51 protein-coding genes and 1 tRNA gene (1 of these 52 running past the window's edge) are annotated in these 57671 nt (G+C 57.6%); 34 read left to right on the forward strand and 18 right to left on the reverse strand.

The window, feature by feature from the left end:
- Positions 1-273: 273 nt before the first annotated feature.
- A complete protein-coding gene (gene tyrS / locus GHO03_RS03105; protein ID WP_094999963.1) occupies positions 274-1473 on the reverse strand; it encodes a tyrosine--tRNA ligase in 1200 nt (399 codons plus the stop codon).
- Positions 1474-1686: 213 nt separating this feature from the next.
- On the opposite strand from tyrS, the gene GHO03_RS03110 reads away from it, so the two are divergent.
- A complete protein-coding gene (locus GHO03_RS03110) occupies positions 1687-3096 on the forward strand; it encodes a peptidoglycan DD-metalloendopeptidase family protein (protein ID WP_153399124.1) in 1410 nt (469 codons plus the stop codon).
- A gap of 3 nt (positions 3097-3099) precedes the next feature.
- A complete protein-coding gene (locus GHO03_RS03115; protein WP_095019510.1) occupies positions 3100-4191 on the forward strand; it encodes an anhydro-N-acetylmuramic acid kinase in 1092 nt (363 codons plus the stop codon).
- Positions 4192-4264: 73 nt separating this feature from the next.
- On the opposite strand, the gene erpA is transcribed toward GHO03_RS03115, so the two are convergent.
- Positions 4265-4615 (reverse strand): iron-sulfur cluster insertion protein ErpA, encoded by a 351-nt coding sequence (gene erpA, locus GHO03_RS03120; RefSeq protein WP_016782396.1) that lies wholly within the window; start codon positions 4613-4615, stop codon positions 4265-4267.
- Positions 4616-4763: 148 nt separating this feature from the next.
- Complete coding sequence (gene argC / locus GHO03_RS03125; RefSeq protein ID WP_095020428.1) at positions 4764-5798, reverse strand: N-acetyl-gamma-glutamyl-phosphate reductase; 1035 nt, start codon at positions 5796-5798, stop codon at positions 4764-4766.
- Positions 5799-5931: 133 nt separating this feature from the next.
- Here argC and hemJ point away from each other — a divergent pair, with 133 nt between their 5' ends.
- The 6 genes from hemJ to coq7 all read left to right on the forward strand — a co-directional run bounded on the left by hemJ (position 5932) and on the right by coq7 (position 9961).
- Positions 5932-6357: a protoporphyrinogen oxidase HemJ gene (gene hemJ / locus GHO03_RS03130; RefSeq protein ID WP_088378834.1), complete on the forward strand. Its 426-nt coding sequence runs from the start codon at positions 5932-5934 to the stop codon at positions 6355-6357.
- A 30-nt stretch (positions 6358-6387) separates the two neighbouring features.
- Complete coding sequence (locus tag GHO03_RS03135; protein ID WP_094999958.1) at positions 6388-7347, forward strand: nitronate monooxygenase family protein; 960 nt, start codon at positions 6388-6390, stop codon at positions 7345-7347.
- Between the two features lie 62 nt (positions 7348-7409).
- On the forward strand, positions 7410-7925 hold the full coding sequence (locus GHO03_RS03140) for a DUF805 domain-containing protein (protein WP_094999957.1): 516 nt from the start codon (positions 7410-7412) through the stop codon (positions 7923-7925).
- Positions 7926-8001: 76 nt separating this feature from the next.
- Positions 8002-8790: an SDR family oxidoreductase gene (locus GHO03_RS03145; RefSeq protein ID WP_095019508.1), complete on the forward strand. Its 789-nt coding sequence runs from the start codon at positions 8002-8004 to the stop codon at positions 8788-8790.
- Positions 8791-8856: 66 nt separating this feature from the next.
- Entirely contained in the window at positions 8857-9195 is a 339-nt protein-coding gene (locus GHO03_RS03150) for a histidine triad nucleotide-binding protein (protein WP_094999955.1), read from the forward strand.
- 118 nt (positions 9196-9313) lie between these two features.
- Positions 9314-9961: a 2-polyprenyl-3-methyl-6-methoxy-1,4-benzoquinone monooxygenase gene (gene coq7, locus GHO03_RS03155; RefSeq protein ID WP_094999954.1), complete on the forward strand. Its 648-nt coding sequence runs from the start codon at positions 9314-9316 to the stop codon at positions 9959-9961.
- Between the two features lie 165 nt (positions 9962-10126).
- On the opposite strand, the gene speD is transcribed toward coq7, so the two are convergent.
- Both speD and GHO03_RS03165 read right to left on the reverse strand, forming a co-directional pair.
- A complete protein-coding gene (gene speD / locus GHO03_RS03160) occupies positions 10127-10918 on the reverse strand; it encodes an adenosylmethionine decarboxylase (protein ID WP_016782404.1) in 792 nt (263 codons plus the stop codon).
- 240 nt (positions 10919-11158) lie between these two features.
- Entirely contained in the window at positions 11159-11581 is a 423-nt protein-coding gene (locus tag GHO03_RS03165; protein WP_016782405.1) for an OsmC family protein, read from the reverse strand.
- 222 nt (positions 11582-11803) lie between these two features.
- Here GHO03_RS03165 and crp point away from each other — a divergent pair, with 222 nt between their 5' ends.
- Positions 11804-12448 carry a cAMP-activated global transcriptional regulator CRP gene (gene crp / locus GHO03_RS03170; RefSeq protein ID WP_153399127.1) on the forward strand — a complete coding sequence of 215 codons (645 nt, stop codon included), beginning with the start codon at positions 11804-11806 and terminating at the stop codon, positions 12446-12448.
- Here the strand turns inward: crp and GHO03_RS03175 are convergent.
- Genes GHO03_RS03175 through GHO03_RS03190 form a run of 4 tightly spaced genes read right to left on the reverse strand, consistent with a single transcriptional unit; the run spans position 12445 to position 15674 of the window.
- A complete protein-coding gene (locus GHO03_RS03175; RefSeq protein ID WP_153380141.1) occupies positions 12445-13146 on the reverse strand; it encodes a lipoate--protein ligase family protein in 702 nt (233 codons plus the stop codon). The genes crp and GHO03_RS03175 overlap by 4 nt on opposite strands.
- 42 nt (positions 13147-13188) lie before the next feature.
- Positions 13189-14025, reverse strand: a complete 837-nt coding sequence (gene trpC / locus GHO03_RS03180; protein ID WP_094999951.1) for an indole-3-glycerol phosphate synthase TrpC — start codon at positions 14023-14025, stop codon at positions 13189-13191.
- Positions 14022-15071 (reverse strand): anthranilate phosphoribosyltransferase, encoded by a 1050-nt coding sequence (trpD, locus tag GHO03_RS03185; protein ID WP_094999950.1) that lies wholly within the window; start codon positions 15069-15071, stop codon positions 14022-14024. The genes trpC and trpD overlap by 4 nt, the downstream gene beginning before the upstream one ends.
- A 9-nt stretch (positions 15072-15080) precedes the next feature.
- Positions 15081-15674, reverse strand: a complete 594-nt coding sequence (locus GHO03_RS03190) for an aminodeoxychorismate/anthranilate synthase component II (RefSeq protein ID WP_094999949.1) — start codon at positions 15672-15674, stop codon at positions 15081-15083.
- A 398-nt stretch (positions 15675-16072) separates the two neighbouring features.
- Between GHO03_RS03190 and estP the strand changes: the two genes are divergently transcribed.
- Positions 16073-18004, forward strand: a complete 1932-nt coding sequence (estP, locus tag GHO03_RS03195; protein ID WP_153399130.1) for an esterase EstP — start codon at positions 16073-16075, stop codon at positions 18002-18004.
- Positions 18005-18056: 52 nt separating this feature from the next.
- Here the strand turns inward: estP and trpE are convergent, their stop codons facing one another.
- The 3 genes from trpE to rpe form a co-directional block, all read right to left on the reverse strand.
- Positions 18057-19538, reverse strand: coding sequence for an anthranilate synthase component I (trpE, locus tag GHO03_RS03200; RefSeq protein WP_095019503.1), 1482 nt, complete (start codon positions 19536-19538; stop codon positions 18057-18059).
- Positions 19539-19608: 70 nt separating this feature from the next.
- Positions 19609-20427: a phosphoglycolate phosphatase gene (locus GHO03_RS03205; RefSeq protein WP_094999946.1), complete on the reverse strand. Its 819-nt coding sequence runs from the start codon at positions 20425-20427 to the stop codon at positions 19609-19611.
- Positions 20424-21098, reverse strand: a complete 675-nt coding sequence (gene rpe / locus GHO03_RS03210; RefSeq protein ID WP_153399133.1) for a ribulose-phosphate 3-epimerase — start codon at positions 21096-21098, stop codon at positions 20424-20426. Before rpe ends, GHO03_RS03205 begins: the two co-directional genes overlap by 4 nt.
- A 323-nt stretch (positions 21099-21421) precedes the next feature.
- Between rpe and GHO03_RS03215 the strand changes: the two genes are divergently transcribed.
- Positions 21422-21880, forward strand: a complete 459-nt coding sequence (locus GHO03_RS03215) for a transposase (protein ID WP_095020431.1) — start codon at positions 21422-21424, stop codon at positions 21878-21880.
- 156 nt (positions 21881-22036) lie between these two features.
- Complete coding sequence (locus tag GHO03_RS03220) at positions 22037-23020, forward strand: alpha/beta hydrolase family protein (protein ID WP_095031834.1); 984 nt, start codon at positions 22037-22039, stop codon at positions 23018-23020.
- Between the two features lie 6 nt (positions 23021-23026).
- On the opposite strand, the gene GHO03_RS03225 is transcribed toward GHO03_RS03220, so the two are convergent.
- The 3 genes from GHO03_RS03225 to GHO03_RS03235 are packed head-to-tail and all read right to left on the reverse strand — an operon-like array spanning position 23027 to position 25486.
- Positions 23027-23791 (reverse strand): DnaJ domain-containing protein, encoded by a 765-nt coding sequence (locus GHO03_RS03225; RefSeq protein ID WP_094999942.1) that lies wholly within the window; start codon positions 23789-23791, stop codon positions 23027-23029.
- A 1-nt stretch (position 23792) separates the two neighbouring features.
- Positions 23793-24464: an N-acetylmuramate alpha-1-phosphate uridylyltransferase MurU gene (gene murU, locus GHO03_RS03230; RefSeq protein WP_133144050.1), complete on the reverse strand. Its 672-nt coding sequence runs from the start codon at positions 24462-24464 to the stop codon at positions 23793-23795.
- The gene (locus tag GHO03_RS03235; protein ID WP_153399136.1) at positions 24461-25486 is read right to left on the reverse strand and encodes an aminoglycoside phosphotransferase family protein; all 1026 of its coding nucleotides are present in this window, start codon (positions 25484-25486) and stop codon (positions 24461-24463) included. Before GHO03_RS03235 ends, murU begins: the two co-directional genes overlap by 4 nt.
- 131 nt (positions 25487-25617) lie before the next feature.
- Between GHO03_RS03235 and GHO03_RS03240 the strand changes: the two genes are divergently transcribed.
- The 11 genes from GHO03_RS03240 (at position 25618) to GHO03_RS03290 (ending at position 39670) form a co-directional block, all read left to right on the forward strand.
- Complete coding sequence (locus GHO03_RS03240) at positions 25618-28368, forward strand: LPS-assembly protein LptD (protein ID WP_130872132.1); 2751 nt, start codon at positions 25618-25620, stop codon at positions 28366-28368.
- The gene (gene surA, locus GHO03_RS03245; RefSeq protein WP_169916416.1) at positions 28343-29683 is read left to right on the forward strand and encodes a peptidylprolyl isomerase SurA; all 1341 of its coding nucleotides are present in this window, start codon (positions 28343-28345) and stop codon (positions 29681-29683) included. The genes GHO03_RS03240 and surA overlap by 26 nt, the downstream gene beginning before the upstream one ends.
- A complete protein-coding gene (gene pdxA, locus GHO03_RS03250; protein ID WP_094999937.1) occupies positions 29680-30669 on the forward strand; it encodes a 4-hydroxythreonine-4-phosphate dehydrogenase PdxA in 990 nt (329 codons plus the stop codon). Before surA ends, pdxA begins: the two co-directional genes overlap by 4 nt.
- Positions 30666-31484, forward strand: a complete 819-nt coding sequence (rsmA, locus tag GHO03_RS03255; protein WP_094999936.1) for a 16S rRNA (adenine(1518)-N(6)/adenine(1519)-N(6))-dimethyltransferase RsmA — start codon at positions 30666-30668, stop codon at positions 31482-31484. Before pdxA ends, rsmA begins: the two co-directional genes overlap by 4 nt.
- Before the next feature lie 123 nt (positions 31485-31607).
- On the forward strand, positions 31608-31988 hold the full coding sequence (apaG, locus tag GHO03_RS03260; protein WP_094999935.1) for a Co2+/Mg2+ efflux protein ApaG: 381 nt from the start codon (positions 31608-31610) through the stop codon (positions 31986-31988).
- Positions 31988-32905: a symmetrical bis(5'-nucleosyl)-tetraphosphatase gene (locus tag GHO03_RS03265; RefSeq protein WP_094999934.1), complete on the forward strand. Its 918-nt coding sequence runs from the start codon at positions 31988-31990 to the stop codon at positions 32903-32905. Before apaG ends, GHO03_RS03265 begins: the two co-directional genes overlap by 1 nt.
- Complete coding sequence (glpE, locus tag GHO03_RS03270) at positions 32902-33231, forward strand: thiosulfate sulfurtransferase GlpE (RefSeq protein ID WP_094999933.1); 330 nt, start codon at positions 32902-32904, stop codon at positions 33229-33231. The genes GHO03_RS03265 and glpE overlap by 4 nt, the downstream gene beginning before the upstream one ends.
- A gap of 299 nt (positions 33232-33530) precedes the next feature.
- Positions 33531-35453 (forward strand): PrkA family serine protein kinase, encoded by a 1923-nt coding sequence (locus tag GHO03_RS03275; protein WP_016782433.1) that lies wholly within the window; start codon positions 33531-33533, stop codon positions 35451-35453.
- Positions 35454-35554: 101 nt separating this feature from the next.
- Positions 35555-36829 carry a YeaH/YhbH family protein gene (locus GHO03_RS03280; protein WP_094999932.1) on the forward strand — a complete coding sequence of 425 codons (1275 nt, stop codon included), beginning with the start codon at positions 35555-35557 and terminating at the stop codon, positions 36827-36829.
- Entirely contained in the window at positions 36826-38388 is a 1563-nt protein-coding gene (locus tag GHO03_RS03285; RefSeq protein WP_094999931.1) for a SpoVR family protein, read from the forward strand. The genes GHO03_RS03280 and GHO03_RS03285 overlap by 4 nt, the downstream gene beginning before the upstream one ends.
- A gap of 58 nt (positions 38389-38446) precedes the next feature.
- Complete coding sequence (locus GHO03_RS03290; RefSeq protein WP_094999930.1) at positions 38447-39670, forward strand: multifunctional CCA addition/repair protein; 1224 nt, start codon at positions 38447-38449, stop codon at positions 39668-39670.
- A gap of 131 nt (positions 39671-39801) precedes the next feature.
- On the opposite strand, the gene folK is transcribed toward GHO03_RS03290, so the two are convergent.
- Together folK and folB are read right to left on the reverse strand one after the other, a co-directional pair.
- On the reverse strand, positions 39802-40326 hold the full coding sequence (folK, locus tag GHO03_RS03295) for a 2-amino-4-hydroxy-6-hydroxymethyldihydropteridine diphosphokinase (RefSeq protein WP_153399139.1): 525 nt from the start codon (positions 40324-40326) through the stop codon (positions 39802-39804).
- Entirely contained in the window at positions 40317-40670 is a 354-nt protein-coding gene (gene folB, locus GHO03_RS03300) for a dihydroneopterin aldolase (protein ID WP_094999928.1), read from the reverse strand. Before folB ends, folK begins: the two co-directional genes overlap by 10 nt.
- 74 nt (positions 40671-40744) lie before the next feature.
- Here folB and plsY point away from each other — a divergent pair, with 74 nt between their 5' ends.
- Positions 40745-41314: a glycerol-3-phosphate 1-O-acyltransferase PlsY gene (plsY, locus tag GHO03_RS03305; RefSeq protein ID WP_153399141.1), complete on the forward strand. Its 570-nt coding sequence runs from the start codon at positions 40745-40747 to the stop codon at positions 41312-41314.
- 44 nt (positions 41315-41358) lie between these two features.
- Here the strand turns inward: plsY and tsaD are convergent, their stop codons facing one another.
- Entirely contained in the window at positions 41359-42384 is a 1026-nt protein-coding gene (gene tsaD / locus GHO03_RS03310; RefSeq protein WP_094999926.1) for a tRNA (adenosine(37)-N6)-threonylcarbamoyltransferase complex transferase subunit TsaD, read from the reverse strand.
- Positions 42385-42582: 198 nt separating this feature from the next.
- Here tsaD and rpsU point away from each other — a divergent pair, with 198 nt between their 5' ends.
- From rpsU to pqqF, 10 genes are all read left to right on the forward strand, one after another.
- A complete protein-coding gene (gene rpsU / locus GHO03_RS03315; protein WP_002551877.1) occupies positions 42583-42798 on the forward strand; it encodes a 30S ribosomal protein S21 in 216 nt (71 codons plus the stop codon).
- A 471-nt stretch (positions 42799-43269) separates the two neighbouring features.
- On the forward strand, positions 43270-45225 hold the full coding sequence (gene dnaG / locus GHO03_RS03320) for a DNA primase (RefSeq protein ID WP_094999925.1): 1956 nt from the start codon (positions 43270-43272) through the stop codon (positions 45223-45225).
- Positions 45226-45292: 67 nt separating this feature from the next.
- Positions 45293-47140, forward strand: a complete 1848-nt coding sequence (rpoD, locus tag GHO03_RS03325) for an RNA polymerase sigma factor RpoD (protein ID WP_094999924.1) — start codon at positions 45293-45295, stop codon at positions 47138-47140.
- A gap of 117 nt (positions 47141-47257) precedes the next feature.
- Complete coding sequence (locus tag GHO03_RS03330) at positions 47258-50614, forward strand: bifunctional diguanylate cyclase/phosphodiesterase (protein WP_094999984.1); 3357 nt, start codon at positions 47258-47260, stop codon at positions 50612-50614.
- 30 nt (positions 50615-50644) lie between these two features.
- Positions 50645-50721, forward strand: a tRNA-Ile gene (locus tag GHO03_RS03335).
- Positions 50722-50953: 232 nt separating this feature from the next.
- Positions 50954-52120 (forward strand): Fic family protein, encoded by a 1167-nt coding sequence (locus GHO03_RS03340; protein ID WP_153399144.1) that lies wholly within the window; start codon positions 50954-50956, stop codon positions 52118-52120.
- 32 nt (positions 52121-52152) lie between these two features.
- Positions 52153-52605: an Lrp/AsnC family transcriptional regulator gene (locus tag GHO03_RS03345; protein WP_095025314.1), complete on the forward strand. Its 453-nt coding sequence runs from the start codon at positions 52153-52155 to the stop codon at positions 52603-52605.
- A gap of 150 nt (positions 52606-52755) precedes the next feature.
- On the forward strand, positions 52756-54438 hold the full coding sequence (locus tag GHO03_RS03350; protein WP_095023270.1) for an NAD(P)/FAD-dependent oxidoreductase: 1683 nt from the start codon (positions 52756-52758) through the stop codon (positions 54436-54438).
- 135 nt (positions 54439-54573) lie between these two features.
- Positions 54574-55368, forward strand: coding sequence for a carbon-nitrogen hydrolase family protein (locus GHO03_RS03355; protein WP_153399147.1), 795 nt, complete (start codon positions 54574-54576; stop codon positions 55366-55368).
- A gap of 39 nt (positions 55369-55407) precedes the next feature.
- Positions 55408-57671, forward strand: the 5' portion of a protein-coding gene (gene pqqF / locus GHO03_RS03360; protein WP_153327689.1) for a pyrroloquinoline quinone biosynthesis protein PqqF. Its footprint extends 175 nt past the window's final position; only the first 2264 of its 2439 coding nucleotides appear in the window; the start codon lies at positions 55408-55410; the stop codon falls past the right edge of the window.

A 57671-nucleotide genomic window follows, 5' to 3' on the forward strand; every position in this document is an offset into this window, starting at 1 on the left:
GATGTTTTCAAAGTTTCCTCTGTAACATCAACCACTTGCGCTTTCGATCTCTCGTTAGCGGGAGGCGAATTCTACAGCGTTACACGCTGCTGTCAACACCTCATTCCCTGCTTCGATGACTTGAAGCTGACACCGCCGAAAACCATCCAACTCATTGAAACTCAAGGAGTTTTCCGTTTCGACTGCGCCGGAAGTGGGGCGAATTATAGACAGTTACAATTCCGAGTCAAGGGTTAATTGAACAAACCTATCAATTAACCCTAAACCCCAGCATTACTCGGCTTTCAGGGTGATTCGCGCGAAAGCCTTCTTACCTGCCTGACACACATGGGTGGAACCCAATGCATATATATAGGTGCGATCAACCACTTCACCATCTATACGCACACCACCCGACCCCAGCAGGTCGCGCGCCACTGCAGAGTTCTTCACCAGGCCCGCTTTATTAAGGACAGCAGCAATAGGCATATCCTCAGTAGCAGTCAGTTCAACCTCCGGCAGATCATCAGGCAGCTCGCCATCCTTCATCCGGTTACCGGCGCCACGATGCGCATTGGCAGCAGCCTCCTCACCGTGGAAGCGGGCAACAATCTCTTCAGCCAGCTTGATCTTGATGTCTCGAGGATTGGCACCGGCTTCGACTTCAGCCTTGAATGCATTGATTTCGTCCATGGAACGAAAGCTCAGCAATTCAAAGTAACGCCACATCAGAGCATCAGGAATGGAAACCAGCTTGCTGTACATCACGCCTGGCGCTTCCTGGATACCGACATAGTTACCCAGGGACTTGGACATCTTCTTGACGCCATCCAGACCTTCGAGCAAAGGCATGGTCACAATACACTGAGCTTCCTGACCGTAGCCGCGCTGCAACTCACGACCCATCAGCAAGTTGAACTTCTGATCAGTACCGCCCAACTCAACGTCTGCCTTGAGCGCAACCGAGTCATAACCCTGCACAAGCGGATAAAGGAACTCGTGAATCGCGATAGGCTGATTGGTGGTGTAGCGCTTGTCGAAGTCATCGCGCTCAAGCATGCGAGCAACGGTGTATTGAGAGGTAAGCCGAATGAAGTCGGCAGGCCCCATTTGATCCATCCAGGTGGAGTTGAATGCCACCTCGGTTTTTGCCGGATCAAGGATCTTGAACACCTGAGTCTTGTAGGTCTCGGCGTTCTCGAGCACCTGCTCACGCGTCAGCGGTGGACGGGTTGCGCTTTTGCCACTTGGATCACCGATCATCCCGGTGAAATCACCAATCAGGAAGATCACCTGATGACCCAGTTCCTGGAACTGGCGCAGCTTATTAATAAGCACGGTATGACCCAAGTGCAGATCGGGCGCCGTAGGGTCGAAGCCGGCCTTGATTCGCAACGGCTGACCGCGCTTGAGTTTCTCGACTAATTCAGACTCGACCAGTACCTCTTCGGCACCCCGCTTGATTAGCGCTAGCTGCTCTTCTACCGACTTCATATCAGACCCGTAAGGCTCAAATTCAAAGGGAACCAACGATACAAGATCAGGGACTAATTACAAGTTCCGGCAGGCATACGGCCGACTATCCGCGCGCGAATGGTTCGCAGACTTGCTTCAAGGGCGATTTGGTTATATTTTATACAGTTATTTCATATTCATTGTGTCAGTCATCTTTTCCAATTCATCCTTATCTCAAAGTCAAAATCATCTATGACCAGTCAACCGCCTAAAGCGCCACCGCTTTATCCGAAGACCCACCTGCTTGCCGCAAGTGGTATCGCCGCCCTCTTAAGTCTGGCCTTGCTGGTCTTTCCCTCCAGCGAAGTAGAAGCCAAAAGAACGACCCTGAGTCTGGAGCTGGAAAGCCCGGCAGAACAACTGACACAAGATCAAGACGCTGCAGATCTCGTTCAAGCCACAAATGAAGCGAATCCATCGCCATTTGCCCAGATTGAACAGCAGGACAGCGCCTCAGTAGCGACCGCCAAAGTCGAGCCAGAAGTTGCCCCTGCCCCAAGCCACCGCGAAGTGATCGTCAGCAAGGGCGATACGCTTTCAACCCTGTTCCAGAAGGTCGGCCTGCCTGCGACCTCCGTGCATGAAGTACTGGCAAGCGACAAGCAAGCCAAGCAGTTCAGCCAGCTCAAGCACGGCCAGAAACTCGAATTTGAAATGAGCCCCGACGGTCAGCAACTGAACAAGCTGCACAGCCAGGTCAGCGACCTGGAGACCATCACCCTCAACAAAACCGCCAAAGGCTATACCTTTCGCCGCGTGACCACCCAGCCGACCATGCGTTCGGCGTATGCACACGGCGTGATCAGCAGCTCCCTGTCTGTTTCGGGTCAGCGCGCAGGCTTGCCACACAGCACCACGATGGATATGGCCAAAGTATTCGGTTACGACATCGACTTCGCCCAGGACATTCGCCCTGGCGACCAGTTTGAAGTGATCTATGAGCAGAAAGTGATCAACGGCAAAACCGTTGGCACCGGCAATATCCTCTCTGCACGCTTTACCAACCGCGGCAAAACCTTCACCGCAGTGCGCTATACCAATAAACAGGGGATCAGCAATTACTACACCGCTGATGGCAGCAGCATGCGCAAGGCATTCATCCGCACACCGGTGGACTTTGCCCGTATCAGCTCGCGCTTTTCCTCAGGCCGCAAGCACCCGATCCTGAACAAGATCCGCGCCCACAAAGGTGTGGATTACGCAGCGCCACGCGGTACTCCAATCAAGGCTACCGGTGACGGCAAAGTGCTTCTAGCCGGCCGTCGGGGAGGCTATGGCAACACCGTGATCATTCAACACGGCAACACCTACCGTACCCTTTACGGGCACATGCAAGGCTTCGCCAAGGGCGTGAAAACAGGCGGTTCGGTCAAGCAGGGCCAGGTGATTGGCTATATCGGCACTACCGGCCTTTCGACCGGCCCGCACTTGCACTACGAATTCCAGGTTAACGGCGTACACGTTGACCCGCTGGGCCAGAAACTGCCGATGGCCGACCCGATCGCCAAGGCCGAACGCACCCGCTTCCTGCAGCAGAGCCAGCCGTTGATGGCGCGCATGAACCAGGAAAAGGCCACTCTTCTGGCCTCGAGCAAGCGCTAAGCCATGGCCCTCTATATAGGCGTGATGTCCGGAACCAGCCTGGACGGTATGGACATTGCCCTTATAGAGCTGGAGGCAGGCATCAGGTTGCTCGCCACCCATTACACCCCCATGCCGAAGGCCTTGCGCAGCGAGTTGCTTGGCTTGTGCGCCAGCGGCGCAGATGAAGTGGCCCGCTGTGCAATTGCCGAAAACCACTGGGTCGAGCTGGCGGCTCAGGGCGTCAACACCCTTCTCGCACAGCAACAACTCTCCCCTGCTGATATCCGCGCAATCGGCAGTCATGGTCAGACCATTCGCCACGAGCCCGCCCGGGGCTTTACCGTGCAGATCGGCAATCCGGCACTGCTGGCCGAACTGACTGACATCTGCGTCGTCGGTGATTTCCGTCGTCGCGATGTGGCTGCCGGGGGCCAGGGCGCGCCCTTGGTTCCTGCGTTCCACGAGGCCTTGTTCACAGGTGAAGGCGGCAACCGCGCGGTACTGAACGTAGGCGGCTTCAGTAATCTGAGCCTGATAACCCCCGCCCTTCCCGTTGCAGGATTCGACTGCGGCCCCGGAAACGTCTTGCTGGATGCCTGGATACAGGAAAAACGTGGCGAACTCTATGACCGCAACGGCGACTGGGCAGCCAGCGGCAAGGTTGAACCGCTGCTGCTCAACGCCCTGCTCAGCGACCCGTTCTTCCAGACCCAGGGCCCAAAAAGCACAGGCCGTGAGGTATTCAACCTCGCATGGCTGAAGCAGCACCTGTTCAATCTGCCGACCTTTCCTGCCGAAGACGTTCAAGCAACCTTGCTGGAACTCACCGCACAGACCATCGTGCAGTCGCTGCAAACAGCCCAGCCACACACGGACGAGCTGCTGGTATGCGGTGGTGGCGCCCATAACGCAGCCTTGATGGCCCGCCTTGGCGATTTGCTTGCACCCGCTCGAGTGAGCAGCACCCAGGCCAAGGGGGTTGACCCTGACTGGGTTGAAGCCATGGCCTTTGCCTGGCTTGCCCACTGCTGCCTGGAAGGCATCCCCACCAACCGCCCCAGCGTTACCGGCGCACGCGGCCTTCGCGTGCTGGGCGCCATCTACCCCGCCTGACTCCTCCGCCAAACGCCAGACAGCAAAACGCCGCGAATCGACGCGGCGTTGAGTTTAAAGCCTGTTAATGCAATCAGATCGAGAACGACGAGCCGCAACCACAGGTGGTGGTGGCATTCGGGTTCTTGATTACAAAGCGCGAGCCTTCCAGACCTTCCTGATAATCCACCTCGGCACCCGCCAGGTACTGGAAGCTCATGGGATCGACCACCAGGCTAACGCCTTCGCGCTCAACCAGGGTGTCGTCATCGGCCACTTCTTCATCGAAGGTGAAGCCATACTGAAAACCGGAACAACCGCCGCCCGTAACGAATACGCGCAACTTCAAACGATCATTACCCTCTTCATCGACCAGGCTCTTCACCTTGTGCGCAGCACCTTCGGTGAATTGCAAAGCCATGGGGGTGAAGGATTCGACGCTCATGCTGACTATCTCCCGGCGTTATGCCGCCATAATGCGTGATGACGCGCATTATCCGCTTCTCCTAGAAAAGCGGTCAACTATTCATAAGTAGCAACGGCAAGCGAAGCACTGCCCGCTTGCCGTTTGAAGCCGCAAATCTACTCTGCAGTCAAGGCAACATCCCAGCATGGGACAAGCCCAGACGCTCATCCAGACCGAACATGATGTTCATGTTCTGCACGGCCTGGCCAGACGCGCCCTTGACCAGGTTGTCGATCACCGACAACACCACCACCAGGTCGCCATCCTGCGGACGATGCACCGCAATACGGCATACGTTGGCACCGCGAACGCTACGGGTTTCAGGGTGGCTGCCAGCCGGCATCACATCGACGAAAGGTTCGTTGGCATAGCGCTTCTCGTACAAGGCCTGCAGATCAACGGAGCGATCAACCACGGTTGCGTAGAGCGTGGAATGGATACCACGGATCATCGGCGTCAAATGCGGAACGAAGGTCAGCCCCACATCCTTGCCCGCTGCGCGGCGCAGACCCTGACGAATTTCTGGCAAATGACGATGACCTTTAACGGCATACGCCTTCATGCTTTCTGACGTTTCGGCATACAGCGCGCCCACACTGGCACCCCGACCGGCACCGCTCACACCTGACTTGCAGTCAGCAATCAACTGCGTCGTCTCTGCAAGACCGGCCTCCAATAGCGGCAGGAAACCCAACTGCGCCGAGGTCGGATAGCAACCTGGCACAGCGATCAAGCGGGCCTTTTTGATTTGCTCGCGGTTCACTTCCGGCAGGCCGTATACGGCTTCGTCCAGTAATTCTGGCGCACCGTGGGGCTGACCGTACCACTTGGCCCACTCTTCGGCATCCTGCAGACGGAAGTCAGCAGAGAGGTCGATAACTTTGGTGCCTGCGGCCAGCAGTTCACCCGCCAGGGCATGGGCTACGCCGTGAGGTGTAGCGAAGAACACCACATCGCACGCGCCCAGGGTTTGCGTGTCCGGCACGCTGAAGGCCAGGCCGTCATAGTGGCCGCGCAGGTTGGGATACATATCGGCAACCGGCAGGCCCGCCTCGGATCGAGAAGTGATGACTACCACTTCTGCCTGCGGATGCTGTGCCAGCAAACGCAGCAATTCGACCCCGGTGTAACCCGTGCCGCCGACAATACCGACCTTGACCATAACCTGCCCTCAACGAAACCACTGGAAAGCCTTTGATAATAGGGTCAGCGCGCCCCTGCGACAACCGCCAAGGTGACTCACAGACGCTCTACTACTACTATTTGATCTACCGTGAACCTGGGAATAACTAAAAATGCTTTATCTATGGCTAAAAGCCTTCCACATCATCAGCATTGTCTGCTGGTTTGCAGGCCTTTTTTACTTGCCCCGCCTCTTTGTTTACCACGCACAAAGCGAAGATTCCGTCAGCAAAGAACGCTTCAGCATCATGGAACGCAAGCTGTATCGCGGCATCATGGGGCCTGCAATGATTGCGACCCTGATCTTCGGCGGCTGGCTATTGTGGCTAAGCCCAGGCTTTCTCAGCCAAGGCTGGATGCACGCCAAGTTGACACTGGTGTTTCTGCTGATTGGTTATCACCATATGTGCGGCGCACAGGTAAAGCGTTTTGCCCGTGGTGAAAACAAACGCACTCACGTGTTCTACCGTTGGTTCAACGAAGTGCCGGTGGTGTTCTTGCTGGCTATCGTAATTCTGGTGGTGGTCAAACCGTTTTAAACTCACATCCTGACTAGCCGAGGTTATCCAATGTCGCTGCCCGCCCTGCTTGAACAACGCTTGCGCCTGCCGGTAGTTGCTGCGCCCATGTTTCTGATTTCCAACCCGCAACTGGTGCTGGCCTGCTGTCGCAACGGGGTAGTGGGCAGCTTCCCTGCACTCAACCAGCGTGAAAGCAGCGGGTTCAAGGCCTGGCTGGAAGAGATCGAAGCCGGGCTCGCCACATTGGATAACCCTGCGCCCTACGCCGTGAACCTGATCGTGCACAACAGCAACCCACGGCTACAGGCCGACCTGGCGATCTGCATCGAGCACAAGGTGCCCATCGTCATTACCAGCCTGGGCGCAGTCAAAGAGGTGGTGGATGCCGTCCACAGTTATGGCGGGCTGGTGTTCCACGATGTCACCACCCGTCGTCATGCCGAAAAAGCCGCAGAAGCCGGGGTCGACGGGCTGATTGCCGTCGCCGCCGGAGCCGGTGGCCATGCGGGCACCTGGAGCCCGTTTGCATTGCTGGCCGAAATTCGCCAGTTCTTCGACAAAACCGTATTGCTCTCGGGTTGCCTGAACCACGGCCACGAAATCCTGGCCGCGCAGATTATGGGCGCAGACCTTGCCTACCTCGGCACGCGCTTTATCGCTACACAAGAGAGCCAAGCGCCTGATGCCTACAAAGAGATGCTGCTGGCATCCCGCGCTGCCGATATCATCCACACCCCGGCAGTGTCAGGGGTACCCGCCAGCTTTATGCGCCAAAGCCTTGAAAATGCAGGTTTCGACCTTGCGGCACTCCAGGGCAAAAGCGAAGCCAGGCTCAAACCGCTGACCGATGAAGCCAAAGCATGGAAAACGGTCTGGTCTGCGGGCCAAGGCGTAGGAGAAATCCACGATCTACCCACCACCGATCAATTGATTGCACGCCTCGATGAGGAATACCGCAAGGCGCATAACCTCACTTCGACGCTGGCCCGACATTGGCCGCATCACTGACAGCACCAAGCCCGCCAATCCCGGCGGGCTTTTGTTAAACACATCCGGACAAGGAAGCCACCATGCCCGAGCTGAGCCTGGACAAAACCCCTCAAGAACACTACGCACCGCTTGACCCTTTGGGATTCAGCGGCCGGATCGGGCGTTTACGGCTACTGGCCTGGAGCATGATCATCAGCATCATCGCCATGATCACGTCACTGCTGGTGCTGCTTGCCGTCAAGGTTTCCCCCACGCTTGGCATTACCTGTGGTGCAACGCTCACATTGGCCTACTTCATCATCAGCCTGAGAATCAGCGCCCAGCGTTTACACGACATAAACTGGTCTGCCTGGATGCTGTTGCTGCATCTGGTGCCAGTGGCCAATCTGGTCCTGTCCCTCATGATGCTGCTGATGCCCGGCACGCCCGGCCCAAATAAATATGGCCCGCCGCCACCGCCCAACAGCCGGGCCGTCAACGTGCTGGCAGCAATCACGATCTTTTTGATTGGATTGGGCATTTGCGCAATGGTTGCCGTGCTGGCTTTGGGCCTGATGACTGCGGTGATCAACGCAGTGAACAGCAACAGCCTGTAGACTGCGTGCCTTAATGAACGCGTTAACGCCAGGGACATCATTGTCACCGGACTGTACCGTTGCAATGGAGAACAGCATGACCCGTTACGCTTTAATCACTGGCGCCACCAGCGGCATTGGCCTGGCCCTGGCTGAAGCCCTTGCCCGACGTGGGCGCAGCCTGATTTTGGTGGCCCGCCAACGGGATGCGCTGGAAACCATTGCCCTTGAGCTGACCCAGCGTTTCGGTATCGAGGTGTTGTTCCGCGCCTGTGATCTTGGCGAGCCCCTGCGCCTGTCCGGTTTTTTGCTCGAACTCGAAGAAGGCGATCGTCAGATCGACCTGCTGGTCAACTGCGCGGGCATAGGCACCTGCGGGCCGTTCCTGGCCCACGACTGGAGTGCCGAACAAGATCTGATCGAGCTCAATGTGCTGGCGCTCACCCGCTTGTGCCACGCCGTCGGCAATATGATGGCCGTCCAGGGCGGCGGGCAAATTCTCAATGTAGCTTCGATCGCCGCCTTCCAGCCCGGGCCCTGGCTCAGCACCTACTTTGCGAGCAAGGCCTATGTGCTGCATTTTTCCGAAGGTTTGCGCGAGGAAGTGAAAAAAACCGGCATCAAGGTTTCAGTCCTTTGCCCCGGCATCACCCGCACCCGCTTTTTTGATGCAGCCAACATGAATACCGACGCCATCAAGCAAAGTACCAGCGCCATGACCCCAGAAGAAGTTGCGCTCTACACTGTGCGCGCACTCGACAAAAACAGGGCGATCATCATTCCCGGGCGGCGCAATCGCTGGATAACTCGCTTGCCACGCCTGCTCTCACGCTGGATGACGCGAAAAATAGCCGCCTCAGTCAACAAATCCTACTGCCCTCGTTAACGAGGCTGGGCGTAACTGACTGCCCTGAGTACACTCAGACCGGACTTCACTCACGGAGACACAGCTTTGGATACTCTGTTCACCAAGATCATCAACCGCGAAATACCCGCCAAGATCATCTATGAAGACGATCAAGTGTTGGCTTTTCACGATATCGCCCCACAAGCACCGGTCCACTTTCTGGTTATCCCGAAAAAACCGATCCGCACGCTCAACGACCTGACCGAAGAAGACAAGCCGCTGGCAGGCCATATCCTGTTCACGGCACAGCGTCTGGCCAAAGAGCTGGGCTGCGAAGACGGCTTTCGCGTGGTGATGAACTGCAATGAAAAGGGCGGTCAGACCGTCTACCACATTCATATGCATGTTCTGGGTCAGCGCCAGATGAACTGGCCGCCGGGTTGATTGATCAATAACTAAGACGCGTGAGCCCGATGGCTCTCGCGTTCACCCGTGATCCAACGCAAACCCCGGCTGCGGGATTGGGGTAAACTGACCGCCGTGATTTTTTCCGGAGGTAAGCATGACTACCCAACGTCACTACTCGCCGATTGACCGTCTTCTGTTACAAGCCGATACCGCCTTGCGAACACTGCTGCCGTTCAGCGGTCAGCCGCATCGGCCGTCGCCTGCCATCGTCAAACCTGAACACCCTTTAGACCCACAGGCCAAGCGTCATGTTGCCGGTCTGATGCGTATCAACCATACCGGCGAAGTCTGTGCTCAAGCCTTGTATCAAGGCCAGGCGCTGACAGCCAAGCTTCCCCATGTGCGTGAGGCGATGGAACATGCCGCGGAAGAAGAAATCGATCATCTGGCCTGGTGTGAACAACGCATCCGTCAACTGGATAGCCACCCCAGCGTGCTGAACCCGTTATTTTACGGCATGTCCTTTGGGATAGGCGCCGCTGCCGGCTTGATTAGTGACAAGGTCAGCCTGGGGTTCGTGGCAGCGACTGAAGATCAGGTGTGCAAGCATCTGAACGAGCATCTTGAGCAACTGCCGCCTGAGGATGAAAAGTCCCGGGCAATTCTTGAGCAAATGCGTATCGACGAAGAACAGCACGCAGAGTCCGCGCTCAATGCCGGCGGTTTTCGCTTCCCTGCCCCAGTGAAGTTCGGCATGAGCCTGATGGCCAAGGTCATGACCAAAAGCACCTACCGGATCTGACAGCACAGTCTTTGTGCAAGCAGGCCAGTTTGCGATTCACGCGCCGCGGCCTTTCTGTCTAACCGTGGTCAGGCCATCGCGAGCAAGCCCGCTCCCACAGGGGTTCTGCGAAGCACAAAAAAAGGCGGCTACCGTGAGGTAGCCGCCTTTTTATGTGCCGAGAATTTACGCCATGTTGCGCGCGTAGAAAATCTCGAGCATTTCGTGTTTCACCCGTTCAGTGACCTGGGCGCGCTGTTCAACCGACAGATTGCTGGTGGCATCGCCGAACAGGTAGTTATCCAGTTCGAACTCCTTGAGCAGCATCTTGGTGTGGAACAGGTTTTCCTGGTACACATTTACGTCGGTCATCTGGTAACCGTCGCGGGTGTCTTCGGAGAGGTAGTTCTGGATCGAATTGATCTCGTGATCGATAAAGTGCTTTTTGCCTTCCACGTCACGGGTGAAACCCCGTACACGGTAATCGACAGTCACGATATCCGAATCAAACTGATGGATCAGATAGTTGAGAGCTTTAAGCGGTGAAATAACGCCGCACGTCGACACGTCAATATCCACACGGAATGTTGCAATCCCATCAACCGGATGAATTTCCGGGTAGGTATGCACCGTGATATGGCTTTTGTCGAGGTGAGCCAGGATGGTCTCGGGCAGCGGGCCTGGGGACTCTTCGATCTGGCTTTCGGTAGGTATTACCGGCTGCTCGGAGATCAGAATAGTCACGCTGGCGCCTTGGGGGTCGTAATCCTGACGGGCAATGTTCAGGATGTTGGCACCAATGATATCAACCACATCTGTAAGGATCTGCGTCAGGCGCTCTGCGTCGTACTCTTGATTGATGTACTCAACATATGCCTGCTGGTCTTGCGGGGTTTCCGCATAACAGATGTCATAGATGTTGAAGCTCAAGGTCTTTGTCAGGTTATTGAACCCGTGGAGCTTGAGTTTGCTTTTCACCGTTATAAAACTCTCTATGTCGATGCGGCTCGGCCGCGTGATCCAGCATGCCCGTCAAGTGCGTGGGACGCACCTGCGTAGGACGGTTAACACCTCTTCGCGATGGCGATTTTGGTTATCTGTTCGGACATGCGGCCGGGAATCAACCCCGCCACTACCCTGAAAAAAGTGGCGCATTATGCAGACGTCAGCGACTGATCGCCAGAGTCTGCATCGCTTTTATGAAAATTGAATGTCCGCTCAGGCCAGTTCAATAATTTCATAGTCATGGCTGATGGCAACACCCGCAGCGCCGAGCATGATCGAAGCCGAACAATACTTCTCGGCCGACAGCTCGATGGCGCGCTTGACCTGGGCTTCTTTCAAACCACGACCCTTGACCACAAAGTGCAGGTGTATTTTGGTGAACACCTTTGGATCTTCGGTGGCGCGCTCAGCCTCCAGAAACGCTTCACAGCTCTCAACCGCCTGACGCGACTTCTTGAGAATGCTGACCACGTCAAAGTTGCTGCAGCCGCCGAGGCCCAACAGCAGCATTTCCATCGGACGCACGCCCAGGTTGCGACCGCCACTCTCAGGCGGGCCATCCATTACAACAACGTGGCCACTACCGGATTCGCCCAAAAACATGGCTTCGCCAGCCCATTGAATGCGTGCCTTCATCGCCCAGACTCCACTGTTTTAAAAGGGGCGCCAGCTTAGCACAGGGCCAGAAACTCATAACTCGCCGCACTGAAGCGTTTCTCCGATAAGCCACTCTGAAAATTCTACTAACCACACAGAACCTGTCTGGTAAGCTGGCGCCAAATAGCCGGCGCCAGCCAGCTAGCACTCTATATAAAAATAGATCTGACCCTTACTGTGCCAGCTTTTCGGGAAACAACCATGGTTGCTCTTACTCCCATACCCAAGATCAAAAACCTCGACAAGTTTTTGACTTTTTGCCAGCGCAAACGCTACCCAGCCAAGAGCAATATCATCTGCGCTGGCGAATCTTCACACACCCTGTTTTTCATCATCAAAGGCTCGGTAACGGTTTTGATTGAAGACGAGGAAGGTCGTGAAATGATCATTGCCTACCTCAATAGCGGCGACTTTATCGGCGAGCTGTGTCTGTTTGAACAGGCAGGCCAGGAGCAGACGCGCAGTGCATGGGTTCGAGCCAAGACCGAGTGCGAAGTTGCTGAAATCAGCTACCCAAAATTCCGAGAGTACACCCAGCAAGAACCAGAAATTCTTTACGCGATGAGTGGCCAAATCGCACAGCGCCTGCGCAACACCACACGCAAGGTCGGTGATCTTGCGTTCTTTGATGTCACCGGAAGAGTGGCTCGCTGCCTGCTGGAACTGTGCAAGCAACCGGACGCCATGACCCATCCCGATGGCATGCAAATCAAGATCACTCGGCAGGAAATCGGCAGGATTGTCGGCTGTTCGCGAGAGATGGTAGGACGCGTACTCAAAAGCTTGGAAGAACAGAACCTGGTAAGCGTCAAAGGCAAGACCATGGTGGTGTTCGGTACGCGCTAAACCTTGAGCAAGGGCGCCAGGAGCTGTTGATAACTGGCACTCAGGCGCTCAAAGAAATCCGGAGCGGCAAAGGCCTCGTGCAGCGCAACATGGCTGTCGGCCATGCAATATTGCTCCAGATCGCATAACCGATTGAATCGATTGACTGCAGCCACCATCGACTCACGTTCGTTATCCACCAGCAAGGCACCGTGCACAAGACCGACAGGGCGCTGCCCGCCTTTGCTCTGGCGCCAGCGCTGGGCGGTGCCTACCAGTTTTCGGGCATTGAGATTGACGTTGAAGCGACCATCACAAAACGCGCCTTCAACCTCCCCCAAAGACGCCTCCCCACCCAATTGCGTCAACAAATCACAGATGGGCTCGCACAAACGGCGATAAGCCGTTTCGATACGCCCATGATCGCCTTCACTGGGTAAAGGTGCGTAAACCAGGGCAATATTGACGGTCGATGCCGATTGCGGAACGGGTTCGCCACCGGTTTCACGCAGCAGGATTGGCCAGCCACTGGCAGCCAGTTCGACACTGGCCTGCTCAAAACCGGGCAGGCGACTCAAGCGCCGTGGCATGACCAGCGCCCGGTCGGTGGGCTGCCAGAACAGCACACCCGCCTCGCACTCACCGGCACACACAGATGCCAGTAAATCCTGTTCGGCCTTGAGGCCGGCTTCGACGGTGAGTTGCTGAATGGGTGTCATGGGATTCCTTATCAGACACTGAGCCCTTGTGGGAGGATTGGGTCAATCCAGGGTCGAGCCCGTCACTGCAGTAGCACGCTCAGGGAAGAACAAGCGCTGCAGTTCATTGCCCGGGTTTTCGGCACGCATAAAGGCTTCGCCCACCAGGAACGAATACACTTCGCTGATTTCCATCAACTCCACATCCGCCCGGTTGAGAATGCCGCTTTCGGTAATCACCAAACGGTCACGGGGAACGCGCGGCAACAGGTCCAGCGTGGTTTCCAGGCTGACTTCAAAGGTGTGCAGGTTGCGGTTGTTGATACCCACCAGCGGTGTGTCGAGGGTTTTAAGCGCACGTTCAAGCTCATCGCCATCATGCACTTCCACCAGCACATCCAGCCCGACGCTTTTGGCAACAGCCGCCAGCTCGGCCATTTTTACGTCGTCCAGGGCAGAGACGATCAACAGCACACAGTCGGCGCCCAACGCCCGGGCTTCGACGATCTGGTAAGGGTCGATCATGAAGTCCTTGCGGATAACCGGCAAAGTACTCGCGGCACGTGCCTGCTGCAGGTACGCATCGGCACCCTGGAAGTAGTCGATATCGGTCAGCACTGACAGGCAGGTAGCGCCACCTGCCTGATAGCTTTTAGCAATCTCGGCAGGCACGAAGTGCTCGCGAATCACACCCTTGCTCGGCGATGCCTTTTTGATTTCAGCAATCACCGCGGGCTGTTTTTTCCTGGCTTGCGCCAGCAAGGCACTGGCGAAACCACGAACAGGATCAGCCTGAGCGGCCAAACGCTCAAGTTCAGCCAGGCTTACCCGCGCACTGCGCTCGGCAACCTCCTGAACTTTACGCGCCAGAATATTTTCCAGAACGGTTGGCACACTCATGCTTCATTCTCCTGCTTGAAAATCGCGGTAAAGGCGCCGAGCTCTTCGAGCTTTTCCCGGGCCAGCCCGGTATGCAGCGCGTCGTGGGCCAATTCCACACCTTCTTTGAGTGTGTAGGCAAGGTCCGCGGCGTACAGAGCAGCACCTGCATTGAGTACAATCATTTCAGCCGCTTTCTGGCCTGCTTCGGTTTTGCGCCGCCCCAAGGCATCACGGATCAGCTCCAGCGATTGCTCCGGGCTGTCGACCACCAGGCCAAACAGGCTTTGGCTCTTGATGCCAAGGTCTTCAGGCTGAACCCAATACTCCTTGATTTCACCTTTATGCAATTCCGCTACAAAGGTCGGTGCTGCCAGGCTGAACTCATCCAGGCCATCCTGCGAGTGCACCACCAGCACGTGCTTGCTGCCCAGACGTTGCAACACTTCAGCCAGGGGCCGGCACAGCGCCTGGTTGAACACGCCGACCACTTGATGCAATACACCAGCCGGATTCGTAAGCGGGCCAAGCATATTGAACAGGGTACGCAGGCCAAGATCGCGACGAGGGATGGCCGCATGCTTCATGGCGCCATGATGGCATTGTGCGAACATAAAACCGATGCCCACGCTATCAATGCAGCGGGCAACTTGAACCGGGGTCAGGTTCAGGTACACACCGGCCGCTTCCAGCAGGTCGGCACTGCCGCTTTTACCGGACACCGCGCGGTTGCCATGCTTGGCCACCGTGCAGCCAGCGGCCGAAATCACCAACGCTGAAGCGGTGGACACGTTGAAAATATTCGCGCCGTCGCCGCCGGTACCAACGATATCGACCACGCCGTCCAGGGTCTTGAGTTCAACCTTGTCTGCCAGCTCGCGCATCACGGTCACGGCACCGACGATTTCGTCGATGCTTTCGCTCTTCATGCGCATGCCCATCATGAACGCGCCAATCTGCGCCTCGGTGCATTGACCGGTCATGATGTCGCGCATCACATCACGCATTTCATCGGTGGTCAGGTCGAGGTGACCGACGATACGGTTCAGGGCTGTCTTGATATCCATTTGAAGTCCTTAGCGCGTGCCGCCGGTTTGTTTAAGAAAGTTGGCAAACAGTTCATGACCCTGTTCGGTCAGGATCGACTCAGGGTGAAACTGCACCCCTTCGATGTTCAGCGTCTTGTGGCGCAGGCCCATGATCTCGTCGACCGAGCCATCTTCAAGCTGGGTCCAGGCCGTCAGCTCCAGGCAATCCGGCAGGGTGTCGCGCTTGACCACCAACGAGTGGTAACGGGTCACGGTCAGCGGATTGTTCAGACCCTGGAACACTCCGGTATCGAGGTGATAAACCGGACTGGTCTTGCCGTGCATCACCTGGCGCGCGCGTACCACATCGCCGCCAAAGGCCTGGCCGATGGACTGATGGCCCAGGCACACGCCCAGGATCGGTAGTTTGCCCGCAAAGTGCTTGATGGCTTCAAGAGAGATGCCCGCCTCATTCGGCGTGCATGGACCGGGCGAGACCACAATGCGCTCGGGCTGGAGCGCTTCGATCTGGGCCACGGTCAACTCATCGTTGCGCACCACCTTGACCTCGGCACCCAACTCGCCGAGGTACTGCACAACGTTGTAAGTAAAAGAGTCGTAATTATCGATCATCAGCAACATGTTGCTAAACCTCTGAATTCACTGACATTCAAAACTGTTTTCAGAATGCATTACCCGCAGTTTCGATTGCTGGATTGAACACACCAACCGAGGGGTAGCCATTCAGGAAAACGCAGGGGGCAGGTCCGGCGAGGCCGGCAGAGAAATATTAGGCGCGCCAACGCCAACGGCCATGGGCCTTGAGAACTCGCATAAAGAGTTTGCTGATGATCAACACAGGAAGGGTCTCATTTCTACGTCATGGCACAGTAACGTAGCCTTGCAACAGGTGCAACACGGGGCAGCACATACGGGGAAAAACACCTGCTAAGTACTTTGTGAATTTGTTTTTCATGAAACATTTAATACAGATTGTCTTGCTAAGGTCTGTAACCCAAATAATAAAAACAGGTCGTCACATGCGCAGGTTTTCCCTACTTATCCCCCTGGCGGGATGTATCTTGTCCGTCGTCAGTGAACGAGCAGTTGCAGCACCCTCCCCGTACTCCACCATGATTGTGTTCGGCGACAGCCTGAGCGACTCGGGGCATTATCCAGGGGTAGGCAGTGGCATGCGTTTCACCAATCTCACCGGACCGACGTACAAGGAATATCGGGGTGAGGAATATGCTGGCGTTGCGCCCACTCGGCTGGGCATAAAACTGGGTATCGCACCCGCAGATCTGCGCCCGTCCACATCGCCGGGTAACTTTCTCACCGGGGAACCCGACGGCAACAACTGGGCGGTGGGCGGCTATCGCACAGACCAGATACTCAATTCCATCAAGACCGAGTCAAAGGTCGCCTTCCCGGATGACTGGGCCTTCGTAGGCGGCTACGTCCTGCGCAGCAAGCCTGGTTACCTTGTGCAGAACAGCTTCACAGCTGACCCCAAGGCGTTGTATTTCATTTCAGGTGGCGGCAATGACTTTCTCCAAGGCAAGGTCACCAACCCCGCCGAAGCAGGCCAAGCCGCACAAAGGCTGGCGGCAAGCGCCCACACCCTGCAACAGGCAGGGGCACGCTACATCATGGTCTGGCTGCTGCCCGATCTTGGCCTCACGCCAGCCGTTTACGGTACACCCACACAGGCTGGCACCAGCGCCCTGAGCGCTCTGTTCAATCATGAGCTAACCCAGCAACTGGCGCAGATTGACGCCGAGGTGATCCCCCTCAATATCCCGCTGCTGCTGCGTGAAGCCATCGCAGACCCCACCCGTTATGGCCTGGCACTGGGGCAGGACCTTGTCGCGACCTGTTTCAACGGCGAAGAGTGTACGGAAAACCCGCAGTACGGCCTCAACAGCGCAACCCCCAACCCGGCCAAACTGCTGTTCAACGACTCGGTACACCCCACCGAGACAGGACAACAGCTGATTGCCGACTATGCCTACTCATTGCTGGCCGCCCCATGGGAGCTGACCTTGTTACCCGTCATGGCCCAAGGCTCGCTAAACGCCCATCAAGACCAACTGCGTCACCAATGGGCTGGCGATAACGGCCATTGGCAAGCCGTTGGCCAATGGAGACCCCTGCTCGCCGGTGGCGGGCAACGCCTGGAAATCGACAAGCAGGCCACGTCCGTGAGTGCCGATGGCAAAGGCTACAACCTGAGCATCGGCACCAGCTACAGGCTGGATGAAACCTGGCGATTTGGCGTTGCAGGCGGGTTTTACCGGCAACGCCTGGAGACCGGAGCCAATGAATCGGACTACAAGCTCAACAGCTATATGGGCAGCGTGTTTGCCCAATACCAGCACAATCACTGGTGGGGTGATGCCGCACTGACTTTGGGCAGGTTGGATTACGACAGCCTAAAGCGTAAATTCGCGCTTGGTGTGGGTGAAGGCATGGAGCAAGGCCAGGCCGACGGACATCTGCGGGCATTAAGTACACGCCTGGGGTATGAAATCGCACAGGCTGCAGACCTGTGGCAGCTGTCGCCTTTTATCAGCGCCGACTACTCGCGGGTGGAAGTTAACCGCTATGAAGAAAAGGGCCGACGTTCGACTGCATTGAACTACGAAGAGCAGACACTGGTTTCAAAGCGCCTGGGCGCGGGTTTGCTCGCCAGTTACCAGGCCACCCCACAGACTCTGCTGTTCGGCGAAGCCGCCCATGAGCATGAGTTCCAGAGCGATACCCAGCGCCTGAATACCGCGCTCAACAGCCTGCCCAACAATCGCTTCAAACTCGAAGGCTATACGCCGCCAAGCAACCTCGGGCGTATCAGCCTGGGGGCTAGCCACAGGCTGACCGCCGACCTCAGGCTGCAGGCGACTTATAACGTAAGGAAAAGTGATGGCGTGACGCAACAGGGCGCCAATATCGGGCTAAGTCTGAATTACTAAAGCCTGTGGAAGGGAGCGGGCACGCTCGCTCCCACAAGCCGGTTGCAGGTTTTTAATCCCGCGGGGTGTGCTCGGCCAGGGCCACGGCACGGAACATTGCTCGGCGCTTGTTCAGCGTTTCTTCCCATTCCAGGGCCGGGACCGAGTCAGCAACAATGCCGCCACCGGCCTGCACATGCAGCTCTCCGTCCTTGATCACTGCAGTACGGATCGCAATCGCTGTATCCATATTGCCGTTCCAGGCGAAGTACCCCACAGCCCCGCCATACACACCGCGCTTGACCGGTTCCAGTTCGTCGATGATTTCCATCGCACGAATTTTCGGTGCGCCAGACAACGTACCCGCCGGCAGAATCGCCCGCAGTGCATCCATCGCCGTCAGCCCGCTTTTAAGCTGGCCGGTGACGTTGGACACAATGTGCATGACGTTGGAATAACGCTCGATCACCATTTTCTCGGTGAGCTTGACCGAACCGACTTCAGATACACGACCCGTGTCATTACGGCCCAGGTCGATCAGCATCAGGTGCTCGGCGATTTCCTTGTCATCACTGAGCAGGTCTTCTTCAAGCGCCAGATCAGCCTCTTCGGTTGCGCCACGCGGACGCGTGCCGGCAATCGGGCGTACGGTAATCAGATTGTCTTCAACCCGTACCAGCACTTCCGGCGAGCTGCCCACAACATGGAAGTCGCCAAAGTTGAAGAAGTACATATACGGCGTAGGGTTGAAGCAGCGCAGAGCGCGATACAGGTCGATGGGCGCAGCCTTGAAGTCGATGGACATTCGCTGCGAGGGCACTACCTGCATGCAATCGCCCGCAAGGATGTAGTCCTTGATGGTATCGACGGCTTTCTCGTAATCGCCCTGGGTGAAGCTGGAGCGAAACACCGGGTCAGCCGACTGCTGCGCTGTAAAGTCCAGGCCGCGACGCGGGGTGATCGGTTGACGCAGTTGTTCAAGCAGCGCCTCAAGCCGGGCCTGGCCTTCTTCATAAGCCTCAGGCTGAGCCGGGTCGACCAGCACAATCGCGTGCATCTTGCCCGCCAGGTTGTCGAACACCACCACGGCGTCCGATACCATCAGCAAAATATCCGGCACACCCAGAGGATCGGGGTTCGGGCACTTGCCCAGGCGTTTCTCCACATAACGTACGCAGTCATAGCCGAAATAGCCCACCAGGCCACCGTTGAAACGCGGTAAGCCGGCGATGGTCGGCACGTTGTAACGGGCCTTGAACTGCTCGACGAAGGTCAGTGGATCCTCAACCTCACAGGCTTCGATCTCGACACCGTCATGGGTCACGCTGACCTGATGATCATGCACACGCAACACAGTGCGGCATGGCAAGCCAATAATCGAATAACGCCCCCACTTCTCGCCGCCCTGCACCGACTCCAGCAAATAGGAGTTGGGCTGATCGGCCAGCTTCAGGTAGATCGACAACGGCGTGTCGAAGTCAGCCAGGGTTTCGCGTGCAAGGGGGATACGGTTATAGCCGGCAGCGGCCAAACGCAGGAATTCTTCGCGGATCATGAGGTGCCTCGTGGTCTGAGGGTAAAACGGTCAGGTATGCAAACGTGCCGACTGCGCGGCCAGATTCAAGTCAGGCGCGCCAACGCCAGCGGGCCAGGGCCTTGATGACTTTCATCCAGAGTTTGCGGGTGACCACCACGATGGAATCTCTTCGAGAGGGGGAAACAGAATTGCCCAACGTTATCTCAGGCGCAGATTCTAAGCAACCGGCTATCAGCTCTTGCAGGTTACCAATCACCATATCCGGTGACTCTTCTTCAATCGGGCGACCGTGGTTGTAGCCGTAACTCAGCGCTACGCAACGAACACCGGCAGCCTTGGCGGCCAGCACGTCATTTCGCGAATCGCCGACAAATATCGATTGCGCGGGAGTAGCGCCAGCCATTTTCATTACAAACAGTAAGGCAGCAGGGTCGGGTTTTGTCTGTGGCAGGGTGTCGCCACCGATAATCCAGCGGAAAAACCGCCCCAGTTTCAACTCATCCAGTAATGGCGCCACAAAGCGTTCGGGCTTGTTGGTGATCAGGGCCATTTCAACACCCTGCTTTTGCAGCCACTTGAGGCTTTCACGCACACCGGGGTAGACCTTGGTGTGTGCATGGCCACCGTCGTAGGCTTCCATGAAAATTTCCAGTGCCTGTTCGGCCTCTGTGTCATCAACACCACTGCCGTCCATATTCCCGGCCAGGGCACGGCGCACCAGCATGGGCGCGCCGTTACCGATCCACAGCCGTACGTTTTCAATCCCGGCGGGCGGACGACCGAGCTTGAGCAGCATGGCCTCCACGGCAACGGCCAAATCCGGTACCGAATCAATCAGGGTGCCATCCAGATCGAACATCACCAATTTTGGCAGCTGCCCCTGGAGTAGCTGCTCAAAGCGGCTCATGGGCGGGCCAACGTAAGCTCGGCACGCATTTTCTGAATCACTTCTTCATAGTTTGGCGTGTTGAAAATGGCGGAGCCGGCGACAAAGGTATCGGCACCGGCTTCAGCGATTTCACGGATATTGCCAACGTTTACGCCGCCGTCGATTTCCAGGCGAATCTCGCGACCGCTGGCATCGATCAGGGCACGGGCTTCGCGCAGTTTGTTGAGCGTGCCGGGAATGAATTTTTGCCCGCCAAAGCCCGGGTTCACGCTCATCAGCAAGATCATGTCGACCTTGTCCATCACGTACTTGAGCACATCCAGCGGGGTGGCCGGGTTGAACACCAGACCTGCCTTGCAGCCGCCTTCGCGGATCAGTTGCAGGGAGCGGTCGATGTGCTGGGTCGCTTCGGGGTGGAAGGTGATATAGGTGGCGCCGGCTTCGATAAAGTCGCCGATGATGCGATCGACCGGGCTGACCATCAGATGCGCATCAATCGGTGCGGTGACGCCGTACTTGCGCAGGGCGGCGCAGACCATCGGGCCGATGGTCAGGTTGGGTACGTAATGGTTGTCCATGACATCGAAGTGAACGATATCAGCACCCGCGGCGAGTACGTTGTCCACTTCTTCGCCGAGACGGGCGAAATCGGCGGAAAGAATCGATGGGGCAATAGCGAAGGGCTGCATGACGCACCTTTTAGTGGGCTAAACACGGTGGCGCGCATTGTATACCGCTGGCTATGTGCCGCACACCGTAGCAGCGATGATTGGCCATTTGTAGCAGCTGCCGAAGGAACGAGGCTGCGTTCGGTTGCGCAGCGACCGTAAACCCTCAACCCCGGTTTTAGATGACACACCGTGTTGCCTGTTTTTACGACGGCTTCGCCGCCGAACGCAGCCTCGTTCCTTCGGCAGCTGCTACGCAAAGTGCAATATCCGGTTAAGTGTTCACTTTGATACTTGCCGATGGCTGATCTAGCGTTAGAAAAAAACAGACCGAGGGCAAAGGATTGCCAATTTCAAACAACGCTTGTCACCTGCGCACAGGGCGCTACTCCGAACCCGGCCACATTTACCTGCTCACCGCCGTCACCGAGCTACGGCGACCCGTATTTACCGACTTCCATCTAGGCCGTCTTGTGGTGAACCAACTCCGGCATGCTCACGACGACGGCATCGTCAGGTCCATCGCCTGGGTGGTCATGCCTGACCACTGCCACTGGCTCGTAGAGTTACGTACCAAAACCCTGGGCGAGTTGATGTGCCGATTCAAGTCACGCAGCAGCATTACGGTCAATAAAGCATGCCGATCCAGTGAGCGAATCTGGCAAAGGGGCTATCACGACAGGGCTGTCAGACAGGAAGAGGACATTAAAAACATCGCCCGCTACATCATCAAAAACCCGATCCGCTCTCAACTGACCTCGCGGATCGGTGATTACCCCCTGTGGGATGCCTGCTGGATCTAGACCCGAGCCGTACGCATTTTCTCGCTACGCCCACGCAACCACACCAGGAGCCGATAACTCACAGAGAGCAAAAACATTTCATCTCAACCGTCATACCCTGACAAATACTGATCAACCCATTACGCTGCCGGTACTACTTCTGGCCTGGAATAACCGATGTTTTCTTATCGTCTGGCACTACCGGCTTTGTGCCTGTCGCTGATATTGCCGTTCGCCCTGCCAGTGCTTGCAGCCGATACCAAGCCCCAAGTCGAGCCAGAACCCGCAGTTCGCGCGCCCCTGCCCGAGCGCAGTCTGGAAGATGCGGCGGCCCTTGAGCGGCAATTGCCGCAACATGAGCAACAACAACTGCAAGCACCCAATGACAGTTTTCTCGCCCTGTGGAAGCCCGCAAACAGCAGCGCCCCCGAGGGTGCGGTCATCATCATCCCCGGAGCCGGTGAAACCGCTGACTGGCCACTGACCGTCAGCCCTCTGCGCAACAAGCTGCCGGACGCCAACTGGGCCAGCCTGAGCCTGAGTCTGCCGGACATGCAAAGCGAAGCCAGCCAGCCGCGCGAAGCCGAACCAGAGAAACCTCCTGCTGCAATTGCGACAGACAGTAGCAGCAAGGCAGCCACCACCACGGCCAAACCCATCGAGCAGGCCGCCAGTGACGGCACCGAAAGCACGGAATCCGAAGCGGCTCAAACCGGGCAAGACCTGGACAAGGCCGATGCCGAGCGCATCTTCGCCCGTATTGATGCAGCGATTGCCTTTGCCCAGCACCAGAACATGCGCACTATCGTTCTGCTCGGCCATGGTTCCGGGGCCTACTGGGCGTCGCGTTATATCAGTACCAAGCATCCTGCCCAGATCCAGAAACTGATCATGGTGTCTGCCCGCAAACCTGTGTTGGCAGAGCCGGACCTGAGCCAGTTGACCCCGGCCCTCAACGTGGCGCTGCTGGATATCTTCTATAAAGACCAACCCCTGGCCCGCGAAGCCGCCCTGCAAAGATTGCAGGCCAGCAAGCGAGCCAACGGGTCTAATTTCAAGCAGGTCGGATTGTTCGCCACCCCGGGCAACCGGGATGGTGAACAGGAGCAGTTGTTTCGCCGTGTACGCGGCTGGCTCAGCCCGCAACCTGTGGATAAGTAAACTGCGCTAAAAACCACGCCGTTCACGGATCGAGGCGTAGGCCTGGTGCAGTTCACGGGTTTTTTCCGTGGCCTCGCGCACCTGCGCCGGGCCCGCACCGCTGCCGGCAACCTTGTCCGGGTGATGACGACTGAGCAGGCGGCGATAGGCTCGCTTGATTTGCTCAGGATCACTGGCCTCGGTCACCCCCAGCAGAAGCAGCGCTTGCCGGTAGGTACCGCCACGGGTCGCCAGCGGTTTTGGCTGAGGCTCATGTTCGCCACCCAACACCAGAACCTGTTGGCGGGTCCAGCCCAGCCAGCCCCCCCAAAGCACTATCAGCTCACGTTCCTGGGGAGCCACCCGGCCATCGGCCAGGATCATTCGCCAGCAGGCACGCAATACACCTTCTGCCGCATGAGGCTGAGCCTTGAGCCGTTTCAGGTAACCGCGCAGCGAATCAGTACCGGATTTGCCACGGTTGAACGCGGCAATGGCACGCTTTTGCGCTGCAGGCTCCATATCGAGCTGACGCATTTCCAGCCGCGCCTGCTCGATATGCTTGCCCACCACCTGTCCGCCGCTTTTGGCCAGACGACCGAGCAACACAAACAACAACTCATCGTTGCGCAGCACCGGCCGGGCACCAAAACGCTCAAGCAGATCGGCCCAACTGTGCAGTTGCAAGCGCCGGTCGAGCGCCTGCCCCAGTAAAGCACCGAGCATGGCCCCCGGAATACTGGCTATGAAAAAGCCTGCTCCGGCTCCGATCAGAGTCCCTGGCCACAACATGCTAGCGCGCGCCCTTGATCAACGACTCGACTTCGGCCAGGCGCTCGTGCGTCCCTACATCCACCCAATGCCCTTGCAATCGCTCACCTGTCACTTGCCCTGCCGCCATGGCGTTACGTAATAGCGGTGCCAGTTTGAATGCACCCGCCGTACAGCCCCTGAACAGATCGGGGTGAAGCACGGCGATACCGCTGTAGGTCAGCGTATCGGCACCCGACATGCCATCTTGAACCTGTCCGCCGCTCAAGCTGAAATCACCGCTCGTGTGGTGTGCCGGGTTATCCACAAGAACCAGATGAGCCAGCCCGGTCAACGGCTGACGCAAGGCAGCAAACTCGTAATCGGTCCAGATATCACCGTTCACCACGGCAAAGGGTTCATCGCCAAGCAACGCCAGCGCCTGGAAAATTCCGCCACCGGTCTCTAGCGGTTCGCCTTCCGGGGAGTACTGGATGCTGACACCAAACTGCGAACCGTCGCCCAGATGATCTTCAATTTGCTGACCCAGCCAAGCATGGTTGATCACAATGTCGGTAAAACCTGCCGCGGCCAGCGCCCGCAAGTGGTACTCAATCAACGGCACGCCACCCACACGCACCAAGGGCTTTGGTGTATGCAGGGTCAGTGGCCGCAAGCGCTCGCCCTTACCGGCGGCCAGAATCATCGCTTTCATGCATCGACCTCGCTGACCAGCCCCAGGCTGCTGAACAACTCACCCAGCTCTGCCAGCTCGGGACGTCGCGCCAGCACAGCTTCTATATAAGAGAAGAAGCGCGGTACATCGGCCAGATAGCGTGGTTTGCCATCGCGATGACAAATGCGGGCAAAAATGCCGATCACTTTCAAATGCCGCTGCACACCCATCAGGTCGCTGGCGCGCAAGAATTCTTCAAAATCGCGCTGCACCGGGATGCCCAACGGCAGCGCCAGCTTCCAGTAATCCTGCAGCCAGTTGCGCACACGCTCTTCAGGCCAGCTCAAGAAGGCGTCCTTGAACAGGCACGTAATGTCGTACGTCACCGGGCCATACACTGCGTCCTGGAAATCCAGCACCCCAGGATTGGGAATGCTGAGCATCAGGTTGCGCGGCATAAAGTCGCGGTGCACCAGCACTTTGGGCTGCGCCAGGGCACTGTCGATCAGCAGCGTACTGACTCGTTGCCAGACGGCCTGTTGCTGCTCATTGAAATTCACCCCCAGGTGAGCTCGCACGTACCACTCGGGGAACAGCTCCAGCTCGCGACGCAACAAGGCCACGTCATAGCTGGGCAAAGGCTCGGTCATCGGCAATTGCTGAAAGGCCAGCAAGGCTTCAATGGCATCCTTGAACAACTCGTCGGCGTTGCTGCTGTTGATCACGTCCAGGATGGTCTTGTTGCCCAGATCGTTGAGCAATAGAAAGCCGCGATCAAGATCCTGAGCGTAAATTTTCGGTACGTTAATCAGGCAAGTTCGCAAAAAATCAGCAATATCGACGAAAGGTTTGCAGTTTTCCTGGGGCGGCGGCGCGTCCATGACAACAAAACTGCGGCCCTCGCCCTCCCAGCGAAAATAGCGTCTGAAGCTCGCATCGCTACTGGCAGCAGTCAACGTGGCCGGGGGCACAGCTCCCCAACCCTCATTCTCGAACACGGTTGCCAGCTGCTCATCCAGCCAAACTTTCAGGTGTTGCAGGCGTACATCTTGGTCAGGCATTACAAGGGTCTCCGACGGCGCTAGCCGTCAAGCGGGTCATGCTTTATTATCCAGAATCTTTTCCAGACCATCGATAGGCGTGCGGTCCCCCACCGCGGGCTGATGGCACGCAGGAAGCCCGGACTAATAAGATGGCATTGAAATCCCCCGCGTTTCGTAAAAAATTTCCGTTGCTGGTAACCGGCAGTTTGCTGGCCATGCAACCTCTCGCCACGCCGTTCGCGTTTGCCGAGGAGCAGTATGACTGTTCCGTGTCGGCTACGGGGGGCTGGGATTGCGCACCAAAAACCAACGTGGCGCAACTGCCACCGCGTCCTGCGCACGGTGACGGGTCTGTGGGTGCCAGCGGTGAAACCAGCGAGCAGGCCAAACAGGCCCCGCTGGTCACCGAGGCCAAAGGCCGTGGGCTCAAGGCGCGCAGTGACGATTACAGTCACCTCGACTGGGTGCCCCGGGACAAGCTGACCGCTGCCCAGTTGGCCGAAACCGGCCCGTACTGCTCCGGTTCGTACGTAGAGCCCATCCGTCCGGGCATGAACGACCCCACCAGCAAAAGCGACGCCCCGACCTTTATCGGCGCCAAAGCCTCCCGCTATGAGCAGGAAGAGCAGGTTGCGACCCTGGCCGGTGACGTAGTCATGCGCCAGGGCAGCATGCAGATCGAAGCCGACGAAGCCAGCCTGTACCAGGCTGAAAGCCGTGGCGAGCTCAACGGCAAGGTGCGCCTGCGTGACAACGGCGCACTGATCGTCGGCGACCACGCCGATGTGCAACTGGACACGGGTGCGGCCAAGGTCGACAACGCCGAATATGTGCTGCACAAGTCGCGCATCCGCGGCAGTGCGCTGTATGCCAAGCGTGCCGAAGACTCGATCATCCGCCTCAAGGATGGTACCTACACCACCTGCGAGCCAAACAGCAACGCCTGGCAGCTCAAGGGCAATAACATCACGTTGAACCCGGCCACCGGTTTCGGTACGGCCACCAACGTGACGCTGCGGGTCAAGGACATTCCGGTGTTCTACACCCCGTACATCTATTTCCCGATCGACGATCGCCGCCAGTCCGGTTTCCTGCCGCCGTCCTTCAGCAGCAGCACCGACACCGGCTTTATGCTCGTGACCCCGTACTACTTCAACCTGGCACCTAACTACGATGCCACGTTGTACCCGCGCTACATGACCAAGCGCGGCCTGTTGATGGAAGGCGAGTTCCGCTACCTGACCGAATCGAGCGAAGGCCAGTTCGGTGCCGCGTACCTCAACGACGACAACGACGACCGCAAGCGCCAGACCGACTACACCGACAAGCGCTACATGCTTAACTGGCAGCACAAGGGTGGTCTCGACTCCCGTGTACTGACCGAAGTCGACTACACCAAAATCAGCGATCCGTATTACTTCCAGGACCTGGAAAGTGACCAGATCGGCGTTGAAAGCCGTGACTACCTGAACCAGCAGGGCGCCGTCAGCTACCGTGGCGATGACTACACCGCCAAGCTGAACGTGCAGGCCTATCAACTGGCTACCGTTACCCAGATCACGCCTTACGACATGTTGCCGCAGCTCACCCTCAACGGGATGCTGCCAACTCACCCAGGTGGCCTGAACTTCGCCTACAACACCGAACTGGTGCGATTCGATCGCGACTTGGAAACCGGTAAGTACACCAACGAAGACGGCACCACAGCAGATCGTCTGGACACCAACGTGAAAGGCCTGGCCCGTGCCAACGGTACGCGCATGAATCTTGCACCTAGTGTCAGCCTGCCGCTGAACTGGAGCTATGGCTTCCTGACGCCGTCCCTGAAGTACATGTACACCCAGTACGACCTGGACTTGGATGGCACCGGAAAGTCTGAGCTGCCCACTGGCCAGAAATTCGATAGCTCGGTCAACCGCAGCGTGCCAATCGCCAGCGTCGACAGCGGCCTGTACTTCGACCGCAACACCAACTGGTTCGGTACCAACTACCGCCAGACCCTCGAGCCGCGTGCGTTTTATCTGTATGTCCCAGAGAAAAATCAGGATGACATCCCGATCTTCGACACCAGCGAAACCACCTTCAGCTATTCCTCGCTGTGGCGTGACAACCGCTTTACCGGTACTGACCGTGTAGGCGACGAGAACAAGCTGTCGCTGGGTCTGACCAGCCGCCTGATCGAAGACAACGGCTTTGAGCGTCAACGCATCAGCGTGGGCCAGGCCTACTACTTCAAGGACCGCAAAGTTCAGTTACCGGGCATTGACGCAGACCGCAAGGATGCTACATCCAGCGTGTCCCCTTATGCCCTTGAATACGCCTATCGCTTCAACCGCGACTGGCGTGCGACTGCTGACTACAACTGGGATCCGGAAACCCGCAGCCCGCGCTCAGGCAGTGCGATGATGCACTACCAGCCTGAAGACAACCCGAACAAGGTGGTCAACGCAGGCTTCCGCTACCGCAACGACCAGGTGCGCTACGACCAGTACACCGGCAAGTGGACTGTGGGCGGTGGCGACTATCTGTCCCCGGGTGATCCTGGCTACATCAAGGATTACTACAAGATCAAGCAGCACGACTTCTCGGTTATCTGGCCGATCGTGCCGCAATGGAACGCCATCAGCCGCTGGCAGTACGACTACAACCGCAACCGTACCCTGGAAGCCTTCGGTGGCTTCGAGTACGACAACTGCTGCTGGAAGCTTCGTCTGATCAGCCGTTACTGGGTATCCAACGACGAGTACACCCAGGAAGCCCCTCAAAACGAGAAGGGCGACCATGGTCTCTTCCTCCAAGTTGTGCTGAAAGGTCTCGGTGGCGTTGTTGGCACCAAAGTAGAGAGCTTCCTCGACAAAGGCATCCAAGGTTATCGTGAACGTGAAGATCAAGCTTTCTGAGTGTCTGCGCCCGCTAATGCTGGGCGCGTTGTTCCTGGGTACTGCAGCCAGCGCTGCAGTACAGCCCCTGGATAAAGTGGTGGCCATCGTCGACAACGACGTGATCATGCAGAGCCAACTGGATCAGCGTGTCCACGAAGTTCAGCAAACCATCGCCAAGCGTGGCCAGGGTGTACCGCCTGCCAGTGTTCTGGATCAGCAAGTGCTTGAGCGCCTGATCGTCGAAAACCTGCAACTGCAGATCGGCGAGCGTTCAGGCATTCGCATCACGGACGAAGAACTGAACCAGGCTATCGGCACCATTGCCCAGCGCAACAACATGACCATCGAGCAATTCCGTCAGGCCCTGGCCCACGACGGTCTGTCGTATGAAGATGCCCGTGAACAGGTGCGTCGCGAGATGATCATCAGCCGTGTGCGTCAGCGCCGCGTGGCTGAGCGCATTCAGGTCACGGATCAGGAAGTGAAAAACTTCCTGGCCTCGGACCTGGGCAAATTGCAGATGTCCGAAGAGTTCCACCTGGCCAATATCCTGATCCCGACGCCTGAAAGCGCGAGCTCGGAAGCCATCCAGAACGCGGCAAAGCAAGCTGAAGAGGTCTACAACAAGCTCAAACAGGGCGCTGACTTTGCCCAAATGGCCATCGCCCGCTCCGGCAGCGACACGGCACTGGAAGGTGGCGACATGGGCTGGCGTAAAGCTGCTCAACTGCCTCCCCCTTTCGACCGCATGCTCAGTGAGATGCCTGTAGGCGACGTTACACCTCCAGTGCGCACGCCAGGCGGCTTCATCATCCTCAAGCTGAACGCGAAACGCGGCGGTGGATCAGTGGTGGTGGACGAAGTCCATGTCCGTCATATCCTGATCAAGCCAAGCGAAATTCGTACTGAAGCGCAAACCAAGGAACTGGCAGCCAAAATCTACGACCGCATTACGTCGGGCGAAGACTTTGCCACCCTGGCCAAGACTTACTCGGAAGACCCGGGCTCCGCCCTCAACGGCGGCGACCTGAACTGGGTTGACCCGAATTCGCTGGTGCCCGAGTTCCGCGAAGCCATGGCCGACACTCCGCAAGGTGTGCTGTCCAAGCCGTTCAAGACCCAATACGGCTGGCATGTTCTGGAAGTTCTTGGCCGTCGTGCCACTGACAGCACCACCCAGGCGCGCGAGCAACAGGCTATGAACGCTCTGCGTAACCGCAAATACGATGAAGAGCTGCAATCCTGGCTGCGTCAGATCCGCGACGAAGCCTATGTTGAAATCAAGCTGCCAGGCGCAACCGGTACTGACAGCGCAGGCCAGGCCGCGCAGTGAACACACAGCGTTTTGCCCTGACACCCGGCGAACCGGCAGGCATAGGTCCCGACCTGTGCCTGCTACTCGCCTCGCAACACCAGCCACACCCCCTGATCGCCATCACCAGCTGCGACCTGCTCCTTGAGCGGGCCGCGCAGCTCGGTGTGGCTGTCAGCCTGCTACCGGTCGAGCCGGGCAACTGGCCCGATCAGCCGGCTCCGGCAGGCAGCCTGTACGTGTGGGACACCCCGTTGAACGCCACGGTTACCGCCGGCAAGCTGGACAAGGCCAACGCAGCCTTTGTGCTGCAAACCCTCACACGCGCCGCCCAGGGCTGCGTGGATGGCGACTTTGCCGGCATGATCACCGCCCCGGTGCACAAGGGCGTGATCAACGAAGCGGGCATCCCGTTCTCCGGGCATACCGAATTCCTCGCCGACCTGACCCATACACCGCAGGTCGTGATGATGCTTGCCACCCGCGGACTGCGCGTGGCACTGGTCACCACTCACCTGCCCCTGCGTCAGGTCAGCGATGCAATCACCCCCGAGCGACTGATGCGGGTCACCCGCATTCTGCACGCCGACCTAAAACAAAAATTTGGCATCGCCCGGCCGCGCATCCTGGTTTGCGGGCTCAACCCCCATGCAGGTGAAGGCGGCCATTTGGGCCACGAAGAAACAGACATCATCGAACCAACCCTGGAGCGCCTGCGCAGCGAGGGCATGGACCTGCGTGGCCCGCTGCCTGCCGACACTCTGTTTACCCCCAAATATCTGGAACACTGCGACGCAGTGCTGGCGATGTACCACGACCAAGGCCTGCCCGTACTCAAGTACAAAGGGTTTGGTGCCGCAGTCAACATCACCCTGGGCTTGCCGATTATCCGCACCTCTGTCGACCACGGCACCGCCCTGGATCTGGCGGGTAGTGGCAAGATCGATACCGGCAGCCTGCAAGTCGCCCTGGAAACCGCCTACCAGATGGCCGAGACCCGTATATGAACGAGCAATACCAACACAAGGCGCGCAAGCGCTTTGGTCAGAACTTCCTGCACGATGCCGGGGTTATCGACCGCATCCTGCGCGCCATCAACGCCAAGGCTGGCGAACGCCTGCTGGAAATCGGCCCGGGCCAGGGTGCCCTCACCGAAGGCATTCTCAACAGCGGTGGCCAGCTCGACGTTGTGGAGCTCGACAAGGATCTGGTGCCGATCCTCAACCGTCAGTTTGCCGGCATGAGCAACTTCACCCTGCACCAGGGTGATGCCCTGAAGTTCGACTTCAAGAGCCTCAATGCTGCCCCTCGCACCCTGCGCGTGGTTGGTAACCTGCCGTACAACATCTCCACGCCGCTGATTTTTCACCTGCTGAAAAACGCCGAGCTGATCCGCGACATGCACTTCATGCTGCAAAAAGAAGTGGTTGAGCGCATGGCCGCCGGGCCTGGCGGTGGTGATTGGGGTCGTCTGTCGATCATGGTTCAGTACCACTGCCGCGTCGAACACCTGTTCAACGTAGGCCCGGGTGCATTCAACCCGCCGCCGAAAGTTGATTCAGCGATTGTCCGTCTGGTGCCCCACGAAGTGCTGCCGCATCCGGCCAAAGACCACCGCCTGCTTGAGCGCGTGGTTCGCGAAGCCTTCAACCAGCGCCGCAAGACCCTGCGCAACACCCTCAAAGCCTTGCTCAGCAACGCTGAAATCGAAGCCGCAGGCGTCGATGGCAGCAAACGCCCGGAGCAACTCGACCTGGCCGCCTTCGTGCGCCTGGCCGACAAGCTCAGCGAGCAACCGGTCGTGGCGCCCGCCGCCGACTGATCGCCGAGAAAAAACGGGTACCCGGCCAGACGCCACGTCTAGCCGGGTACCCGCTGTTTGGCCTAGACTCAGGCATCAGTTTTATCCCGAACTGTGTCTTCGCTTTCAAGTAAGGCCTCTCGCATGCACGATCCCCGCTATCTGGTCGACGTCAGCGTCGTCACACGTTACCTGCCAGAACAATCACAGCCCGAGCATCAGCGCTTTGCCTTTGCGTACACCATCACGGTACGCAACAACGGTTCAATACCTGCCAAGCTGTTGTCACGGCACTGGGTAATCACCGACGGCGATGGTCATGTAGAAGAAGTCCGTGGCGCCGGTGTTGTAGGACTGCAACCCAAGATTGATCCCGGCAGCGAGCACACCTACAGCAGTGGGTCGGTCATCACAACCAAAGTCGGCACCATGCAGGGCAGCTACCTGATGCATGCCGATGACGGTCATGAGTTCAAAGCCATTATTGCGCCCTTTCGCCTGGCGGTACCCGGAGCCCTGCACTGATGGCGGTGTATGCCGTTGGCGACTTGCAAGGCTGCCTGAAACCGCTCAAGCGCCTGCTCGAACGCGTGGCCTTCGACCCCACCAAAGACAAGCTCTGGCTGGTGGGCGACCTGGTCAACCGCGGTCCCGAATCACTGGAAACCCTGCGCTTTCTGTATCGCATGCGCGAGTCGCTGGTGTGTGTACTGGGCAACCATGACCTGCACCTGCTGGCCGTGGGGCGCAATATCGAACGCCTGAAAAAAGGCGACACTTTGCGCGAAATTCTCCAGGCTCCCGATTGCGATGAGTTGTTGAACTGGCTGCGTCAGCAACCGCTGCTGCATTACGATGCCGAGCGTGAGGTTGCACTGGTGCATGCCGGAATACCGCCCCAGTGGACGCTGAAAAAAGCCCTCAAATGCGCCAGCGAAGTCGAACAGGCGCTGCGCGATGACAACCTTGTCGGCCCCTATCTCGACGGCATGTACGGCAACGACCCGGCCAAATGGGATAACGGACTGACCGGCGTTACCCGGTTGCGGGTTATTACCAACTATTTCACCCGTATGCGGTTCTGCACCCGGGACGGCAAGCTCGACCTGAAAAGCAAAGAAGGCGTAGGTACTGCACCGCCCGGCTTCGCTCCATGGTTCAGCTACAAAGAACGCAAAACCCAAGGCCTCAAGATCATCTTCGGGCATTGGGCAGCACTGGAAGGCAACTGCAAGGAACCCGGCATCTTCGCACTCGATACCGGCTGTGTCTGGGGCGGCGCCATGACCCTGCTCAATGTCGACACCGGCCAACGCCTGCTCTGCGATTGCGACGATCCAACACTTGCCGTACCCGGCATTGCCCCACACTCCGCACCAACTTCCCAACCCTTGGGCGCCAGCCAGCCGCGCCCGCTTTCAGGCCACAGGAATTTCCCATGACCGAATTCAAACGCATCCCGCCAGAACAGGCTCAGGCCCTGCGCGAACAAGGCGCCGTAGTCGTCGACGTGCGTGACCCGCAAGCTTTCGCCGCCAATCACATCAGCGGTTCAAAACATCTGGACAACCACTCGCTGCACGATTTCATCGCCAACGCCGACCTCGACGCCCCTCTGATCGTGGCCTGCTACCACGGCAACTCCAGCCAGAGCGCTGCGGCGTATCTTGTCGGCCAGGGCTTTAGCGAGGTCTACAGCCTGGATGGCGGCTTCGAGTTGTGGCGTACCACTTACCCGGACGAAACCGCCCAAAGCCCGGGCGAATAATATTTTTATCAGCCCCAGCCCCCGTGATCAGAGGGCTTGGGGCCTGCCTGACCAACGGTCTAAGGCAACAATTCACGCATCTGACCTTGACCTCCCGTATTACCAACTATCCTTTACCTCAGGCCATCCAAATCTGGGGAGAGCCGGTACACCGGCGAATGGATCATCGGTAGTAACTTCAAGGGGTTAGCCACCTTGATGGTGTCCTGGGGGGTACACAGCAGCTGAAATGCTGCTGCATGCCAGCACTCGAACTGACCGATCTATCGCCGACTCCACGTATCGAGCGAGGTGACGTCATGAGTATTTTTAGCCACTTCCAACAACGCTTCGAGTCCACACGCCAGGAAGAGCTTACGCTCCAGGAATATCTTGAGCTGTGCAAACAGGACAAAAGCACTTACGCCTCAGCCGCGGAACGGCTACTGCTGGCCATTGGCGAGCCGGAACTGCTGGACACCTCAACCGACTCCCGGCTGTCGAGGATTTTCTCCAACAAGGTGATTCGCCGCTACCCGGCCTTTGAAGACTTCCACGGAATGGAAGAATGCATCGACCAGATAGTTTCCTACTTCCGCCATGCCGCACAGGGCCTGGAAGAGAAAAAACAAATCCTTTACCTGCTGGGCCCGGTAGGGGGCGGCAAGTCATCCCTTGCCGAAAAGCTCAAACAGTTGATTGAAAAAGTCCCCTTCTATGCAATCAAGGGCTCACCGGTTTTCGAGTCGCCTTTGGGCCTGTTCAACGCCACCGAAGATGGCGCGATCCTCGAAGAAGACTTCGGCATTCCCAAACGCTACCTGAGCACCATCATGTCGCCGTGGGCCACCAAGCGCCTTGCCGAGTTTGGCGGTGATATCAGCCAGTTCCGCGTAGTAAAACTGTACCCGTCGATCCTCAACCAGATCGGTGTAGCCAAAACCGAACCCGGTGACGAAAACAACCAGGACATTTCGGCCCTTGTAGGTAAGGTCGATATCCGCAAACTGGAAGAATTCCCGCAGAACGATGCCGACGCCTACAGCTACTCGGGCGCTCTGTGCCGGTCCAACCAGGGCCTGATGGAGTTCGTGGAGATGTTCAAGGCACCTATCAAGGTGCTGCACCCACTGCTGACGGCTACCCAGGAAGGTAACTACAACAGTACCGAAGGCTTGGGCGCGATTCCGTTTACCGGCATCCTGCTTGCCCACTCCAACGAATCGGAATGGCATACCTTCCGCAACAACAAGAACAACGAAGCGTTTATCGACCGGATCTACATCGTCAAAGTACCGTACTGCCTGCGTGTCAGTGACGAAGTGAAAATCTACGACAAACTGCTGTTCAACAGCTCACTGGCCAAAGCCCATTGCGCACCCGACACCCTGAAGATGCTGGCCCAGTTCACCGTACTGTCGCGCCTCAAAGAACCGGAAAACTCCAACATCTACTCCAAGATGCGGGTTTATGACGGCGAGAACCTCAAGGACACCGACCCGAAAGCCAAGTCCATCCAGGAGTACCGTGACAACGCGGGTGTGGACGAAGGCATGAATGGCCTGTCGACCCGTTTTGCGTTCAAGATCCTGTCCAAGGTATTCAACTTCGACCCCCACGAAATTGCCGCCAACCCCGTGCACCTGCTTTATGTGCTCGAACAGCAGATCGAACAGGAACAATTCCAGGCCGAAACCCGCGAGCGCTACCTGCGTTTCCTCAAGGAATACCTGGCGCCGCGCTACATCGAATTTATCGGCAAGGAAATCCAGACCGCTTACCTGGAGTCCTACAGCGAATACGGGCAAAACATCTTCGACCGTTATGTGCTCTACGCCGACTTCTGGATTCAGGACCAGGAATACCGGGATCCGGAAACCGGCGAAATCCTCAACCGCGTGGCCCTCAACGAAGAGTTGGAAAAAATCGAGAAACCGGCCGGCATCAGCAATCCGAAAGATTTCCGCAACGAAATCGTCAACTTCGTACTGCGTGCCCGGGCGAATAACAACGGTAAGAATCCAACCTGGCTCAGTTACGAGAAACTGCGGGTGGTGATCGAGAAAAAAATGTTCTCCAACACCGAAGACCTGCTGCCGGTTATCAGTTTCAACGCCAAGGCAAGCAAAGAGGACCAGCAAAAACACAACGACTTTGTTACTCGAATGGTCGAACGTGGCTATACCGACAAACAAGTGCGGCTGCTCTCCGAGTGGTACCTGCGGGTCCGCAAGTCGCAGTGAGGCAGTTGTAAGCCTCAAGCCTCAAGCTGCAGGAAAAGGCATGGGTAAATGCCTGGACTTGCAGCTTGCAGCTCACAACTTGAAGCTGCCCGGAGGGCCTAATGAGCTATGTGATCGACCGACGCCTCAATGGCAAGAACAAGAGCACGGTTAACCGTCAGCGTTTTCTGCGTCGCTACCGTGACCACATTAAAAAGGCCGTAGAAGAGGCCGTGGGCCGCCGCTCCATTACGGATATGGAACATGGCGAGCAAATCAGCATCCCTGGCCGCGATATCGATGAACCGGTGATGCATCACGGGCGTGGTGGCAAGCAAACCGTGGTTCACCCCGGCAACAAGGAGTTTACCAGCGGCGAACATATCCCCCGCCCCCAAGGTGGATCGGGAGGTGGCGGCGGCCCTGGCAAAGCGGGGAATTCCGGCGAAGGCATGGACGAATTCGTGTTCCAGATCACTCAGGAAGAGTTCCTCGAATTCATGTTCGAAGACCTCGAACTGCCCAATCTGGTCAAACGCAACCTGACCGGCACCGACACGTTCAAAACCGTACGTGCCGGTATCAGCAACGAGGGCAACCCGTCTCGTATCAACATCATTCGTACCTTGCGCTCAGCTCACGCTCGACGCATCGCGCTGTCCGGCAGCAGCCGGGCGAAACTGCGGGAAGCCAAGGCCGAACTGGAGCGATTAAAACGCGAGGAGCCCGATAACTTCGGCGATATCAAGACCATCGAGGCCGAAATCGAGAAACTCAGCGCCCGCATTCATCGCGTGCCATTTCTCGACACCTTTGACCTCAAGTACAACCTGTTGATCAAACAGCCCAACCCCAGCTCCAAAGCCGTCATGTTCTGCCTCATGGACGTTTCAGGCTCCATGACCCAAGCCACCAAAGACATTGCCAAACGCTTTTTCATCCTTCTGTACCTGTTCCTGAAGCGTAACTACGACAAGATTGACGTAGTGTTTATTCGCCATCACACCAGCGCACGAGAGGTGGACGAAGAGGAGTTTTTCTATTCCCGGGAAACCGGCGGCACTATCGTCTCCAGCGCACTCAAACTGATGCAGGAGATCATGGCCGAACGCTACCCCACCAACGAATGGAACATCTACGCAGCCCAAGCCTCTGACGGAGACAACTGGAACGACGACTCACCCATCTGCCGCGACATTCTGATCAACCAGATCATGCCATTTGTGCAGTACTACACTTATGTAGAGATCACCCCGCGCGAACACCAGGCGCTCTGGTATGAGTACGAACGCATCAGCGAGGCGTTTTCCGACACCTTCGCTCAACAGCAACTGGTCTCGGCCGGCGATATTTATCCGGTCTTCCGTGAACTCTTCCAGCGCAGGTTAGTGACATGACCGCCAAAGAGAATAAGCGCCAACCCATCTCCACCGGCTCAGAGTGGACCTTTGACCTGATCCAGGCGTATGACCGCGAAATCGGCCGCCTGGCTGGCCGCTATGCGCTGGACACTTACCCTAACCAGATCGAAGTCATCACCGCCGAACAAATGATGGATGCCTACGCATCAGTGGGCATGCCGCTGGGTTATCACCACTGGTCCTATGGCAAACACTTCCTTAGTACTGAAAAATCCTACACTCGGGGCCAGATGGGTCTGGCCTACGAAATCGTTATCAACTCAGACCCCTGCATTGCCTATCTGATGGAAGAAAACACCATCTGCATGCAGGCACTGGTAGTAGCCCACGCCTGCTATGGCCACAACAGCTTCTTCAAGGGCAACTACCTGTTCCGCACCTGGACTGACGCCAGTTCGATCATCGATTACCTGGTATTCGCCAAGCAATACATCATGCAATGTGAGGAACGCCACGGCATCGATGCGGTGGAAGACCTGCTCGATTCCTGCCATGCCTTGATGAACTACGGTGTGGACCGCTACAAAAGGCCTGACCCGATCTCTGCCGAGGAGGAGCGCCGTCGACAAAAGGAACGCGAAGAGCACCTGCAAAAACAGATCAACGACCTGTGGCGCACCATCCCCAAAAGCGCAGACAAGCTCAGCGAGAAGGACAACGCCCGTTTCCCCGAAGAGCCTCAGGAAAACATCCTCTACTTCCTGGAAAAACACGCCCCGCTGCTGGAGCCCTGGCAGCGCGAAGTTGTACGTATCGTGCGCAAAATAGCCCAGTACTTTTATCCGCAGCGGCAAACACAAGTGATGAACGAGGGGTGGGCGACTTTCTGGCATTACACCTTGATGAACGACCTGTACGACGAAGGCCTGGTGACCGAGGGCTTTATGATGGAGTTCCTCATTTCCCACACCAGCGTGGTGTTCCAGCCTGGCTTTGACAGCCCTTACTACAGCGGTATCAACCCCTACGCGCTTGGGTTTGCGATGTATTGCGATATCCGGCGCATATGCGAACACCCGACCGAGGAGGATCGTTACTGGTTCCCGGACCTTGCGGGCAGCGACTGGCTGTCGAGCATCAAATTCGCCATGAGCAGCTTCAAGGACGAGAGTTTTATCCTGCAATACCTCTCACCCAAAGTGATCCGCGACCTGAAGCTGTTCAGCATCATGGACGACGATCAAAAAGACGACCTGCTGGTGCCAGCCATCCACGACGAAAATGGCTACCGCATCATTCGCGAAACCCTGGCCGCGCAATACAACCTGGGCAATCGCGAACCCAATATCCAGATCTGGAGCATCGACCGCCGGGGCGACCGTTCACTGACCCTGCGTCACCAGCAACATGACCGCAAACCCCTGGGCGACTCCACCGAAGAAGTTCTCAAGCACTTGCACCGCTTGTGGGGCTTCGACATCCACCTGGAAACACTGCAAGGCGACCAGGTCATGAAGGTCCACCATGTCCCGCCAAAAGGCGACCACGGTGAGATTGACCGCGGCCGCCTGGATATGGGAGCCATTCACCTGTAAAGCAGGCCTCCGTTAGCACGGCACACGCGCTATCCTGTCGCGCTAACGGAGGTTTTTTATGAAGATCTATAAAGTTGGCGGCGCAGTGCGCGATCGCCTGCTGGGCAAGCCTGTCACCGATATTGACTGGGTGGTGGTGGGCGCAACGGCCGAACAAATGCAGGCCTTGGGCTATCGCCCTGTTGGTTCTGACTTCCCGGTATTTCTTCACCCCAAGACGGGTGACGAATATGCACTGGCCCGCACCGAACGCAAAAGCGGGCATGGTTATGGGGGCTTTGTTTTTCACGCCAGCCCCGACGTCACCCTCGAAGAAGACCTGATCCGTCGCGACCTGACCATCAATGCGATGGCAGAGGACGAGGCTGGCAACGTAACCGACCCTTACCATGGCCAGCGCGACCTTGAAGCCCGTATTTTGCGCCACGTTTCCCCCGCATTCGCCGAAGATCCCCTAAGAGTACTGCGCGTAGCCCGATTCGCTGCGCGCTACGCCAGCCTGGGCTTCAGCATCGCTCCCGAGACTCTGGAGCTGATGCGCCAACTGTCCCGGTCCGGCGAACTGCAAGCCTTGACCCCGGAGCGCTGCTGGAAGGAAATTTCCCGAGCCCTTATGGAAGATCAGCCTCAGGTTTTTATCGAAGTGCTGCGCAGCTGCGACGCTCTTGAAGTACTGCTACCCGAAGTGAACGCCCTGTTCGGCGTCCCTCAGCCCCCCGCCCATCACCCGGAAATCGACAGTGGTGTACATACCCTCAGCGTGCTGGAGCAATCGGCGCTGCACAAGCAACCGCTGACGGTTCGCTGGGCTTGTTTACTGCACGATCTGGGCAAGGGGCTTACGCCAGAGAAAGACTGGCCAAGGCATATTGCCCACGAACACAAGGGACTGCGCCTGATCAAGGCGGTCAATGAACGCTATAAGGTGCCGAGGGACTGTCAGGAGCTGGCATTGCTGGTAGGCGAATACCACACCCACGGCCATCGCGCCCTTGAGCTCAAGGCTTCGACGCTACTGGAATTGCTGCAGCGCTTCGACGTATACCGTCGGCCACAGCGGTTCGAGGAGTTTATCGTAGCGTGCGAGATGGACGCCAAAGGCCGCCTGGGCCTGGAAGACCGACCCTACCCGCAGGCCGACTACCTGCGCGGCGCGGCGCGGGCCGCCCTTTCGGTAGCGGTGCAGCCGTTACTGGAGCAGGGTTACAAGGGCCCCGAACTGGGCGAAGCACTCAAGCGCGAACGGCTCAAGGCACTACAAGCTTACAAGGATGCGGCGTAGTGCAAACCTTGTGGGAGCGGGCTTGCTCGTGATTAGGGCACCACGGTCTTACACTCAGACCGCATCGACGCCATCGCGAGCAAGCCCGCTCCCACAAAAAAGCAGCAACCTGCAGCCCATTCAATCGACTCTCAGCCCGCCAGCATCTCCAGCGGCGTCAAGGACTCCCCCCGCCACTCGAAGGCTGCAGGCGCAAGCACCTGCTCGATCTGCGCCTCGGCCCAAATCTGCGCAAGCGTCTTGCCCACACCGGGATGAACTTTGTCTGGGGCAATCAAAGACAGCGGCCACAACACAAAAGCGTTCTTGAGGATTTCGGCACGGGGCAAGGTCAAACCGTCAAAGTTGCCCACCAGATCGCCAAAGAACAACACGTCGATATCCAGCGGCAAACCTTTGCGATCTTGAGCGTAACGCCCGCTATCAGCTTCGATCAGCTTCAAACGACGACTTAACTCAACCAGTGGAAAATCGGTTTTTGCCGACACCACGAGGTTGAAAAACGGCCCGCTCTTGATACCCACCGGCTGGCTTTCAAACACCGCCGAACAGCGCATCTCCTGCAAGAATCCGCTCAGCGCTTCCAGCCCTGCCAGCAAGTGCTTCTCACGCTCGACATTACTGCCCAGCCCGAGATAAACCTGAGTTAGCGACATCCGCGCTCAATCTCCACGCCCACCCCAGTGGCCGCCGCAACTGCGCCGGGCTTGGTCAGCTTGAGGTGCAGCCAGGGGATAGTGAACTCACTCATCAACACTTCGGCCAGTCGCTCTGCAAAGGTCTCCACCAGCTGGAATTGAGCCTGCTCGGCGAACGCCTGAATTCGCGACGAAACGCTCGCATAATCCAGCGCCAACGTCAGATCATCGCCAGCCGCAGCTGGACGGTTATCCCACGCAAAACTCAGATCAAGGCGCAGACACTGACGGATGCCACGTTCCCAGTCATAAGCACCGATTACGGTGTCAACTTCCAGGCCTTCGATAAACACTCTGTCCAAGCACTCTTCTCCGCAGCACGACAAGGGCGCAAAGCGCCGTTAGAATCAGGGCGTCCTCGCCCGGAATAGTTAGCATGTTTTGGTTACTGGCGATCCTCGCCTACCTGCTCGGCTCTCTGTCCTTTGCCATTTTGCTCAGCCGCCTGACGGGAACCCCCGACCCGCGAATGAGTGGCTCCGGCAATGCCGGCGCAACCAACATGTTGCGTCTGGCCGGCAAAAAACTTGCCGTCCTGACCTTGCTCGGTGACCTGTGCAAGGGGCTTTTGCCCGTCCTGCTGGCCAACCAACTGGATCTCTCGCTCCAGGACCAGGCCTGGATCGGCGGCTGCGCCGTTGTAGGTCACATGTACCCTGCCTACTTCCGCTTTCGCGGCGGCAAGGGTGTCGCCACGGCGGTCGGCATGCTGCTGGGACTGTATCCCCCTGCTGCACTGTTGGCAGTCGCCGCATGGCTGCTGACCTTCCAGCTGACCCGTACCAGCTCACTGGCGGCGTTGATCGCCACTCCCCTGACCCTGCCATTGCTGGCCTGGCAAGAGCCTGCCGCGCTACTGCCAATGAGCGCCTTGACGGCGCTGATTGTATGGCGCCATCGCGGCAATTTACGCGACCTGATGGCCGGGCGCGAACGGCATTTCTGAATCTTGCCCGTGAAAAATCTTCACGCCGGCTCCAGCCCCCATTCTCACAGGGGCTGCAGTTGCTCCATCGGCCAGCGTGCCTGCACGCTGATCGCCAATGATTCGTGCTGACCGGCCTGCAAGCGCTGACAACCCGCAAACGCAATCATCGCGCCATTATCCGTACAAAATTCCGGACGGGCGTAATACACATTGCCCTTCATCTCACCGAGCATTTTCTCAAGGGAAACGCGCAGCGCCTTGTTGGCACTCACCCCGCCTGCAATCACCAGGCGCTTCATGCCTGCATGCTTCAAGGCACGCTTGCACTTGATGGTCAGCGTTTCAACCACGGCCTGCTGGAACGCCAGGGAGATATCGCAACGGGTCTGCTCAGTGTCGTCGCCCTCTGCCACACAACGCTGCCAGGTGTTCAAGGCAAACGTCTTGAGGCCGCTGAAGCTGAATTGCAGGCCCGGACGGTCTGTCATGGGCCTGGGGAAGACAAAGCGTCCTGCAACGCCCTGGGCGGCCAAGCGCGCGATCTCAGGGCCACCCGGATAGTTAAGCCCCATCATCTTCGCGGTCTTGTCGAACGCTTCACCCGCGGCGTCATCCAGTGTCTCGCCCAGCAACTCGTATTGGCCGATGCCATCAACGCGAACCAGCTGCGTATGACCGCCCGAGACCAACAAAGCGACGAACGGAAATTCCGGAGGTTGCTCTTCCAGCATAGGGGCCAGTAAATGGCCTTCCATGTGATGCACGCCAAGGGCCGGAATGCCCCAGGCAAACGCCAGCGCCTGGGCGCAAGAAGCCCCAACCAGCAGGGCTCCAACCAATCCCGGGCCCGCCGTATAGGCAATTGCGTCGATCTCGGTAGGCACACAGTCGGCCTCGGCCAGCACCTGACGAATCAACGGCAGCATTCGCTTGACGTGATCTCTGGAAGCCAGCTCCGGTACCACACCGCCATAGGCGCGGTGAAGGTCGATCTGACTGAACAGTGCATCGGCCAAAAGCCCGCGTTCACTGTCGTATAGCGCGACGCCGGTTTCGTCGCAGGAGGTTTCTAATCCCAGTACTAGCATGGGTTTACGCCTTGTAGAGGCTAAATTCGAAGGCGCGCATAATAGTCGCCACTCCCGCCCCCGGCCAGCGGTTTTCGATCAGAGGCTTTGCATTCCGGGCGATGAGGGGTTAACATCCGCAACCCTTAAAAACCGACGTCTTCCAACGCGATTTTGCCTTGAGACGTTGACCCCGGTAATGAATGAAGGTAGCTCTGGATGCCAGCCGTCAAAGTAAAAGAGAACGAACCCTTCGACGTAGCTCTGCGTCGTTTCAAGCGCTCCTGCGAAAAAGCCGGTGTTCTGGCTGAAGTTCGCAGCCGCGAATTTTACGAGAAGCCGACTTCTGAGCGTAAGCGTAAAGCAGCAGCTGCTGTTAAGCGTCACGCGAAGAAAGTTCAGCGCGAGCAGCGCCGCGCCGTTCGTCTGTACTAATACACAGACGTTCGTTGCACGCTTCTGCCAAGCCCGGCCTAAAGCCGGGCCGTAGGCAGTTGTTGCAAGTTACATGCTTTATCGTCAAGGCCGCAGATGCGACCGCGACAAGCGTTACAACACGTCAGACCTGGCCTAATAGCCAGCGGTGCACGTCTTTACTGACGAGCCTTCCAAGGCTACCGACGAGCACATCTCTCTGATTATCCTTAAAGACGATCAGCCCAAGGCACCTCTCCAGTGCCTGCTTATGAGCTATCCGAGACCAGCCATTGGTCAGTGCCGGACTCAGAGCGTGACATTTATCGATCCCGTCGACTCTGATTAATATGAGTAGAGCGGATTTCGACAGATACACTTCCCCGAGATAATTGAGCAGACGCCCCACGATCGAGCAGAGCTTTTGCCTGCACGCACGATGACCAAGCTCTTTATTCGGACCCAATTCTGCGCAGTGATGACGAGAACGCCATGGCCGGGTTAATCCCCCAGAGCTTTATTGACGACCTTCTGAACCGTACCGATATCGTCGATGTCGTCAGCTCGCGCGTGCAAATGAAGAAAGCTGGCAAGAACTACACCGCCTGCTGCCCCTTCCACAAAGAAAAAACCCCGTCGTTCAGCGTCAGCCCGGACAAGCAGTTCTATTACTGCTTTGGCTGCGGCGCTGGCGGTAACGCCCTCGGCTTCATCATGGACCATGACAACCTGGACTTCCCCCAGGCTGTCGAAGAACTGGCCAAAGCTGCCGGGATGGAAATCCCACGGGAAGAAAGCGGCCGGGCGCACAAACCTCGGCAACCGACTGACTCCCCGCTATACCCGCTTCTTACTGCAGCTGCTGACTTTTATCGCCAGGCCTTGAAAAGCCATCCAGCACGAAAAGCAGCGGTGGACTACCTGAAAGGCCGAGGCCTGACCGGCGAAATCGCTCGCGACTTCGGCTTGGGCTTTGCGCCACCAGGCTGGGACAACCTCTACAAACACCTGAGCAGTGACACGCTGCAACAAAAAGCCATGATCGACGCTGGCCTGCTGGTCGAGAACGCCGAGACCGGCAAGCGTTACGACCGCTTTCGCGACCGGGTAATGTTTCCAATCCGCGACAGCCGTGGCCGCATCATCGCTTTTGGTGGCCGGGTGCTCGGCGACGACAAGCCCAAATACCTGAACTCCCCGGAAACCCCGGTCTTTCACAAAGGCCAGGAACTGTACGGGCTGTTCGAAGCACGCAAGTTCAATCGCAGCCTCGACGAAATCATCGTGGTTGAAGGCTATATGGACGTCATTGCCCTGGCCCAGCAAGGCCTGCGCAATGCTGTCGCGACACTGGGCACCGCTACCAGCGAAGAGCACATGAAGCGCCTGTTTCGCGTGGTACCCAGCGTATTGTTCTGTTTTGACGGCGACCAGGCCGGCCGCAATGCGGCATGGCGCGCACTTGAAGCCACGCTGCCCTGCCTGCAGGACGGGCGCCGCGCACGCTTCCTGTTTTTGCCCGAGGGTGAAGACCCGGACACCCTGGTGCGCTCTGAAGGCACCGATGCTTTCAAGGCCCGTATCAACCAGCATGCCCAGCCACTGGCAGACTACTTCTTCCAGCAATTGACCGAAGAAGCCGACCCTCGCTCGCTCGAAGGCAAGGCCCATATGGCCACGCTGGCAGCACCGCTGATCGACAAAGTCCCGGGCGCCAACCTGCGGACCCTGATGCGTCAGCGCCTGAGCGAAATAACCGGCCTTACCAGCGAAACCGTCAGCCAGCTGGCACAAAATACGCCCGCAAAAATCCAGGCACAGCCAACCTATGACCCGGGCATTGATTACGATGCAATGCCCGACTACAGCGACTTCCAGCAACCGGACATGTACATCCCCCAACAGGAATGGACCCCGAAAAAGACCGGCGCTGGCGGCAAAAAGTGGGAAAACAAACCCTGGGACAAAAAAGGCAAGCGCGGCGCCGAACGCGAGCAGGCCTGGATCCCGGTAGGTGTTGAACCCCCGACCCTGACAGCCCTGCGCACCCTGCTGCATCACCCGCAACTGGCCAAAAAAGTTGAGGACGCCGGGCACTTTGCTGCAGAAGACCAGACTAATAATCAACTACTGATTGCTCTGGTCGAGGCTGTACAGAAAAATCCTAAGCTAAGCTCTATTCAGCTACTGTCCCGCTGGCACGGCACTGAACAGGGCCGTTTGCTGCAAAGACTGCTGGAAAAGGAATGGCTAATTGATGCCGATAACCTTGAACAACAGTTTTTCGACACCATAACTAGCCTGTCAGCTCGCCAACGCGAGCGAAATCTAGAGCAACTTCTTCGAAAAGCACGTCAAGGCGAGCTAAGTAGCGAGGAAAAAAATCAGTTACGCGACCTTTTAAGTCGCAATAATCCTGCATCAAACCCGACCTCAACTGGCGCGTGAGGTCATAGCTAAGGTATAATCCTCGGCTTGTTTTTTGCCCGCCAAGACCTTCAGTGGATAGGGTGTTATGTCCGGAAAAGCGCAACAGCAGTCTCGTATCAAAGAGTTGATCACCCTCGGCCGTGAGCAGAAGTATCTGACTTACGCAGAGGTCAACGACCACCTGCCCGAAGATATTTCAGATCCGGAGCAAGTGGAAGACATCATCCGCATGATTAATGACATGGGGATCCCCGTACACGAGAGTGCTCCGGATGCGGACGCCCTTATGTTGGCCGATGCCGACACCGACGAAGCAGCAGCTGAAGAAGCGGCTGCAGCGTTGGCGGCAGTAGAGACCGACATTGGTCGTACTACCGACCCTGTGCGCATGTATATGCGTGAAATGGGCACGGTAGAACTGCTGACACGTGAAGGCGAAATCGAAATCGCCAAGCGTATCGAAGAAGGCATCCGTGAAGTGATGGGCGCAATCGCGCACTTCCCTGGCACGGTTGACCATATTCTCTCCGAGTACACTCGCGTCACCACCGAAGGTGGCCGCCTGTCCGACGTTCTGAGCGGTTATATCGACCCGGACGACGGTATTGCGCCGCCCGCAGCCGAAGTACCTCCTCCTGTCGACACCAAGGTGAAAGCCGAAGGTGATGACGAAGAGGACGACAAGGAAGATTCCGGCGAAGACGAGGAAGAGGTCGAAAGCGGCCCTGATCCGATCATCGCGGCCCAGCGCTTTGGCGCTGTTTCCGATCAGATGGAAATCGCTCGCAAGGCCCTGAAAAAGCACGGTCGCGGCAGCAAGCAGGCAATTGCCGAGCTGGTTGCACTGGCTGAGCTGTTCATGCCGATCAAACTGGTTCCGAAGCAATTCGAAGGCCTGGTTGAGCGTGTTCGCAGCGCCCTGGAGCGTCTGCGTGCACAAGAGCGCGCAATCATGCAGCTGTGTGTACGTGATGCACGCATGCCGCGCACCGATTTCCTGCGCCTGTTCCCGGGCAACGAAGTCGACGAAAGCTGGAGCGATGCGCTGGCCAAAGGCAAAAGCAAATATGCTGAAGCCATTGGTCGCCTGCAACCGGACATCATCCGTTGCCAGCAAAAGCTCTCTGCTCTGGAAGCAGAAACCGGCTTGAAGATTGCCGAGATCAAGGACATCAACCGTCGCATGTCGATCGGCGAGGCCAAGGCCCGCCGCGCGAAGAAAGAAATGGTTGAAGCCAACTTGCGTCTGGTGATCTCCATCGCCAAGAAGTACACCAACCGTGGCCTGCAGTTCCTCGATCTGATCCAGGAAGGCAACATCGGCTTGATGAAAGCGGTAGACAAGTTTGAATACCGCCGCGGCTACAAATTCTCGACTTATGCCACCTGGTGGATCCGTCAGGCGATCACTCGCTCGATCGCCGACCAGGCCCGCACCATCCGTATTCCGGTGCACATGATCGAGACGATCAACAAGCTCAACCGTATTTCCCGTCAGATGTTGCAGGAAATGGGCCGTGAACCGACCCCGGAAGAGCTGGGCGAACGCATGGAAATGCCTGAGGATAAAATCCGCAAGGTATTGAAGATCGCTAAAGAGCCGATCTCCATGGAAACCCCGATCGGTGATGACGAAGACTCCCATCTGGGTGACTTCATCGAAGACTCGACCATGCAGTCGCCAATCGATGTTGCTACCGTTGAGAGCCTTAAAGAAGCGACACGCGACGTACTCGGCGGCCTCACAGCCCGTGAAGCCAAGGTACTGCGCATGCGTTTCGGTATCGACATGAATACCGACCACACCCTTGAGGAGGTTGGTAAACAGTTCGACGTTACCCGTGAGCGGATTCGTCAGATCGAAGCCAAGGCGCTGCGCAAGCTGCGCCACCCGACGAGAAGCGAGCATTTGCGCTCCTTCCTCGACGAGTGACAACAAACCCCCCGGCCCTGCCGGGGGTTTTGCTTTACAGCTAAAAACCTCCTGCTCCCTCCCCTCTGCCACAGCCCGACTACACTGGATGCATCCAGGTGTATTGAAGGGATGCGTATGTCACGCTTGCTGGCTACCCTGCTTCTGTCACTTCTCGTTTGGACCTCTGGCGCCCAAGCCCTGACGTTCACCGATGAAGAACAGCAATGGCTCAAGGAGCACCCCGAACTGCTCCTCGGCATCGATACCACATGGCCGCCTTTTGAGTTCCTCAACGCACAGGGCACCTATACAGGCCTCGCTGCCGACTATGTAAACCTGATCACCAACCAGTTGGGCGTAAGCGTCAAGCAAGTCGCTGCGTCAAGCTGGAGCGAAGTCCTGGAGCAAACCAAGGAAGGCAAACTCGACTGGCTACCCGGCGTCATGTCGACCCCCGAGCGGCAAAAACGCCTGGCATTTACCCGGCCCTATCTGGACTTCCCCATTGTCATCCTCGCCCACAAGGGCGGCGCGGCACCTAAAAATATCCAGGAACTCTACGGCCTCAGAGTGGGTGTAATTGAAAACTACGCCCCCCACGAATTGCTGCGCGCTCAACACCCTGACCTCAACATCGTCGCCCTGCCTAACGTCAGCTCGGCGTTGCAGGCTCTGGCCACGGACCAGGTAGATGCCATGGTGGGTGATCTGGCTTCCAGCGTATGGAGCTTGCGCCAGCTCAAGCTCGATGGCCTGTACGTCAGCGGGGAAACCCCGTATCGCTTTCAATTGGCCATGGCCGTTCCTAAAAACCAGACCGTTCTGCTAGGACTGCTGGACAAGGTGCTGGCCAATATAAGCCCGAGTGAAACCCAGCGCATTCAGCAGCACTGGGTAGGCGATATCAACGATTACCGACCCCTGTGGCGCACCCTGCTGCTCTATGTTCTGCCTGGCATACTGCTGCTGATCATCATTTTGTTCGTAGTCATCCGCATCAACCGACGCCTGAGCTCCGAGATTTCCCGGCGAACAACCCTCGAACAGGAACTGCGCAGCAGCGAGGATCACTACAAGGGGTTGATTGAAAGCCTTTCGGCTATTGCCTGGGAAGCACAGCTGGACAACGACACCTATACCTATGTCTCCCCCCAGGCCGAAGCCTTGCTCGGCTATCCAGTCTCTGACTGGCTAAGCCCGGGGTTCTGGAAACGGGTCGTTCACCCCGATGACCTGCCCAGAATCCAGGCCTGGCGTAAAAAAGAGATCAGCGCAGGCCACGATCACAGCTTGGACTATCGGGTGATCACCGCAGAGGGCAACATCCTCTGGCTACGGGACATTGCCAGTATCACGACCCACAATCAGCAAGCCGTGGTTCGCGGCTTGCTGATCAATATCAGCGAAACCAAGCAGACTGAAGAAGCCTTGCTTCTTTCCGAAGAAAAGTTTGCCAAAGCATTTCATGCATCGCTGGACGGCCTTTTACTGAGCCGTCAAAGCGATGGCCTGATACTCGAGATCAACGAAGGTTTCAGCCGGGTCATCGGCTATGACAGTGCCAGTGCCTTGTACCACTCAACCCTGGAACTGCAATTGTGGGTCGACCCCCATGAGCGCCGTGAATTGCTTGCGGTCCTGGAAAAAAACGGCTTTGTGCGCGACTTCACCTGCCATATCCGACATAAGGACGGGCAAGTTCGCCTCTGTGAAATCTCCAGCTACCCGTTGCTGATCGGCGCCGACGACTGCATTTTGACCATCGTCCACGACATTACCGAACGGCATCAGATGCAGGAAAAACTTCTGCAAACAGCCACCGTGTTCGAGAGCACGGCCGAAGGCATCATCTTTACCGATCCCGAGCAAAAAATTACCGCGGTCAACCGGGCCTTCGGCGAAATCACCGGTTACTCCGAAAGTGAAGTCCTGGGCCAGACGCCGCGCATGCTGGGGTCTGGCCGACACGACAAACTGTTCTTTGCAACCATGTGGTACCAGCTATCGACCGCTGACAACTGGCAGGGCGAAATCTTCAACAGACGCAAAAACGGTGAAATCTACCCTAGCTGGATGACCATCAGCGCCGTGCGCAACAACAATGATGTGGTGACACATTTCGTCGCCGTATTTTCTGATATTTCCACCCTCAAACTGGCCCAGGAACGCCTTGATCACCAGGCCCACCACGACCCGCTGACCAACCTTCCCAACCGTTTGCTGTTTGAAAGCCGGGTGCGCCAGGTACTCTCCGATCAGCGGCGCAATGATCAACATAGCGCGGTGCTGTTTCTGGACCTTGATCGCTTCAAGAACATCAATGACAGCCTCGGGCACCCTGTGGGCGATCAGTTGCTGAGGGGCATCGCAGCCCGCCTCACCGAACAATTGCGCGACATCGACACGGTCGCCCGTCTTGGCGGCGATGAATTTATCGTCCTGCTGCCTGGGCTCAAACACCCGGAAGATGCACAGAAGATTGCCGAAAAGCTGCTGAACAGCTTCAACGAACCCTTTCTGACCGACGAAAGCGAACTGTTTATCAGCGCCAGCGTCGGTATCAGCATCTACCCGGATGATGGCGACGACGTGGCCACACTGATCAAAAATGCCGATATCGCGATGTACCACTCCAAACTCAAAGGGCGCAATCGCGTCGAACGTTACAGCCACGACCTTAACTCCCAGACCAGTGCCCGCATCCTTCTGGGCCAGGAACTGCGCCGCGCCCTGGAGCGAGGCCAGGTCTCACTGCTGTATCAGCCCAAAGTCCGTCTGCGCGACCATACGCTGGCTGGCGCCGAAGCACTGTTGCATTGGAACCACCCTCTACTCGGAGGAATCTCACATGAGCGCTTGATTCATCTGGCAGAAGAAAACGGCATGATCATTCAAATTGGTGACTGGATGCTCGAGCGTGCGTGCCAGCAACTGTGCTCATGGAATCAACTGTACAAGCCCTTTGGACCCATCTCGGTCAACCTTGCCAGCGCCCAATTACACCAGCCGGGGCTGATGGCGCACATCCAGCAACTGCTCGAAACCTGCAAGCTCAAACCCGAGAGCCTGAAACTGAAAATCACCGAAACTTTTCTCACCGGCCAGACCGAAGCGGCATTTGATGCCCTGCATCGGCTCAAACAACTGGGAGTAAAACTGTCCATCGACAATTTTGGTACTGGCAACTCGTCCCTCAGTTACCTGAAGCGCTTGCCGTTGGACACGTTGAAAATCGACCCGTCATTTGTACATGGCTTGCCCGACGATCCCCATGATGCTGCCATCGTGCATGCCATCATCGCGCTGGGGCACAGCATGCACTTCACCATCATTGCCGACGGTGTTCAAAACCGGGAACAACAGATTTTCCTGGCGCAGGCAGGTTGCGAACTGATCCAGGGCGAGATCGTCAGCCCGCCGTTACTTCCCGAAAAATTTGCAGCAACTTTCCTTCACCTGGCAATTTCAGATCTTTCGGATAGCACTACTTAGAAACCATCGTTATAATCCGCGACCTACTGAGGGCCTATAGCTCAGTTGGTTAGAGCAGGGGACTCATAATCCCTTGGTCGTAGGTTCGAGTCCTACTGGGCCCACCAAACTCAAAGCCGCGCACTGCGCGGCTTTTGTGTTTCCGGGGTTTGGGATTTTGCTTTTCAAAACGCCTAGAAAACCGGTTTGCGTCCACAAAACGTCCACAGGCCAGCTCTATAGTCCTTTCGTCGGCTCACCCTGCATCCCAGGTTAGACAGTGAGCCGATTTGCCGGCATTATCGGCTCACTATATGAGCCGAATATATTCGTTAATCGGCTCATAGACGAGTAAAGCCCATGAACGATTCCCCCTGGATCTGGCAACAGCCCGGCTGGCCAAACTTTAGCTGGCAAGCTGAGATGCTTAACCCGCTATTGCGTGCCTGTACCCAGGCTCAGGGCCGTTTGCTGGGGATGATTGGCGCTGTCGGAAGTGATAATGAAGCGCTCAACAGCCTGGACACCATGCTGCAAAACATCGTTACCTCATCAGCCATTGAGGGCGAACAGCTGAATGCAGGCTCTGTACGTTCATCCCTGGCTCGCCGCATGGGGCTGACCGGAACAGGTCGCACAACTGCACGCTCCGAAGGCTTGGCACAATTGTTGTTCGATGCCACAAGTGCGCATCAACGCTTGCTGGATCTTGAACGCCTCTATAAGTGGCACTGCTGGCTGTTCCCCGGCGAGGACAAGCTGTCGGCCCGCCCACTGCACACTGGCACGCTGCGCGGCGAAGAACCCATGCAGGTAGTATCCGGGCCCCTCCACCACCCCACCGTGCATTTTGAAGCACCACCACGTGCCGGGCTGGAAGAGCAACTGGGCGATTTCCTCACTTGGTTCGAGAGCAGCAGAATCGATGTCAGCCTTGATCCTTTACTACGTGCTGGCATTGCCCACTTTTGGTTCATTACCTTGCATCCGTTCGATGACGGCAACGGCCGCCTCACTCGCACGCTCACCGATTTGGCATTGGCCCAGAGTGAGCAGCAATCCATCCGCTTCTATGCCATGTCAGTCAGCATTCTTGATGACCGCACCGGTTATTACCGAATTCTGGAGTCCAGCCAGAAAGGCACACTGGATATCACTCCATGGTTGCAGTGGTTTCTAGCCACGCTGCTTAAAAGCCTGGAGCAGGCCCTTGCCCGGATTGAACGAGTATTGAGCAAGGCCCGTTTCTGGCAACTACACCGCAACCAGGCCCTGCTAGCCGAACAGCTCAAGGTGCTGAACCGCCTGCTCGACGGTGGCGAACGCGGCTTCGAGAACGGTATAAACGCCGCTCAATACCAAGCCGTGACCAAAGTCTCCAAGGCTACCGCGACCCGCCACCTGGGTGACCTGCTTGCGAAAGGCTGCATCACTCGCCTGCCTGGCAGTGGGCGCAGCACACGCTACCAAATTCAGTACGGCGTCAGCCTCCAAGGTGACCAGACACTGAGTAGCAAACTCGACTAAGACCAACAATCACGCAGCCCCTGGAGCCACCCTTGCCTGACACCCGCCCCCCTGCACTGGATGAAATCGACCGTCAATTGATCGCGGCCTTGCAGCTCAATGCCCGGGAAAGCGTGGCAATGCTGGCACGCCAATTGGGGATTGCCCGCACCACCGTGACATCACGCCTGGCGCGGCTGGAGAAAACCGGGGTGATTACCGGCTACGGGGTTCGCTTGGGCCAGCGCCTGATTGATGGCGGCCTGCAGGCCTATGTCGGGATTACCGTGCAGCCACGCTCCGGCAAGGACGTGGTGCGACGCTTGAGTGCGATGGCCCAGGTGCAGCAACTGTGCGCAGTCAGTGGCGAATTCGATTACGTGGCTTGGCTGCGCAGCGATTCACCCGAGCAGCTGGACCAGTTGCTCGATCAGATCGGCAGTGTCGAAGGCGTCGAGAAAACCACCACCTCAATCATCCTCAGCAGCAAAATTGATCGCGGATAAGTCACATCGACTAGCCGCTTCGTCATATTGACTAAATAAAAGTCATAACGACGACAGTTTGCGTCTTATTTACGTGTTCTGCGCTGCCTATCATGGTGCCTGTCTTTTTCTATACTCAAGGTAAAGCTTGGGTCGCCAGCAAGGTCAGCCATGAACAAGAATAATCGTCACCCTGTCGACGGTAAAAAACCCGTCACCATCTTCGGCCCGGACTTCCCGTTTGCCTTCGATGACTGGATCGAACACCCCGCTGGCCTGGGCAGTATTCCCACACATAAACTTGGCGCTGAGGTAGCGATTGTCGGTGCTGGCATGGCCGGGATGGTGGCGGCCTACGAGTTGATGAAGCTGGGCCTCAAACCCGTGGTATATGAAGCCTCGAAAATGGGTGGGCGCCTGCGCTCGCAAGCCTTTGAGGGCAGTGAAGGGGTGATTGCCGAGCTCGGCGGCATGCGCTTTCCAGTGTCGTCAACAGCGTTTTACCACTATGTCGACAAGCTGGGGCTGGAGACCAAACCCTTCCCCAACCCGCTGACCCCAGCTTCCGGCAGTACGGTTATCGACCTCGAAGGCCAAACCTTCTACGCACAAAAACTGGCGGATCTGCCTGCCCTGTTTCAGGAAGTGGCCGACGCCTGGGCCGATGCGCTGGAGGAAGGTTCGCGCTTTGGCGATATTCAGCAAGCCATCCGTGACCGCGACGTCCCTCGCCTCAAAGAGCTGTGGAACACGCTGGTTCCTCTGTGGGACGACCGCACGTTCTACGACTTCGTCGCGACCTCCAAGGCCTTTGCCAAACTGTCATTCCAGCACCGCGAAGTGTTTGGCCAGGTGGGTTTCGGTACTGGCGGATGGGATTCGGACTTCCCCAACTCGATGCTGGAAATCTTCCGGGTGGTGATGACCAACTGCGACGACCATCAGCATCTGGTCGTTGGCGGTGTCGAGCAAGTGCCACTGGGAATCTGGCGCCACGCCCCCGAACGCTGTGCCCATTGGCCTGCAGGCACCAGCCTGAGTTCGCTGCACAACGGCGCACCTCGCACCGGGGTCAAGGCGATCTCACGCACACAAGATGGGATGTTTTCCGTCACTGACATTCTCGGAGTCACACGCCCCTACGAAGCCGTGCTGGTCACATGTCAAAGCTGGCTACTGACCACCCAGATCGAATGCGAAGAGTCGCTGTTCTCACAGAAACTGTGGATGGCCCTTGACCGTACGCGCTACATGCAATCATCGAAAACCTTTGTCATGGTCGACCGCCCGTTCTGGAAGGACAAAGACCCGGAAACCGGCCGCGACCTGATGAGCATGACCCTGACCGACCGCCTGACCCGTGGCACCTACCTGTTCGACAACGGCGACGACAAGCCGGGGGTGATATGCCTGTCGTACTCGTGGATGAGCGATGCGCTGAAAATGCTCCCGCACCCTGTGGAAAAGCGCGTGAAGCTGGCCCTCGACTCGCTGAAAAAGATTTATCCGAAGGTGGATATCGCCAGCCGCATCATCGGCGACCCGATCACCATTTCATGGGAGGCAGACCCGCATTTCCTGGGCGCCTTCAAGGGTGCACTGCCGGGGCATTACCGCTACAACCAGCGGATGTATGCGCACTTCATGCAAAAGGACATGCCCGCAGAACAACGCGGGATCTTTATTGCCGGCGATGACGTGTCGTGGACCCCGGCCTGGGTTGAGGGTGCGGTGCAGACTTCATTGAACGCGGTCTGGGGCATCATGCATCACTTTGGCGGCAGCACCCATGCGGCCAACCCGGGGCCGGGAGATGTGTTCCACGAAATTGGCCCGATTGCGCTGCCGGATTGACTCCGCAGGGTGAATTGATTCCAGTGGGAGCGGGCTTGCTCGCGATTCAGGCAACGCGGTGCATCAGGCATATCGGGTGGATGCCATCGCGAGCAAGCCCGCTCCCACACCAACAGTCAACACCAGGAGAACCCCATGCGCATTGCCCTTTACCAATGCCCGCCTCTGCCCTTGGATGTTGCGGGCAATCTGCAGCGTTTGCGTGAAACAGCCCAGCAAGCCGATAACATTGACCTGCTGGTGTTGCCCGAAATGTTCCTCACCGGCTACAACATCGGCGCGCAAGCCGTAGCCGAACTCGCACAAGCCCACGACGGCGACGCCGCACTGCAAATTGCCAAACTGGCCAAAGCCACGGGCATGGCCATTGTGTACGGCTACCCCGAGCGCGGTGCAGACGGACATATCTACAACAGTGCACAGTTGATCGACGCACACGGCAAAAGTCTGTGCAACTACCGCAAGACTCACCTGTTCGGCGAACTCGATCACTCGATGTTCAGCCAGGGCCCCGACTCATTCCCGGTCATTGAACTCAACGGCTGGAAGCTCGGCCTGCTGATCTGCTACGACCTCGAATTTCCGGAAAACACCCGCAGGTTGGTCCTGGCCGGAGCTGAAGTGATTGTGGTACCCACCGCGAATATGGTGCCCTTCGAGTTCATCGCCGATGTCACCGTGCGTTGCCGCGCTTTCGAAAACCACTGCTATGTAGCCTACGCCAACTACTGTGGCCATGAAGGCGAGATCCATTACTGCGGCCAAAGCAGCATCGCCGCACCCAACGGCAAGCAGATTGCCCTGGCCGAACAGGATGAGACCCTGCTGGTGGCAACGTTGCAACGCCAACAGCTCACTGATGCAAAAACCGGCAACTTTTACCTCGCAGACCGTCGGCCCGAGCTATATGGCGAGCTGAGCAAGGGCTAAATCCGCTAGCATGAGCGCTTCTCTGTTCCGGAAGTGCCCATGCCTGCGCTGAACCACCCTCACACCCAACGTCTGACCCTTGAAAACGGCCTGACCCTCTGCGTGCGCCACGAGCCGCGCCTCAAGCGCTGCGCGGCCGTTTTAAGGGTCGCCGCAGGCAGCCATGATGTGCCTGCGGCCTGGCCGGGCCTGGCGCACTTCCTTGAACACTTGCTGTTTCTGGGCACCGCACGCTTCCCGGCGGCAGACAACCTGATGGCCTGGGTACAGCGCCACGGCGGTCAGGTCAATGCCAGAACCTGCGAGCGGCATACCGACTTCTTTTTCGAACTGCCCATGGGTGCTTTCGAAGGGGGTCTTGAACGCTTGTGCGACATGCTCGCCCATCCGCGCATGACTCTGCCTGACCAACTGCGCGAACGTGAAGTGCTACATGCCGAGTTTATTGCCTGGGCCCGTGAGCCTTCGGCACAGCGTGAGATCAAACTGTTCCAGCCATTGAACCCGGCCCATCCACTGCGCGCATTCCATGCCGGTAACCGTTATAGCCTGCCAGTACCTCGCGCGGGTTTTCAGCAAGCCCTGAAAGGTTTCTACCAGACCTTTTATCAGGCCGGACAAATGACCTTGAGCCTGAGCGGCCCGTCGGCAATCCGTGAACTGAGCACCCTGGCCGAGCGCTGCAGCGCTGTGTTGCGCCCCGGCAAAGCCGTGCAACAGGCCGATGCACCCGCCTTGATGACCGGTCAGCAGCGACATTATCAACACATTGACGGCTCGCGCCTGAGCCTGATGTTTGCCCTGGAACAGCTGCCGCCGGAGTCTGACAAGGCGCTGGAGTTCCTGTGCAACTGGATCAATGCCGACAAAGCCGGCGGTCTGTTCGCACAGTTACGCCAGCAGCAACTGATCGACACCCTTAAGGCCACGTCGCTCTACTGTTTCAAAGACCAGGCACTGCTACAGATTGAGTTCACTGCAACCAACGCCATTGCCCAACATGCCACGCTAATCAGCGACACCTTCCATGACTGGCTGGGGTTCTTCCGCGCACAACAGGACTGGCCCGCGTTACGTGAAGAGTTCTGTCTGCTGCAACAACGCCAGCAAGACATCAGTGGCGCACTGGAGCTTGCTCGAAGTGACTGCAAGCAACATGTGCCCGGCTTATCGGATCAAGGCGTAACAACCCTCAAGGTTGTGCTGGGGCAGCTGCAGCCAGGGGCAATGCAGTTATCGCACCATGCCTGGCAACTGCCAGCGCCCAATCCATTTCTGCAAGCAGCGAAGGAGCCGGTGAGTGCCGGCCTGATTCGCGGGCAAACCAGCGCTCACCGTGGTTTGCGCACCTTTGCCCAGGATCGTTTGCGCAGTCGCCGCGACGTGTCTGCCATGAGTTTCAGCACGGCAATACCCAACCTCAGCGGCGAAGCAGCGATTTACCTGCGCTGGCGTTTGCCCGCTACACCTGCCGACAACCCGATGCCTGCGCTGCAGAACAGCCTGCGCCCGTTGATCCAGGATGCTCGTGACGCTGGTGTCGAACTTTCGCTCAACGCTTTGGGCAATGACTGGCTGCTGAAGATGTACGGTTACCACGAGCCGATGCCCGCCATTCTGGAAAGCGCCCTGCGTACGCTCGCCAGCCCGTGCACCGGGCAATCAGCCGGCACGCCCCCTGAGGCGACGTTGATGCCCATTCGCCAACTGCTCAAGCGCCTGCCCGAACTGTGCCCGCCCGCTGGCGAAAGTGACGGGGCCCACAATTGGTCAGAAACACGCTGGGACGGGCTGACAGTCGGCCTGCCATCTGCCACACAGGCCTTGATTGGCCCCGTGCTGAACAAGGTGCCTGGTACCCCGGATGCGCAACTGACGCTTCAGTCCGGGCATCCTGTCGAGCGCCATTGGCACACAGTACCCTGTGATTCCAGCGAACACGCACTGCTGCTGTTTTGCCCGGCCGCCGAGGCCACAGTGGCGGGCGAAGCTGCCTGGCGTCTGCTTGCCCAAGTGGCGCAAACCCCGTTCTATCAACGCCTGCGGGTTGAACTGCAATTGGGATACGCGGTGTTCAGTGGCTTGCGCCAAATCAATGGCCAAACCGGCCTGCTGTTTGGTGTGCAATCGCCCCACGCGAGCACGGCACAAATCTTTGAGCACATCCGTAACTTCCTCGTAGATTTGCCAAATCTGGTCTCGGCACTGGATGAAACATCTTTCACCCAGGCCCGCGCCGCCCTGGCACAGCAATTCTCAAGCGAGGCCCTGAGCGTGTCCCAGGCCAGCGAATTGCTATGGCA

The sequence above is a fragment of the Pseudomonas sp. FSL R10-1339 genome (assembly GCF_009600545.1).
Taxonomy (GTDB): domain Bacteria; phylum Pseudomonadota; class Gammaproteobacteria; order Pseudomonadales; family Pseudomonadaceae; genus Aquipseudomonas; species Aquipseudomonas bubulae.

What these genes read in the sequence shown, in the direction of transcription:
- tyrS (WP_094999963.1), bottom strand. Translation starts at nt 1,473, where the DNA reads ATGAAGTCGGTAGAAGAGCAGCTAGCGCTAATCAAGCGGGGTGCCGAA.
- GHO03_RS03110 (WP_153399124.1), top strand. Translation starts at nt 1,687, where the DNA reads ATGACCAGTCAACCGCCTAAAGCGCCACCGCTTTATCCGAAGACCCAC.
- GHO03_RS03115 (WP_095019510.1), top strand. Translation starts at nt 3,100, where the DNA reads ATGGCCCTCTATATAGGCGTGATGTCCGGAACCAGCCTGGACGGTATG.
- erpA (WP_016782396.1), bottom strand. Translation starts at nt 4,615, where the DNA reads ATGAGCGTCGAATCCTTCACCCCCATGGCTTTGCAATTCACCGAAGGT.
- argC (WP_095020428.1), bottom strand. Translation starts at nt 5,798, where the DNA reads ATGGTCAAGGTCGGTATTGTCGGCGGCACGGGTTACACCGGGGTCGAA.
- hemJ (WP_088378834.1), top strand. Translation starts at nt 5,932, where the DNA reads ATGCTTTATCTATGGCTAAAAGCCTTCCACATCATCAGCATTGTCTGC.
- GHO03_RS03135 (WP_094999958.1), top strand. Translation starts at nt 6,388, where the DNA reads ATGTCGCTGCCCGCCCTGCTTGAACAACGCTTGCGCCTGCCGGTAGTT.
- GHO03_RS03140 (WP_094999957.1), top strand. Translation starts at nt 7,410, where the DNA reads ATGCCCGAGCTGAGCCTGGACAAAACCCCTCAAGAACACTACGCACCG.
- GHO03_RS03145 (WP_095019508.1), top strand. Translation starts at nt 8,002, where the DNA reads ATGACCCGTTACGCTTTAATCACTGGCGCCACCAGCGGCATTGGCCTG.
- coq7 (WP_094999954.1), top strand. Translation starts at nt 9,314, where the DNA reads ATGACTACCCAACGTCACTACTCGCCGATTGACCGTCTTCTGTTACAA.
- GHO03_RS03165 (WP_016782405.1), bottom strand. Translation starts at nt 11,581, where the DNA reads ATGAAGGCACGCATTCAATGGGCTGGCGAAGCCATGTTTTTGGGCGAA.
- crp (WP_153399127.1), top strand. Translation starts at nt 11,804, where the DNA reads ATGGTTGCTCTTACTCCCATACCCAAGATCAAAAACCTCGACAAGTTT.
- GHO03_RS03175 (WP_153380141.1), bottom strand. Translation starts at nt 13,146, where the DNA reads ATGACACCCATTCAGCAACTCACCGTCGAAGCCGGCCTCAAGGCCGAA.
- trpC (WP_094999951.1), bottom strand. Translation starts at nt 14,025, where the DNA reads ATGAGTGTGCCAACCGTTCTGGAAAATATTCTGGCGCGTAAAGTTCAG.
- trpD (WP_094999950.1), bottom strand. Translation starts at nt 15,071, where the DNA reads ATGGATATCAAGACAGCCCTGAACCGTATCGTCGGTCACCTCGACCTG.
- GHO03_RS03190 (WP_094999949.1), bottom strand. Translation starts at nt 15,674, where the DNA reads ATGTTGCTGATGATCGATAATTACGACTCTTTTACTTACAACGTTGTG.
- estP (WP_153399130.1), top strand. Translation starts at nt 16,073, where the DNA reads ATGCGCAGGTTTTCCCTACTTATCCCCCTGGCGGGATGTATCTTGTCC.
- trpE (WP_095019503.1), bottom strand. Translation starts at nt 19,538, where the DNA reads ATGATCCGCGAAGAATTCCTGCGTTTGGCCGCTGCCGGCTATAACCGT.
- GHO03_RS03205 (WP_094999946.1), bottom strand. Translation starts at nt 20,427, where the DNA reads ATGAGCCGCTTTGAGCAGCTACTCCAGGGGCAGCTGCCAAAATTGGTG.
- rpe (WP_153399133.1), bottom strand. Translation starts at nt 21,098, where the DNA reads ATGCAGCCCTTCGCTATTGCCCCATCGATTCTTTCCGCCGATTTCGCC.
- GHO03_RS03220 (WP_095031834.1), top strand. Translation starts at nt 22,037, where the DNA reads ATGTTTTCTTATCGTCTGGCACTACCGGCTTTGTGCCTGTCGCTGATA.
- GHO03_RS03225 (WP_094999942.1), bottom strand. Translation starts at nt 23,791, where the DNA reads ATGTTGTGGCCAGGGACTCTGATCGGAGCCGGAGCAGGCTTTTTCATA.
- murU (WP_133144050.1), bottom strand. Translation starts at nt 24,464, where the DNA reads ATGAAAGCGATGATTCTGGCCGCCGGTAAGGGCGAGCGCTTGCGGCCA.
- GHO03_RS03235 (WP_153399136.1), bottom strand. Translation starts at nt 25,486, where the DNA reads ATGCCTGACCAAGATGTACGCCTGCAACACCTGAAAGTTTGGCTGGAT.
- GHO03_RS03240 (WP_130872132.1), top strand. Translation starts at nt 25,618, where the DNA reads ATGGCATTGAAATCCCCCGCGTTTCGTAAAAAATTTCCGTTGCTGGTA.
- rsmA (WP_094999936.1), top strand. Translation starts at nt 30,666, where the DNA reads ATGAACGAGCAATACCAACACAAGGCGCGCAAGCGCTTTGGTCAGAAC.
- apaG (WP_094999935.1), top strand. Translation starts at nt 31,608, where the DNA reads ATGCACGATCCCCGCTATCTGGTCGACGTCAGCGTCGTCACACGTTAC.
- GHO03_RS03265 (WP_094999934.1), top strand. Translation starts at nt 31,988, where the DNA reads ATGGCGGTGTATGCCGTTGGCGACTTGCAAGGCTGCCTGAAACCGCTC.
- glpE (WP_094999933.1), top strand. Translation starts at nt 32,902, where the DNA reads ATGACCGAATTCAAACGCATCCCGCCAGAACAGGCTCAGGCCCTGCGC.
- GHO03_RS03275 (WP_016782433.1), top strand. Translation starts at nt 33,531, where the DNA reads ATGAGTATTTTTAGCCACTTCCAACAACGCTTCGAGTCCACACGCCAG.
- GHO03_RS03280 (WP_094999932.1), top strand. Translation starts at nt 35,555, where the DNA reads ATGAGCTATGTGATCGACCGACGCCTCAATGGCAAGAACAAGAGCACG.
- GHO03_RS03285 (WP_094999931.1), top strand. Translation starts at nt 36,826, where the DNA reads ATGACCGCCAAAGAGAATAAGCGCCAACCCATCTCCACCGGCTCAGAG.
- GHO03_RS03290 (WP_094999930.1), top strand. Translation starts at nt 38,447, where the DNA reads ATGAAGATCTATAAAGTTGGCGGCGCAGTGCGCGATCGCCTGCTGGGC.
- folK (WP_153399139.1), bottom strand. Translation starts at nt 40,326, where the DNA reads ATGTCGCTAACTCAGGTTTATCTCGGGCTGGGCAGTAATGTCGAGCGT.
- plsY (WP_153399141.1), top strand. Translation starts at nt 40,745, where the DNA reads ATGTTTTGGTTACTGGCGATCCTCGCCTACCTGCTCGGCTCTCTGTCC.
- tsaD (WP_094999926.1), bottom strand. Translation starts at nt 42,384, where the DNA reads ATGCTAGTACTGGGATTAGAAACCTCCTGCGACGAAACCGGCGTCGCG.
- rpsU (WP_002551877.1), top strand. Translation starts at nt 42,583, where the DNA reads ATGCCAGCCGTCAAAGTAAAAGAGAACGAACCCTTCGACGTAGCTCTG.
- dnaG (WP_094999925.1), top strand. Translation starts at nt 43,270, where the DNA reads ATGGCCGGGTTAATCCCCCAGAGCTTTATTGACGACCTTCTGAACCGT.
- rpoD (WP_094999924.1), top strand. Translation starts at nt 45,293, where the DNA reads ATGTCCGGAAAAGCGCAACAGCAGTCTCGTATCAAAGAGTTGATCACC.
- GHO03_RS03330 (WP_094999984.1), top strand. Translation starts at nt 47,258, where the DNA reads ATGTCACGCTTGCTGGCTACCCTGCTTCTGTCACTTCTCGTTTGGACC.
- GHO03_RS03340 (WP_153399144.1), top strand. Translation starts at nt 50,954, where the DNA reads ATGAACGATTCCCCCTGGATCTGGCAACAGCCCGGCTGGCCAAACTTT.
- GHO03_RS03350 (WP_095023270.1), top strand. Translation starts at nt 52,756, where the DNA reads ATGAACAAGAATAATCGTCACCCTGTCGACGGTAAAAAACCCGTCACC.
- GHO03_RS03355 (WP_153399147.1), top strand. Translation starts at nt 54,574, where the DNA reads ATGCGCATTGCCCTTTACCAATGCCCGCCTCTGCCCTTGGATGTTGCG.